Consider the following 40,404-nt stretch of genomic DNA (forward strand, 5'->3'; position numbering starts at 1 on the left):
CAGCAGGCGATGAGCAACGCCTACACCTCGCCGATCCCGGTCAAGAAGACCCACCTCGGCAACGCCCTGGCCTCCGAGTGGACGAAGATCAAGTCGGTCCGCTCGACGATGTGGACGCTCGGCGTCTTCCTCCTCCTGGTCATCGGCATCGGCCTGCTCGTCGCCGCGCAGACGGAGGACCTGGACTACGCGGACGTGCCGTTCACGATCCCGGCGTTCTTCGGTCTCGTCCTCGGCCAGATCTGCCTGATCACGCTCGGCGTCCTGGTGACGTCGTCCGAGTACGGCACGGGCATGATCCGTACGACGTTCACGGCGTCCCCGCAGCGCTACCGCGTCCTCGCCGCGAAGATCCTGGTCTTCTTCGTGATGGCCTTCGTCGTCTCGGCGGCCTCCATCTTCCTGGTGGGCGCGATGACGTCGGGCATGCACAGCGGCTCCGAGGCGGGCGACGTGGCGTGGGGCGGCACGGTCCTCAAGGGCGGCCTGTACGTCTCGCTCCTGGGCGTCCTGGCCCTCGCGGTCGGCTCGATGCTGCGCCACTCGGCGGGCGCGATCACCGCGATGCTGGGCCTGGTCCTGGTGCCCGCGATCCTGCCCGCGTTCCTGCTGATCTCCGAGAGCACCCGCAGCGTGGGCGAGAAGATGATGGACTACAACGCGCCCAACTCGCTCGCCAAGATCTTCCAGATCGACACCGGCGCGGGCAACGGCACCTCACAGCTCGTGCTGCTGATCGTCGTGACGCTGGCCGCGATCGTCGGCGCCTTCGCGCTCCTGGAGAAGCGCGACGTGTAGCCGTCAGTACCGAGGCGCGTTACGGGACCGCTGCACCCGCGAGGTGCGGCGGTCCTTCGCGTTCCAGCAGGCCTTGTGCCAGTGCCGGCGCTCGTCCACGCCCGAGTGCTCGGGCCAGGCCACCACATGCGCCATGCCGGACGGGATCTCCTGGTCGCAGCCGGGGCAGCGGTAGGTCTTGCCCGCCGCGCCGGCGCCCGCGACATGGCGCACGCTCCACTGCTCGTCCTGCCAGCTCTCGGCGCGCTGGAAGCCGCCGTAGCGGCCCGACGGCTCCGCGTCCGCACGCGGACTGTCTTCTCCGGCTCCGGCGCCCTTGGGGCGGTTGCGACGCGGGGACACAGGACACCTCACTGGATGTACGGGGGTCAGGGGTGTGTCCAGCCTACGCGCCGCCCTCAGGGGTAGGCGTCCTGCACCAACCCCCACAGATCCCCCCTGCATTGCGCAGAAAATCCGTCAATCTTCATGCCAGGCCGTGCCTTTGGCACGTGTCACGCGTTGTTGCCCGTAGGGGGAGTGCCTGCGTCGGCGCCAAGGAGGCAGGAGTGCGATGCGTGTAGGTAGTTTTGTTCTGGCCGCCCAGTTCCCCGGACAGGGGCAGGGGGAGGCGCTGCACCGTGCGGTGCGGTCCGCCGAGGTGGCCGAGGAGGCGGGTCTGGACGCGGTCTGGCTCGCCGAGCACCACTTCGTGCCGTACGGCACGTGTCCGTCCGCCGTGACCCTCGCCGCGCTCCTTCTCGGGCGTACGCGACGCATCCGCGTCGGCACCGCCGTGAGCGTGCTGCCGACCGCGCATCCCGTCACCCTCGGCGAGCAGGCGGCGCTGCTGCACCTGACGTCCGGCGGGCGCTTCTCGCTGGGCGTGGGGCGCGGCGGGCCGTGGGTGGACCTGGAGGTCTTCGGTTCGGGCCTGGACGCGTACGAGAAGGGGTTCCCGGAATCCCTCGATCTGCTGCTGCGGTGGCTGACCGAGCCCCGGGTCGCGAGCGGGACCGGCCGCTTCGCCTTCCGCGAGGTCGCCGTGGTGCCGCGCCCGCAGGAGGCCCTGCCCGGCGCGGACGCCGACGCCCCGGACGCGTCCTGCGGCCCCGAGGTGATCGTCGCCTGCACCTCGCCGTCGAGCGTGCGGCTCGCGGCGGAGCGCGGTCTGCCGATGCTGCTCGGCATGCATGTCGGCGACGAGGAGAAGGCCGAAATGGTGGCGTTGTGGCGCAGGCACGCGCGCGCCTCGGGGCGTACGCCGGAGGAGATCCACCGCGCCGCGCACGTCTCGGCCGGGGTCGCGCAGATCGCCGACCGGCGCCTGGAAGCGGCGGAGACCCTGCAGAAGGCGATGCCGGGCTGGCTGAAGCAAGGGCTGGACGCCCATGTCACGGTCGACGGCCGGGCGCGGGCTATGCGGGATCCGCTTGCGTACACCGAACTGCTCTGCGGGATCCACCCGGTGGGCACCCCCCAGGTGTGCGTCGACCGGATCGCGGCGACGTCGGAGCGGACGGGCATCACGCGCTTCGCGCTGCTCGTCGAGGGCTCGGGAGATCTGTCCACGACGGAGGAGAACGTCCGCAGGCTGGGGGCCGAAGTGCTGCCCCAGCTGGGCTGAACCGCTGGGGCGGGGAGCTGCCGCTCCGGTACTAGAACACCTCCCGCGTACAGAGCGGCAGCAACAGGCGTCAGCAGTCCCGCAGTCCGGGAGACTGATTGAGCAACTGGCCTCGGATCGAGGTGAATCGGGCCAACCGGTCGTCCACGGAAGCATCCAGGGGGAACACCGCCACACGGTGGCAGTTCTGGAATGCCAGGCGCACGCCGAAGTGCCGTTGCAACGCACCGCGGATCGCGTCACTCGCGAGCGCGCGCAGCAGCTGGCCACGCGCCTGCTCGTCGGGCGGCGGCGTCTGGTTGTCGGCGAACTCTCCGCCGTCGACCTTCAGCTGGGCCACCAGGGAGCTGATCATCTCCCATGCGTAAGGCAGGGAGGTCCGGACGCAGTCGACGAATTCCGCTTCATCGACCTCGCCTCGCTCGGCCTGTTCCAACAGTGCCGGTGAGACGTCGAGCGACATGGGTTCTCCTCTCGCACCCCCGGGGAGCGGGGGCTTACGGACAGGGAAGAAGTCCGCATACGCTGAGTGCACGCATGACGACCTCCTGCTTATACGGTAAGCATCGGATGGGTCCCGCACCAGGAGATTGGGCACATAACCGGCCAGGATCGAACAGCCCCATCGACGGAGAAATCGCGCGCACCACCTGGTGTCGAGTAGCGTTGCGCCCCATGCGTCTCGTCATTGCCCGATGCTCCGTGGATTACGCGGGCAGGCTCACCGCCCATCTCCCGTCGGCCCCCCGCCTGATCCTTGTGAAGGCGGACGGCAGTGTCTCGATCCACGCGGACGACCGGGCCTACAAACCCCTCAACTGGATGTCCCCGCCCTGCACGTTGAAGGAGGGTTCGGGGGACGATGCAGGCGTCTGGACCGTCGTGAACAAGGCGGGCGAGAAGCTCATCATCACGATGGAGGAGATCCTGCACGACTCCTCGCACGAACTGGGCGTCGACCCCGGCCTCATCAAGGACGGCGTGGAAGCACACCTTCAGGAACTGCTCGCCGACCGGATCGAGACCCTCGGCGAGGGCTACTCCCTGATCCGCCGCGAGTACATGACGGCGATCGGCCCGGTGGACATCCTCTGCCGCGACGCCGACGGACAGACCGTCGCCGTCGAGATCAAGCGGCGCGGTGAGATCGACGGCGTCGAGCAGCTCACCCGCTACCTGGAGCTCCTGAACCGCGACCCGCACCTCGCGCCGGTCAAGGGCGTCTTCGCCGCCCAGGAGATCAAGCCCCAGGCGCGCGTGCTCGCCACGGACCGGGGCATCGGCTGCGCGGTCCTCGACTATGACGCGATGCGCGGCATCGAGGACGACAAGCTGCGGCTCTTCTAGTTCTCCGTACGTACGTAGTTCTCTGTACGTACGTAGTTTCTCCGCACGTACGAAAAAAAGGGGGGGGCCGGGTCCTGGTGGACCCGGCCCCCCCCTTTACGTCAGATCACCGACTCACTGCTCGTCGCCGGGCTGCTCGCGGGGCCGCTCGCCGAGTCCGAGGTGTCCGGGGGCGACGGCGGATCCGGGGTCGGGTCCGTGGTCGGCGGAGGCGTCGACGTCGGCGGCTTCGTCGTGGGCGGCTTGGTCGTCGGGGGCTTCGTCGTGGGCGGCTTCGTGGTCGGCGGCTTCGTCGTGGTGGGCGGCTTGGTCGTCGGCGGCTTCGTCGTCGTCGGGTCCTCGGACGGGTCGTCCGACGGCTTGTCGCTGCCGCTCGGGTCGTCCGACGGTTCGCCGCTGTCGCTCGGCTGTCCGTCGTCCTCCGTGCTGGGCACGCCCTGGTCCGTGTCACCGGGGCGGCTCGTCGAGTCCTTGGCCGGCTTGTCGGCCGTCAGCCCGTCGTCGTCGCGGTCCTCGCTCGCGGACTGCTCCGTCTTGACCTTGTCCGGCGGCGGATCGTCGTTCCCGGAGGTCGCGCCAAGCGTCACCACCGTGCCGAGCACCGCGGCCAGGAGGGCTCCCGCGCCCGCCGCCACCAGGTTGCGCCGGGTGCCGCTCACGATGGAGCGGCGGGTCGGCGCGGCACCGGCGCCCGGGGCGGGCGTGGCCCTGCGGGTCACCAACGTCTCGGGCTCCGGAGGCGGCTGCGGCAGCGAGAACGCCGCGGGGACGCCGCCGGGGGGCGATGCCGACTCCTCGTAGCGCGCGTCGGGCACTTCCTCGCCCGCGGCCGTGCGTCCGCCGGGCAGCGCGCCGCCCGAGCGGTCGGCGACCAGTGCGAGGGCCCTGCGGCCCGCGATCATGCCGCGCTTGTCGGCGAGGGCACCCCGCAGGCCGATGGACGCCTCGAGTTCGGCGCGGGCCCGGTCGAGGTGTCCGCCGCAGAGCGCGAGGATGCCGAGCTCGTGGTGGAAGTACGCCTCCTCGGCGACCTCGCCCGCGGTGCGCGCCGCCTCCTGGCCGGACCGCAGGGCACGCTCCCACGCGCCCCAGCCGAGCCCGCCTGCGAAGGCGGGCGCGACGGTCCGGGCGAGCAGCACGGCGGCGCTCTGCTCGCCGCCGACGGATGCTGCCGCCTGGCCCGAAGGACCGGTGGCTCCGGTGACCAGGACGCCCAGCGCGGCGAGCACGGCGTCCGCCTCGGCCGCGACCCGCTCCGGGCTGACCGAGGGGTGCCCGGCCCACCAGGCGTAGTGCTGGGCGGCGCTCTGCGCACGCTCGGCCATGTCGTCGGCGTACCCGGAGGTCTCCAGCTGGGTGCGCACGCCCGCGGCGAGGCGGTAGTGCGCGCCGACCGGCGTGACGAGCGCGGTGGAGACCAGCTCGGCGAGGGCCGCGTCCGCGTGGGTGTCCCCCACCAGGGCCGGCAGGTGCGCCTGGTGCGGCAGCTCGCCGCCGAGCGCGACGGCGAACCGCAGGGTGGTGCGGGCGGACGGGCTCAGCCGGGAGGCGAGCAGGGCCGCGGGCGCCGCACCGTCGGCGAGCGAGGGCAGCGGGACGTCGTGGCCCTCGGCATCGAAGGGCGCGTCGACCGGGGCCGCACCCGGCCCTTCGTAATAGCCGTACTCATCGAAGGCGTTGGGGTCGGCGCGCAGCTGGTCGCGCTGGCGCAGCAGGGCGCCCGCCTGCACGAAGCGCAGCGGCAGCCCCTCGGACTCGAACCAGAGGTCGCCCGCCCAGCCCGCCTCGTCGTCGGTGAGGACGCGGCCGACGGCGCGCTCGAGGAGCTCGAGGCCGCCGGCGCGGCCGAGGCCGCCGAGGAAGACCTCTTCGAGGTGCGAGTCGGCGGTCGGCGCCGTGACGTCGGGCGTCGCGGATATCAGGAAGGCGCACTCGGGCGTCGCGTCGAGCAGCTCCTGAAGGCCCGAGCCGCCGAACTCCAGGTCGTCCAGGACGACGACCGCCCCGATCTCATGGACGAGCTCGAGCAGCAGCGTGCGGTCGGGGCGGTGCAGCGGTGCGTTGTAGACCGCGCCGAAGAGGTCCTGGAGCAGGTCGCCGGGGCCCTTGTGGTAGCCGGAGAGCCGGACGACGCCGTCCGGCGCGAGGTCGGCGCAGTCTTCTGCGACGGCGTTCAGGAGCGCCGTGCGCCCCGAGCCCGCGGGACCGGTGAGCCGCACCGAGCGCCCGCGCGCGAGCAGGCGTACGAGCCGCTCGCGGTCCTCCTGGCGCTCGAGGAGCGGCATCCGGGGCAGCGCAGGACCCGGCGGCACGGGCGGCACAGCGGCGCGGCGCAGCTCGGCGCGCTCGGCGGCGGAGCGCTTGACGGGTCGTGCGGGCCGCTCGCCCGGCGGGCAGGGCTCGATCTCGCTGCCGTCGACCGGGTTCACGGTGAGCAGGAAATCGCCCGAGATGAGCTGGACGGTGCGGGCGAGCGCGGGTGCGGGCTGCCCGAAGTCGGGCGTCAGAGGATCGCGCGGCGGGCGCGATCGGCGCCCGGAATCGTCGTCGTTGATGCCGTCATGGCCGTACTCTTCCGGTCCCCGGTTCATCGGGTCCATGGTCAAAGCCCCCCAGATGCGTGGTGTACACAGCCCCCTCCGGCCTTGTGCACACTGCGCTGTCGCTTCTGGTCCGGTGCCCCCGCTCGGGTTCTCACATCGGTGGCGACCGAACCCTAGACCTTCGCTCAGTATCTACGAACGGGCGGGGTACCGCCCCGTCCGAGACGTCACAGTCTCGTGAGGATTGTGCGCGAGATGCGTTTCGTGCACGGATCGCCGGGATCACCGCGTATCACACACGAGGAAGCGATTCCACCCCGATGCCGCCCTCGATGGCGAGGATCCGGTGCAGCCGGGTGGCCACGAGCAGGCGCTGCATCTGGGGCGGTACATCGCGCAGCACGAGGCGGCGTCCGCACCGTCCCGCGCGCCGGTGCGCGCCCATGATCACACCGAGTCCCGTGGCGTCCCACGAGTCGAGTTCGGACAGGTCGAGCACCAGGTCGCCGGCTCCGTCGTCGACGGCCGAGTGCAGGACCGTACGGGCGTCCGCCGCGCTGCGTACGTCGAGGCGTCCCCCGACGACCAGCTGAGCCTGGTCGCCCCTGATGTGCATATGCGCTCCCCGAGAGTGCTGAGTTTCCTGTGACGTCTGTTCCGTAAGGCGTCTGCGTATGTCACTGCAACTGACTGCCGCGTGGGCAAGGAAGTTGCCGTCTGTAAGCGAACCGATACCGAATTCACTCCGAGGGGTGACCCGCAAGGAGAGGAGGGCGTCAGTGCTTGTAGAACCCCTGCCCGCTCTTGCGGCCGATGTCACCGGCGTCAACCATCCGGCGCATCAGCTCGGGCGGTGCGAACTTCTCGTCCTGGGACTCCGTGTAGATGTTGCTGGTGGCGTGCAGCAGGATGTCGACGCCCGTCAGGTCGGCGGTCGCGAGCGGTCCCATGGCGTGCCCGAAGCCGAGCTTGCAGGCGATGTCGATGTCCTCGGCGGTGGCGACACCCGACTCGTACAGCTTGGCGGCCTCGACGACGAGCGCGGAGATCAGACGGGTCGTCACAAAGCCGGCCACGTCGCGGTTCACGACGATGCAGGTCTTGCCGACGGACTCGGCGAACTCCCTTGCCCGGGCGAGCGTCTCGTCGCTGGTCTTGTAGCCGCGGACGAGCTCGCAGAGCTGCATCATCGGCACCGGCGAGAAGAAGTGCGCGCCGACGACCCGCTCGGGACGCTCCGTCACGGCCGCGATCTTCGTGATCGGGATGGCGGAGGTGTTGGAGGCGAGCACCGCGTCATCGCGCACGAGCTTGTCGAGCGTACGGAAGATCTCGTGCTTGACCTCGAGCTTCTCGAAGACGGCCTCGACGACGATGTCGGCGTCCGCGACCGCGTCCATGTCGGTGCTCGTCGTGATCCGCCCGAGCGCCGCCTCGGCGTCCTCGGCGGCCAGCTTGCCCTTGCTCACGAACTTGTCGTACGACGCCTTGATCCCGTCGGTGCCACGGGTCAGGGCCTCTTCGGTGACGTCGCGCAGGACGACGTCCCAGCCCGCCTGTGCGGAGACCTGAGCGATACCGGACCCCATGAGTCCGGCTCCGATGACGGCGAGCTTCCCTGCCACTGTTCCGACTCCCCTACCGCTTATCACGCCTGGCTTACACGCTGTTTACGCTTACCTGTTCGCCGGACATTAGCGGTCGTGAGCGCCCAGGTGGCGGCGAAGAGATGCGCGTCACGTCTCAGATGACGGACATCACACTGGTACGGCTCATTCGGCGCTCCGCACCGCGTAGTTGAGGACCTTTTCGCTCAGTAGGTCCTCCATCTCGTCGAGGAGTTCGAGGGCCTCGCGGGAGACTTCCGCGGGCTTGCGGCACTTGATCATCTCGTCGCCGATCCAGGCCATGAGGGTGCTGTGGACCCACGAGAGCTGACCCGCGATCAGTCCGGGCATGGGGTCGCCGTCGGCGGCCTTCGCCTCATCGGCGAGGGTGTTCGTGAGGTGCGCGAGCGCCTGCTGCTGGATCTCCCAGAGCCGGGAGCGCAGCGGGTGGGCGTCGTGGATGACCTTCATGAAATCGGCCCATCCCGCGAAGAGGCCGATGCTGGGCGAGACGCTCTCCACGTCCGAGCGCAGCGCACGCAGGACGGCATGGGCCGCGGACTCCCCCGCGCGACGGCCGCGTACGTACCCGGAGAGCCGGTCGACGACGGCCTCGCCGCGGTCGAGGAACAGATCCTCCTTGGCGGGGAAGTAGTTGTAGACGGTGTTCACGGAGACGTCCGCGGCCTCCGCGACCTCCGCGACCGTCACCGTGACGAAGCCGTGCTCCAGGAACAGCCCCGTCGCGATGTCCGAGATCCGCTGCCTGGTCTGCCGCTTCTTGCGTTCCCTGAGCCCTTCAGTCATGAGCCCACCCTACGACCCCCTGCTTGGGCAACTGAAAAATTGGAGCCATTGCAAAATTTAAGAGACTCTGTTTTTGTGGTTGCCATGGCAATCATCAGCACGGCTGGGCTCGCCCAGACCTTCCGCACCAAGCGCGGCCCCGTGGAGGCGGTGCGCGGCATCGACCTGACCGTCGCGCCCGGCGAGATCGTCGGCCTCCTCGGGCCGAACGGCGCGGGCAAGACGACGACGCTGCGCATGCTCACCACGCTCCTTCGCCCCACCGGCGGCGCCGCCACCGTCGCGGGCCACGACCTGTCCGGCGATCCGGCGGGCGTCCGGCGCAGGATCGGTTACGTCGCGCAGTCCGGCGGCGTCGACCTCAACATCTCCGTACGCGAGGAACTGATCACCCAGGGGCGCCTCTACCGCCTGACGAAGCCTCAGGCCATCGCCCGCGCCGAGGAGTTGGCGCACGACCTGGGCCTCACCGAGCTGCTCGACCGCAAGTGCTCCGCCCTCTCCGGCGGCCAGCGGCGGCGGCTCGACATCGCCATGGGGCTGATGCACCGCCCCGAGGTGCTCTTCCTCGACGAGCCGACCACGGGGCTCGACCCGGGCAGCAGGGCCGACCTGTGGGCGCTGGTGCGACGCCTTCGCGACGAGCACGGCACCACCGTGGTGCTCACCACGCACTACCTCGACGAGGCGGACGCGCTCTCCGACCGCCTCATCGTCATCGACAAGGGCCTCGTGGTCGCCGAGGGCACACCGAGCGCGCTCAAGCTCGAGTACGGCGGCTCGATCGACGCCTCGCTCCAGGACACCTTCCTCGCCATCACGGGGCGCGACATCGCCCCCAAGGACACGGCGCCGGTCGCCGTCTGAACCCCAGGACTCCTCATGTCTGCGTTTCTCTCCGACACCGCCCTGATCTTCGGGCGGTACGCGCGCCAGACCCTGCGCTCCAAGTTCCAGATCCTCTTCGGCGTCCTGATGCCGCTGCTCTACCTGCTCTTCTTCGGCCCTCTCCTGACCGATCTGCCGCTCGGCTCGCGCGGCGACTCCTGGCAGGTGCTCGTGCCGGGGCTGCTGCTCCAACTCGGCCTGTTCGGCGCCTCGTACAGCGGATTCGCGATCATCATCGAGAAGCAGTTCGGGGTGGTGGAGCGGATGCGGGTGACGCCGGTCAGCCGGCTCGCGCTGCTTCTCGGGCGGGTCCTTCGCGATGCCGCGCTCTTCGTCTTCCAGGCGGTGCTGCTCGTCGTCGCGGCCGTGGCGATGGGGCTGCGGGCGCCGCTCGGCGGCATCCTCATCGGCTTCGCGTTCGTGGCGGCGCTCACCGTCGTCCTCGCGTCCCTCTCGTACGCGCTGGCGCTGCTCGTCTCCAAGCCGCACGAGTTCGGTCCCGTCATCAACGCGGTGAGCATGCCGTCGATGCTGCTCTCCGGCCTGATGCTGCCGATGGCGCTCGCCCCGGGCTGGCTGGACGTGCTCTCGCACTTCATGCCGTTCCGCTATCTCGTGGACGCGGTGCGGGCCGCCTATGTGGGCGACTACGCGAGTACGGCGATGCTGTACGGCGTCCTGACGGCTGCCGCGCTCACCCTGGTGTCCGTGACGGTCGGCACACGTGTCTTCCGGACGGCGGGTGCGTAACTAGGCTGGCCCCATGGTCAATCTCACGCGCATCTACACCAGGACCGGCGACCAGGGCACGACGGCCCTCGGCGACATGAGCCGCACCGCCAAGACCGATCTGCGGATCTCGGCGTACGCCGACGCCAACGAGGCCAACGCCGCGATCGGCACCGCGATCGCGCTCGGCGGGCTCGACGAAGAGGTCGTGAAGGTCCTGGTCCGGGTCCAGAACGACCTCTTCGACGTGGGCGCGGACCTGTCCACGCCGGTCGTGGAGGACCCCGAGTACCCGCCGCTGCGCGTCGAGCAGTTCTACATCGACAAGCTGGAGGCGGACTGCGACCGCTTCAACGAGCAGCTGGAGAAGCTGCGCAGCTTCATCCTGCCGGGCGGCACGCCGGGCGCGACGCTGTTGCACCAGGCGTGCACTGTCGCGCGGCGGGCGGAGCGGTCCACTTGGGCTGCTTTCGAAGTCCACGGAGAGGTCATGAACCCGCTGACCGCCACTTACCTGAACCGGCTGTCCGACCTCCTGTTCATCCTGGCCCGTACGGCCAATAAGGAGGTCGGAGACGTGTTGTGGGTACCCGGCGGCGAGCGCTAGGCACTCCGTCGGGAAGCGGGTACCTCGTCTGCGGGTACTTCGTGGCTGGTCGCGCAGTTCCCCGCGCCCCTGCGGGGCCCGGCCACCGGTGCTTTCTTCGGGAACACCGTGTACGTCGCCGCGATGACGATGTTGATGCCGATCAGCCACAGCATCTTCTGCTGCCACATCCGCAGTGAGTCGATGTCGCCGTCGTCGCCGACGTACCAGACCGCCCCCTGGAGCAGGGCCATGGCGATCAGTCCCGCCAGGATCCAGCGGGCGGCGATCTTCCACTCGTCGATCGCGCGGGCCATGCCATAGAGCTTGACGGGCGGCGGGCCGCCCGCGAAGCGGTGGGCGACGCGGACGTCGACCCACTTGACCGTGTAGTGGCCCAGCGCGATCGAGTAGCCGATGTAGACGGCGGCGAGGCCGTGCTTCCAGTCCGGCTCCGCGCCGTTCTTCAGGTCGATCGCGGTGACGACGAAGAGGACGACCTCCAAGAGTGGCTCACACAGCAGTACGGCGATGCTCGCGCGCGGCATCTTCGCCCAGTACCGCAGGGCCAGGCCGCCGGCCAGCAGCAGCCAGAAGCCGACCTCGCAGATGATGATCAGCGTGACGATCACGGTTCGCTCCTCTCGGTCACCTTTCCAGGCTCCCGTCGCGGCGGCCGCGGATCATCGTCGGCAGTGACGAAGTGGGACTGCATCCTTCGATGTACCGGGCGGTTCCTCCCTCCGGATCAGGCACCGCCCACGCCCGCCGTGTTGGATGGAGGGCATGGCCCTGTCCCTGCCCCGCCCGCAACGTTTCGACGTACTGATCGCCGCCGTCAGCGTGCTCAGCGGGCTCGCTCTGTACGCGCTCGGACTCGGCACGCAGGGCGACCGGCCGCTGGACAGCCCCTGGATGCTGCTGCCGCTCGGCGTGCTCGGGTGCATGGAGCTGCTGCGCAGGACGGCGCCGCGGGTGGCCCTGCCGGTCGCCACGGTCGCACTGGTCTTCGATCAGTGCACGCCGGGCAATCTGGCGTCGGTCATGATGTTCACGGACATCATGTACGCGGCCGTCGTGTACGGCACTCCGGCCGCCGCCCGGCGCATCCCCGTCACCACCGGGGCCATCACGGTGGCGATGACGATCGGCTGCCTCGCCTGGTGGCAGGAGCCCGAGGCCGTCCTCATCGGTGTCGCGACCGGCATCGTGGCCTTCGGTCCCGCCGCCACCGGAGCCCTGGTGCGCAACCACCGCGAGGCCGCCGCCGCGGCCAAGCTGCGGGCCGAGCAGACCGCGCTGCTCGCCGAGATGGACCGCGTCCAGGCGATCACCGCCGAGCGCGCCCGGATGGCCCGTGAGCTGCACGACATGGTCGCCAACCATCTGTCGGCCATCGCCATCCACTCCACGGCCGCGCTCTCCCTCGACGACCCGTCGACCACCCGCGGCGCCCTCTCCGTCATCCGGGAGAACAGCGTCGAGGGCCTGGCCGAGATGCGCCGCCTGATCGGCATCCTGCGGGACTCCAGCGACGACCGGGAGCCCGCGGCCGCGCCCACCCTGGACGGCCTCGGCTCCCTGCTCGCCCACGCCCGCGTCAACGGCCTCGACGTCATCCTGGACGACGAGCGCGCCCCCGACGGGCCCAAGCTCCCCGCGCCGGTCGAGCTCGCGGCGTACCGCATCGTCCAGGAATCCCTGACCAACGCCCTCAAGCACGCGTCCCCCGGCCGGGTCACCGTGGCCCTCGCCGAAGAACCCCGCGCGCTCACGGTCCGCGTCACCAGCCCCTGCGGAGATCCCTCGGGTCCCCGCGCCCCCGGCTCCGGAGCAGGCCTCGTCGGCATGCGCGAGCGCACCGAACTCCTCGGCGGCGCCTTCGAGTCGGGCCCCGAGAGCGGCCCCGACGGCGCCCCCGACGGCAAGGTGTGGATCGTGTACGCGACGCTGCCCGTCGACCCCGCAGACAAGGAAGTGACCGAATGATCCGCGTGCTCGTCGCCGAGGACCAGTCCGCCGTACGCGCTGGACTCGTCCTGATCCTGCGCAGCGCGCCCGACATAGACGTGATCGGCGAGGCGTCGGACGGTGAGGAGGCGGTGGCGCTCGCCCGTGAACTACGGCCCGATCTGGTCCTCATGGACATCCAGATGCCGCGCCTCGACGGCGTCTCCGCGACCCGCCAGGTCGTCGCCGAAGGCCTCGCGGACGTGCTCGTCCTGACCACCTTCGACCTCGACGAGTACGTCTTCGGGGCGCTGCGCGCGGGCGCCTGCGGGTTCCTCCTGAAGAACACCGAGGCCAAGGACCTCCTGGAGGCGGTCCGTACGGTGGGTCGCGGCGAGGGACTGATCGCGCCGGCCGTCACACGGCGGCTGATCGCCGAGTTCGCGGCGCCGAAGACCATGACGTCCGTACGCCGTGAGAACGGGCCCGATCCCGCCGTTCTCGACACCCTCACGCGCCGCGAGCGCGAGGTGCTCGCCTGCCTCGGCGAAGGGCTCTCGAACGCGGAGATCGCGGGCCGTCTGGACATGGCGGAGGCGACGGTGAAGACGCATGTCAGCCGGTTGCTCGGCAAGCTGGAGCTGCGCAGCCGGGTCCAAGCGGCCGTCCTAGCACAGGAGTTGGGCGTATAAGCCGCGAGATCGCGGACCGGACCGACGCAATTCGGCCAATGGTTCAGACCTCTTGACCGCTGGTCCAGACCTTTCTATTCTCACCGCACTGCGGTGAGCACTCCCCCACGTGTTCCACGTGCTCACGGGCGGCGCAGGGTCCCATCCCTAACCCCCGTAACTCACCCGAGGAGCACACCGTGCGCTTCAGACACAGAGCCGTGGCAGGCCTCACCACCCTGCTGCTCCCGCTCGCCACCCTGGTCGCCCTCACGGGCCCCGCCGAGGCAGCACCCGAAGCCGCCCCGGCGGCCACCGCCACGTACGCCAAGACCCAGGACTGGGGCAGCGGCTTCGAGGGCAAGTGGACCGTCAAGAACACCGGCACCACCTCGATCAGCTCCTGGACCGTCGCGTGGGACTTCCCCTCCGGCACCAAGGTGACGTCCGCCTGGGACGCCGCCGTCACCAACTCCGGCAACCGCTGGACCGCCAAGAACCTCGGCTGGAACGGGACGCTCGCCCCCGGCGCCTCGGTCTCCTTCGGGTTCAACGGCTCGGGCCCCGGCTCACCCGCCAACTGCACGCTGAACGGCGGCAGTTGTGACGGCGGCAGCGTCCCCGGCGACAACCCGCCGAGCGCCCCCGGCACGCCCACGGCCTCCGGCATCACCAACACCTCGGTGAGGCTCGCCTGGAGCGCGGCCACCGACGACAAGGGCGTCAAGAACTACGACGTCCTGCGCGACGGCGCCAAGGTGGCGACGGTGACCGGCACTTCGTACGCCGACAGCGGCCTGACCGCGGGCACCGACTACTCGTACACGGTCCAGGCCCGCGACACCGCGGACCAGACCGGACCGGCATCCGGCGCCGTCAAGGTGCACACCACGGGCGGCACCGACCCGGGCCCCGGCGGCAAGGTCAAGCTCGGCTACTTCGCGCAGTGGGGCGTCTACGGCCGCAACTACCACGTGAAGAACATCGACACCTCGGCATCCGCCGCCAAGATCACGCACATCAACTACGCCTTCGGCAACGTCAGCGGCGGCAAGTGCGCCATCGGCGACGCCTACGCCGACTACGACAAGGCGTACACCGCCGACCAGTCCGTCGACGGCGTCGCCGACACCTGGGACCAGCCGCTGCGCGGCAACTTCAACCAGCTGCGCAAGCTCAAGGCCAAGCACCCGAACCTCAAGGTCCTGTGGTCCTTCGGCGGCTGGACCTGGTCCGGCGGCTTCACCGAGGCGATGAAGAACCCGGCCGCCTTCGCCAAGTCCTGCCACGACCTGGTGGAGGACCCGCGCTGGGCCGACGTCTTCGACGGCATCGACCTGGACTGGGAGTACCCCAACGCCTGCGGCCTGAGCTGCGACACCAGCGGTGCCGCCGCCATGAAGAACATGATGCAGGCGTTCCGCACCGAGTTCGGCAAGGACGCCCTGGTCACCGCCGCGATCACCGCCGACGCCTCGAGCGGCGGCAAGATCGACGCGGCCGACTACGGCGGCGCCGCGCAGTACGCCGACTGGTACAACGTGATGACGTACGACTTCTTCGGCGCCTGGGCCGCGAAGGGCCCGACGGCCCCGCACTCCCCCCTCACCTCCTACGCCGGCATCCCGCAGGACGGCTTCAACTCCGCCGACGCGATAGCCAAGTTGAAGGCGAAGGGCGTCCCCGCCGCCAAGCTGCTGCTGGGCATCGGCTTCTACGGGCGCGGCTGGACGGGCGTCACACAGAAGGAACCGGGTGGCACGGCCACGGGCGCCGCGCAGGGCACGTACGAAGCAGGCATCGAGGACTACAAGGTGCTGAAGAACTCCTGCCCCTCCAACGGCACCGTCGCGGGGACCGCCTACGCGCACTGCGGCAGCAACTGGTGGTCGTACGACACTCCGGCGACCGTCAAGAGCAAGATGGCCTGGGCGAAGGGGCAGGGGCTTGGTGGCGCGTTCTTCTGGGAGTTCAGTGGGGACACCGCAAATGGTGAGCTGGTGAGTGCCATCAACGACGGGCTCAAGTAGCTCCCCCGAGAACGAAGCCGGGGAGACAGGAACGCCCCCTGTCTCCCCGGCTTCTTCATGCGTACGAGGTCCTGCTACGCCACATTCACTCGCTGGCCCGGAGGCGCCGCCTCCAGCCAAGCCAGGAAACCCGTCAGCGCGTCCTCGCCCATCGCGAGTTCGAGGCGTACGCCTCGGTGCAGACAGCCCAGCACGATCGCGTCGGAGAGCAGCGCCAGCTCCTCCTCGCCGTCCGGCGCGCGCCGGTCGACGACCTCGATGGCCGAGCGCTCGAGGACCCGGCGCGGCCGGGGAGCGTACGAGAAGACGCGGTACCACTCGATCCGGTCGCCGTTGTAGCGGGCCACCCCGTAGCCCCAGCCCTTGCCGGAGGTGTCGCCCTTCTCCGGGGCGTTCCAGCGCAGGCTGCAGTCGAAGGTGCCGCCGGACCGCTGGATCAGCCGGCGGCGCAGTCCGAAGACGAAGAGCCCCACCAATACCAGCGCGACCAATACCAGTCCGCACACGAGCAGAGTGAGGATCATCGGCACCGACCTCCTCGCCTCTTCGAAACGGACCAACAGAATTGCACCCGCATTGCCTCAGCCGCGACCCGCTCCGGATTGCTCCGGATCAGGCCGCGGCTGAGTCACGTCAACGCCGACACGCTGGTTTCAGCGCGACGACACCGCCCGCAGTCGGACGTCCGCGCGACGCTCGGCGGAGGCGTCGGCCTCCGACTTCGCGCGCTCGAGCGCCCGCTCCGCACGCTGGACATCGATCTCGTCCGACAGCTCGACGATCTCAGCAAGCAGTGACAGCTTGTTGTCCGCGAAGGAGATGAATCCTCCGTGGACGGCGGCGACGACAGTGCTGCCGTCACTCGTACGAATGGTCACCGGGCCCGACTCCAGCACACCGAGCAGCGGCTGGTGACCGGGCATGACGCCGATGTCGCCGGACGTGGTGCGCGCGACGACCAGGGTGGCCTCGCCGGACCAGACACCGCGGTCCGCGGCGACCAGCTCGACATGCAGCTCAGCAGCCAAGAGAGGCTCCTCGGGTCACCACCCGGCGGCTTCGCCGGGTGTTGGGTCAAATTCTAGTAGGCGTACCGGGAGGGGCGGGACGCGCCCACCCCTCCCATGAGTCGCTGACTCAGGAGACGCCGAGCTCCTTGGCCTTCGCCTTCAGGTCGTCGATGCCACCGCACATGAAGAACGCCTGCTCCGGGAAGTGGTCGTACTCACCGTCGATGATCGCGTTGAACGCGGCGATCGACTCCTCCAGCGGAACGTCCGAACCGTCCAGGCCGGTGAACTGCTTGGCGGCGTGGGTGTTCTGCGACAGGAAGCGCTCCACGCGACGGGCGCGGGAGACGACCAGCTTGTCCTCTTCGCTCAGCTCGTCGATACCGAGAATCGCGATGATGTCCTGGAGGTCCTTGTACTTCTGCAGGATTCCCTTGACGCGCATGGCGGCGTCGTAGTGGTCCTGCGCGATGTAGCGCGGGTCCAGGATGCGGGACGTGGAGTCCAGCGGGTCCACGGCCGGGTAGATGCCCTTCTCGGAGATCGGACGGGAGAGAACCGTCGTCGCGTCGAGGTGGGCGAACGTGGTGGCCGGGGCCGGGTCGGTCAGGTCGTCCGCGGGGACGTAGATCGCCTGCATCGAGGTGATCGAGTGACCACGCGTCGAGGTGATGCGCTCCTGGAGGAGGCCCATCTCGTCGGCCAGGTTCGGCTGGTAACCCACCGCGGAGGGCATACGGCCGAGCAGGGTCGAGACCTCGGAACCGGCCTGCGTGAAGCGGAAGATGTTGTCGATGAAGAACAGCACGTCCTGCTTCTGCACATCGCGGAAGTACTCCGCCATGGTCAGACCGGCGAGGGCGACACGCAGACGCGTGCCCGGCGGCTCGTCCATCTGGCCGAAGACCAGGGCGGTCTTGTCCAGAACGCCCGACTCTTCCATCTCGTCGATGAGGTCGTTGCCCTCACGGGTGCGCTCGCCGACACCGGCGAACACGGAAACGCCCTCGTGCAGCTTGGCCACACGCATGATCATTTCCTGGATGAGGACGGTCTTGCCGACGCCCGCACCACCGAACAGACCGATCTTTCCACCCTTGACGTACGGGGTGAGAAGGTCGACGACCTTCAGGCCGGTCTCGAACATCTCGGTCTTGGACTCGAGCTGGTCGAAGGCCGGGGCCTTGCGGTGGATCGGCCAGCGCTCGGTGACCTCGGCCTCGGCCTCGGGGTGGTTCAGGATCGCACCGAGGGTGTTGAACACCTTGCCCTTGGTGATGTCACCGACGGGGACAGTGATGCCCTCGCCCGTGTTGGTCACCGCGGCCTGGCGGACCAGACCGTCGGTGGGCTGCATGGAGATCGCGCGGACCACGCCGTCACCCAGGTGCTGGGCGACCTCGAGGGTCAGCGTCTTCAAGGCGCCGTCCAGAGCCGGGTCGGCGACCTCGACGTGAAGGGCGTTGTAGATGTCCGGCATCGCGTCGACGGGGAACTCCACGTCGACGACCGGGCCGATCACCCGGGCGACGCGGCCCGTGGCAACGGCCGTATCAACAGTGGTCGTCATTACTTGTCACTCCCCGCGGTCGCGTCGGCCAGGGCACTGGAGCCACCGACGATCTCGCTGATTTCCTGGGTGATTTCGGCCTGGCGGGCCGCGTTGGCAGAGCGGGTGAGCGCAGTGATCAGATCACCCGCGTTGTCGGTCGCCGACTTCATCGCGCGGCGCGTGGCGGCGTGCTTGGAAGCAGCCGACTGGAGCAGCGCGTTGTAGATACGGCTCTCGACGTAGCGCGGCAGCAGGGCGTCGAGGACGTCCTCCGCCGACGGCTCGAAGTCGTACAGGGGACGGGCCTCGTCCGTCGTGCCCCCCGCTGCGGCAGCAGCTGATGTCTCAGCCTTCGCCACCTCGTCGAGGCTCAGCGGGAGCAGCCGGGAACCGACCGCGTCCTGCGTCATCATCGAGATGAACTCGGTGTAGACGATGTGGAGTTCATCCACGCCGCCCTCGGCCGATTCCTTCTCGATGGCCTCGATCAGGGGTCCGGCGATCGCCTTGGCGTCCGCGTAGGAAGGGGCATCGGTGAAGCCCGTCCACTGCCCGGCGATCTTGCGCTCACGGAAGTTGTAGTGCGCGATGCCACGGCGGCCGACGATGTACGTGTCGACCTCCTTGCCCTCGCCCTGCAACTTCTTGGTGAGCTGCTCCGCACCCTTGATGGCGTTGGAGTTGAAGGCGCCGGCCAGACCGCGGTCGCTCGAGAGGAGCAGGACAGCGGCCCGGGTCGGAGCCTCGGCCTCGGTGGTCAGCGGGTGCTTGTCGCTCGCACCCGTGGCCACCGCGGTGACCGCGCGCGTGAGCTCGGTCGCGTACGGAGTGGAGGCCGCCACCTTGCGCTGTGCCTTGACGACACGCGAGGCGGCGATCATCTCCATCGCCTTGGTGATCTTCTTGGTCGCGGTGACGGATTTGATGCGACGCTTGTAGACCCGGAGCTGGGCTCCCATGAGTCAGGTCCCTTCCGTCGTCACTTGGACGCGTCGACGGCGGCCGGAGCGTCCTCGCCGAGCAGCTTGCCGTCCGACGTCTCGAACTGCTTCTTGAACTCCGCGACGGCGTCGGCGATGGCCGTGATCGTGTCGTCGGACATCTTGCCGCCCTCCTTGATGGAGGTCATGAGGCCCTGCTCCTTGCGGTGCAGGTGCTCGAGCAGCTCGCTCTCGAAGCGGCGGATGTCGACGACCGGGACCTCGTCCATGCGGCCCGTGGTGCCGGCCCAGATGGAGATGACCTGGTCCTCGGTGGCCATCGGCTGGTACTGCGGCTGCTTGAGCAGCTCGACCATCCGCTGACCGCGCTCGAGGGAGGCCTTCGACGCGGCGTCCAGGTCGGAACCGAAGGCGGCGAACGCCTCGAGCTCACGGAACTGGGCGAGGTCCACGCGGAGGCGGCCCGACACCTGTCGGATCGCCTTGTGCTGCGCGGAACCACCGACTCGGGAGACGGAGATACCGACGTTCAGCGCGGGGCGCTGACCGGCGTTGAACAGGTCCGACTCCAGGAAGCACTGGCCGTCGGTGATGGAGATGACGTTGGTCGGAATGAACGCCGACACGTCGTTCGCCTTGGTCTCGACGATCGGGAGACCCGTCATCGAGCCCTTGCCCATCTCGTCCGACAGCTTCGCGCAGCGCTCGAGCAGACGCGAGTGCAGGTAGAAGACGTCACCCGGGTAGGCCTCGCGCCCCGGCGGGCGACGGAGCAGCAGGGACACGGCGCGGTAGGCGTCGGCCTGCTTCGAAAGGTCGTCGAAGATGATGAGGACGTGCTTGCCCTCGTACATCCACTGCTGGCCGATGGCCGAACCGGTGTAGGGCGCCAGGTACTTGAAGCCCGCCGGGTCGGACGCCGGGGCGGCGACGATGGTCGTGTACTCGAGCGCGCCGGCCTCTTCGAGGGCACCGCGCACCGAGGCGATGGTGGAGCCCTTCTGACCGACGGCGACGTAGATGCAGCGCACCTGCTTGTTCACGTCGCCCGAGCGCCAGTTGTCGCGCTGGTTGATGATCGTGTCGACGGCCAGGGCGGTCTTGCCCGTCTGGCGGTCGCCGATGATCAGCTGACGCTGGCCACGGCCGATCGGGGTCATCGCGTCGACGGCCTTGTAGCCGGTCTCCATCGGCTCGTGCACCGACTTGCGGTCCATGACCGTGGGGGCCTGCAGCTCGAGGGCGCGGCGGCCGGACGTCTCGATCTCGCCGAGGCCGTCGATCGGGTTGCCGAGCGGGTCGACGACGCGGCCGAGGTAGCCCTCGCCCACCGCGACGGACAGGACCTCGCCGGTACGGGTGACCGGCTGGCCCTCTTCGATGCCGCTGAACTCGCCGAGGACGACGGCGCCGATCTCGCGCTCCTCAAGGTTGAGGGCGAGACCGAGGGTGCCGTCCTCGAACTTCAGCAGCTCGTTTGCCATGGCCGAGGGGAGGCCCTCGACCTTCGCGATGCCGTCACCGGCAGCGGTGACCGAACCGACCTCCTCGCGCGAGGCCGCGTCCGGCTTGTACGCCTGGACAAAGTTCTCCAGTGCGTCCCGGATCTCCTCCGGCCGGATCGTGAGCTCCGCCATCTGGGTTCCCTGCTCTCCTTGTTGGGCCCGAAGTTTCACTTTGGGGGTCTGGGGACTCCCCCCAAGTAAGAGGTGAATCCTCTGCACGGCCCAACTAGGGCCGTAATTACTACGTGTTGCGTTACTGCTAGCTCGCCATGCGGCGGTGCGCGTCCTCGATGCGGTCCGCGATGCTGCCGTTGATGATCTCGTCGCCGACCTGCACCGTGATCCCGCCGAGGACCTCGGGGTCCACGTCGAGGTTCAGGTGCATCTGCCGGCCGTAGACCTTCGCCAGGACGGCACCGAGGCGCTGCTTCTGCTGGTCCGAGAGGAGCACAGCGGAAGTGACGACGGCGACCATCCGGTTCCGGCGGTCCGCGGCCAGCTTGGAGAGGGAGTCGAGTCCGTCTTCCAGGCTACGTCCACGGGGCGCGGTCACAAGGCGCTCGACCAGCCGCTCGGTCACCGCGTTGGCCCGGCCGCCGAGCAGGCTGCGCAGCAGCTCGCTCTTGGCCGCGCCGGTGGCGCCGCGGTCGGTCAGCGCGGACCGGAGGGCGGGGCTCGAGGAGACGATCCGGCCGAACCGGAACAGCTCGTCCTCGACGTCGTCCAGCGCGCCGGACTTCTGCGCACCGGTCAGGTCGGCGAGGCTGGCGAGCTCCTCGAGGGAGTCCACCAGGTCACGCGACTGCGACCAGCGCGAGCGGACCATGCCGGCCACCAGGTCGGCGGTCTCGCCGCCCACCTGCCCGCCGAGCAGGCGCCCGGCGAGCTCGGCCTTGGACTCGCCGCTCTGCGACGGGTCGGTCAGGACCCGACGCAGCGAGACCTCACGGCCCAGGAGCGCGGTGACAGCGGCCAGCTCGTCCGCGAGCTTCTTCGCGTCGACCGACGTGTTGTCGGTCAGCGCGTCGAGACGCTCGCGCGCGGCGGCCAAGGCCTCGCGGCTAGCTCCGTGCGCTGTCATCGAGTGGCCTCGGCCTTCTCCTCGAGCTCGTCGAGGAAGCGGTCGATCGTGCGGCTCTGCCGGGCGTGGTCCTCGAGGGACTCACCGACGAGCTTGCCGGCCAGGTCGGTGGCCAGCTGGCCCACGTCCTGACGCAGCGTCTGCGCGGCGGCCTTGCGGTCTGCGGCGAGCTGCGCGTGGCCTGCGGCGACAATCTCCTCGCGCTGACGCTGGCCCTCGGCCCGCATCTCGGCGATGAGCTGGGCGCCCTGCTCCTGCGCCTCCTGGCGCAGACGCGCGGCCTCGTGCCGGGCCTCGGCGAGCTGAGCCTTGTACTGCTCAAGAACGCTCTGGGCCTCGGTCTGAGCGGCCTCGGCCTTTTCGATACCGCCTTCGATCGCCTCACGGCGCTCGTCCAGAACCTTGTTGATGTTCGGGAGGAGCTTCTTCCAGAAGAAGAAGAAGACGACAGCGAAGGCCAGTGCGCCGACGAGCAGCTCGGGGCCGGGCGGGATCAGCGGGTTCTGCTTCTCCTCGGCCGCCAGCTGCACCAGGTTGGCGATCACATCAGTGCCTTTCGTCGAAGTGTCAGTAAGAGTGATTACTGACCGAACACGAACGGCATGACGATGCCGATGAGGGCGAGCGCCTCACAGAAGGCGAAGCCGAGGATCTGGTTCGAACGGATCAGCGCGGCAGCTTCGGGCTGACGGGCCAGGGCCTCGGTGCCCTTACCGAAAACGATGCCGACGCCGATGCCGGGGCCGATCGCGGCGAGGCCGTAGCCGATGGAGCCGAGGGAGCCGGTGACGCCAGCGGCGAGTTCGAGGGTCGCGGACATGCCGTTACTTCCTTCTCTTTCATGGACCGGTGGGGGTTGGCCACCGGGCGATCTGGGGGGCTGGAAAGCCGGGAGGCACTCAGTGGTGCTCGGCGAGAGCGCCCTGAATGTAGGTGGCGGAGAGGAGTACGAAGACGTACGCCTGGACCGCCTGCACGAAGAGCTCGAAGAGGATCATGGCGATGGTCATCACGAAGGACACACCAGCGGCCGGGATCATGAAGCTGTTCAGCAGGTACCAGGAGGCGACGGTGAACATCACCAGCATCAGGTGACCGGCGAACATGTTGGCGAACAGTCGCACCGAGTGCGTGAACGGCCGGACCAGCAGGTTCGAGAAGAACTCGATGAACGACACGAGCCACTTGATCGGGCCCAGCGAATTGTCGTAGCCGGTGATGTTCTTCCAGCCGCCGACGAATCCGTGCCGCTTGAAGGTCAGGGGCACCCAGATGAAGTAGACGATCGCGGCGAGCACGACCGGGTACGCGAAGATCGACGAGACCGGGAACTGGGTCAGCGGGATCACGGACCAGATGTTCATGATCCAGATGAAGAAGAACATCGAGACCATCAGGGGGACGTACTTCTCGCCCTCCTTCTTGCCCATCGTCTCGTAGACGATGCCGCGGCGTACGAAGTCGTAGCCGGCCTCACCGATCATCTGCAGCTTGCCCGGGACGACCTTGGCCTTGCCGAACGCCGAGTAGAAGAAGGTGACGACGACGAGCGTGGTCAGCAGGGCGAGCAGCATGACCTTGTTGAACTCGAACCCGCCGACCTCGAAGATCGGCTTGAAGAGGAACGAGTGCAGGCCCGGAGCCGGGAAGCCACAGCCGTTGTCGGACATGATCCGACAGCTCCAGTCAAAGGCGAGCTCAGTTTGGTCAGCACTCACCGCGGGCTCCTTCGGCGTGACGCATAGGTACGGCAACCTCGTTGTCGTGTCGGCGCGGCGCGCGGCCGCGGTTCGGCACCAGACTGGTGTTTCGGATGTGGGCGCGGCGTTCAGGCATCGAGCCTCGCGATCGTGCAGGCGTCAGCTCAGATGCCCGCGCCGGCAGTGCCGCAGTTGGCACCGGACGATAGCAGTATCTCGAACGGGCATTTATCCCGGCCCTACCCTTCACGTCGAGGACCCCGACTTCTCCGGCTTGTCCTTCTGCTCGGAGTCGGGATCGACGTAAAGAATCTTGGCCTTCATGTGCGCGCGAGCCTGCGACGCCATCCATACGACGGTCGCCACGACAAGACCCACGGCGAATGCCTTGGGGTTGAACAGCGTGGTGTCCTTGAAAAGGGCCACGAAGACGAGAAGCAGCAGGAGTTGAAGGACGTAGAGCAGCAGACCCATCATCTGGAAGAGATGCGGGAGCGCCTTCGCCGTTCGCTGCAGTGCGAACATCCCGAGCCCCATGAAAGCGATGACCACCAGAGTGCCGACGACCGCGCCGAGCGCTCCCTCGCCGCCCGCGACCGCAGCGCTGACGGCGGCGACGATCGCGCCGGCGGCAGCAGTGGGTACGGCGGTCTGAAGGAGTGTTCGGGTGTCTTGAGACGGCATGGCGGCGCTCCGCTAACTGATGGGGGCAGGGTGTCGTCATGGACGAGCGTAGTCCGGGGCCGAGGGTGTCCCTCGGGGCCAATGGACCGTCGCACTACGGTCCTTCGGCTCTATCCCCTGGTTTCGTGAACGGTATCACAAACTATTTGATGAGGTCTTTACCTGTCAGGTGTGCTCGCTGTCACACATGAGAGTGAACCTGCGCGTCTGTGCATTCAGCGGGGCAACTTGTCTGGTATTGGGCGAGTTTGGAAGCGGTCGTCAGCTCGACGAGCCGGCCTTCCGCCGATCGTCGAAGCGCGAGCGGGTGCCGACGGCGGTCGCTCCGTTGACGCCCGCACCGGCCGGAGGACGGGAATCCGCTTCCGCTTCGGTCTCCCCCTGCTCACCCGTCCCGGCTGTCGCGTTCGTCTCATCGCTCGCGTCGGCGGCGGCCTCGGCCGCGGCGGCCCGACGACGGCGCCGGTAGCGCGGCGGCACGAACGACTCGGCCCAGCGCGGGATATGTGGCGTGAAGCGCGGCAGCAGGAGCAGCACAAGGCCCACCGCGCTGAGCGCGACGATGCCGAGCAGGATCCACATGCTCGTGGAGTGGACCGAGTACGCCACCGTCCCGAAGGCGATCAGCGCCGACCAGAAGTACATGATCAGCACCGAGCGGCTGTGCGAGTGGCCGATCTCCAGGAGCCGGTGGTGCAGGTGCCCCCGGTCGGCGGCGAACGGCGACTTGCCGTTCCACGTACGACGGACGATCGCGAGGACCAGGTCAGCGAACGGGATCGCGATGATCGTCAGCGGCATCAGCAGCGGGATGAAGACCGGGAGCATCGCGTGGGTGGCGTCGCGGGTGCCGCCGAAGTTCAGCTTCAGGGCGTCACCGTCGATCTGCCCCGTGGCGGAGATCGCCCCCGCCGCCAGGATCAGACCGATCAGCATCGAGCCCGAGTCCCCCATGAAGATCCTGGCGGGATGGATGTTGTGCGGCAGGAAGCCCACACACATGCCGATCAGGATCGCGGCGAAGAGCGTCGCGGGGGCCGCGGCCTCGATGCCGTAGCCGTACCAGAGGCGGTAGGCGTACAGGAAGAACGCCGAGGCGGCGATGCACACCATGCCCGCGGCCAGGCCGTCGAGGCCGTCCACGAAGTTCACGGCGTTGATGGTGATCACGACGAGCGCGACCGTCAGGAGCGTGCCCTGGCCCTGGTCCAGGAGGACCATGCCGTAGCCCGGGACCGGGATCCACAGGATCGTCAGACCCTGGATGACCATGACGCCCGCGGCGATCATCTGGGCGCCCAGCTTGATCAGCGCGTCGATCTCGAACTTGTCGTCGAGCACACCGATCAGCCAGATCAGCGCGGCACCGGAGAGCAGCGCGCGCGGCTCGTTGGACCGCTCGAAGACGTCGTTCAGATTCGGCAGGTGGTCGGCGACGAGCAGCCCCGCGCACAGACCGAAGAACATCGCGATCCCGCCGAGCCGGGGCGTCGGCTCCCGGTGCACGTCGCGGGCGCGGATCTCCGGCATGGCGCCGGCCACGATCGCGAACTTCCGCACCGGGCCGGTCAGCAGGTAAGTCACCGCGGCCGTGATGCAGAGCGTAAGGAGGTATTCACGCACGGGCTTCCCCACAGGTATCGCTGGCCATCTCAGCCCCACACCCTAGCTCTGCGTGCATATGGTTGGGGACTTCCGGGTAGCGACGATGGTTGCACGAGTCCGCGACTCTTCCGGACGCGTCTACCCCGACCTAGCCCGGATACGGCGGAAATCTGCCCGCCAATTCGCGCACTTCCTCTCGTACTCCCGGGTCCTCGCGCACCGCTTCGGCGAAGAGCCCGGCGATACGCACCATCTCCGCGTCGCCCATCCCCTGCGTGGTGACGGCGGCCGTACCGAGCCGCAGTCCGCGGCTGTCGCCGTGGGGCAGGGCGCAGGTGTCGAGGACAAGGCCCGCCGCGGCGAGGCGGCCGCGTGCGGTGCTCGCGTCGACGCCCAGCGGGGCCGGGTCGGCCAGGATCAGATGGGTGTCGGTGCCGCCGGTGCTGATCACGCAGCCCGCGGCGGCCAGCGCCTCGGCGAGGATCCGCGCATTGGCGACCACGTCGTGGGCGTACACCGTGAAGGCCGGGGTGGCCGCCTCGCCGAAGGCCACGGCCTTGGCGGCGATCGTGTGCATCTGGGCGCCGCCCTGGGTGAAGGGGAAGACCGCCCGGTCGATACGTTGCGCGAGCTCGGCCCCGCACAGGATCAGGCCGCCGCGCGGGCCGCGCAGCACCTTGTGAGTGGTGGCACAGACGACGTCCGCGTACGGCACGGGGCTGGGCGCCGCTCCCCCGGCGACCAGGCCGATGGGGTGCGCGGCGTCCGCGATGAGATAGGCGCCCACGTCGTCGGCGATGTCGCGGAAGGCCGCGTAGTCGATGTGCCGGGGGTAGGCGATGGAGCCGCAGACGATCGCCTTCGGCTGGTGCGAACGGGCGAGGGTGTGCACCTGTTCGTAGTCGATGAGGCCGCTCTCGGGGTCGATGCCGTAGCCGACGAAGTCGAACCAGCGGCCCGAGAAGTTCGCGGGCGAGCCGTGCGTGAGATGTCCGCCGAACGGGAGACCCATGGCGAGGACGGTGTCGCCGGGGCGCAGCAGCGCGGCGTACGCGGCGAGGACGGCGGACGACCCGGAGTGCGGCTGGACATTGGCGTGCTCGGCGCCGAAGAGGGCCTTGGCGCGGTCGATGGCGATGCGCTCGGCGACGTCCACCAGCTCGCAGCCGCCGTGGTGACGGGCGCCGGGGTAGCCCTCGGCGTACTTGTTGGCGAGGGGGGAGCCGAGGGCTTCCAGGACGGCCGGCGAGGTGAAGTTCTCGGCGGCGATGAGCTGGAGGCCGCTGGCCTGGCGTTCGGCCTCGGCGAGGAGGACCTCGGCCATCTGGGGGTCCTCGCGGCGGAGCGCGTCAGCCCCCACGGAGGGCAGTCGTTCTGTGGTGACCGGCATCGTGGGCTCCGGGCCTAGCGGGGGTTGAAGTCCCTCCAATGTAGGCCTGCCTCACGCGGCACGCGCGGTGTCCGCCCCCGGAGGGGAAAGGTTCAGGCTTTGGCCCGTACGCCGGTCAGCGCCGTCACCACGGGATCGAGCGCCTCGTTGATCTCGTCGCCCACCGAGCGGAAGAAGGGCAGCGGCGCCCCGTACGGGTCGTACACCTCGTCCGCCTCGACGCTCGGCGCGAGCAGCCAGCCGCGCAGCGCCGCCGCCGCCCGCACCAGGGCGCGCGCACGCTCCACCACGCCGTCCCCGTCGGGATCGGGCAGTGTGGCCGGGTCTATGGCCCGCACCAGGCGGGTGAACTCCTTGAGCGTGAAGGTGCGCAGTCCGGCCGAGTGGCCCATCGAGATGACCTGCGCGCGGTGGTCCCGCGTCGCCGTCAGGACGAGGTCGGCCCGGATGACGTGGTCGTCGAGCAGCTCACGGCCCATGAAGCCGGACGCGTCCGCCCCGAAGTCCGCGAGGACGGTCTCGGCGTTGGTCTCCATGGGGGCGCCCTCGTGCCCCCACGTACCCGCGCTCTCCACGATCAGGCCCCCCGTGAACGGGTCGCCCAGGCGGTCGGCCAGGGCATGCCTCGTCAGCCGCTCGGTGATCGGCGAGCGGCACACATTGCCGGTGCTGACGTGGAGGATGCGGAACGGGTCCCGAACAGCCGCTATGCCACGCCCCGTCTCAGGGGCTGTCAATTCGCCACCTCGAGGTCGGGTACCACCTTGCGGAGCTCCTCCGCGGTCAGCGCACCCGCGCGCAGCAGTACCGGCACCTTCCCGGTGACGTCCACGATCGACGAGGGGACGATGCCCGGCGTCGGGCCGCCGTCCAGGTACACGGAGACGGAGTCCCCGAGCATCTCCTGCGCGGCGTCACAGTCCTCGGGGGCCGGGTGGCCCGTGAGGTTGGCGGACGAGACGGCCATCGGGCCGACCTCGGTGAGCAGCTCGATCGCGACGGGGTGCAGCGGCATACGGATGGCGACCGTGCCGCGGGTGTCCCCGAGGTCCCACTGGAGCGACGGCTGCTGCTTGGCGACCAGCGTCAGCGCGCCCGGCCAGAAGGCGTCGACGAGCTCCCAGGCGGACTCGGAGAAGTCCGTGACCAGGCCGTGCAAGGTGTTCGGGGAGCCGATGAGGACAGGGGTGGGCATATTGCGGCCACGGCCCTTGGCGTCGAGCAGATCGGCGCAGGCCTCCGGGGTGAAGGCGTCGGCGCCGATGCCGTAGACGGTGTCGGTGGGCAGCACGACCAGCTCGCCACGGCGGACGGCGGACGCGGCCTCGCGCAGACCGGTCGTACGGTCGGTCGCGTCGTTGGTGTCGTATCGCCGTGCCATTAGTCCGGTCTCCTCACTGAAAAACTGACACTAGCCCGGCCGTCGGCTGGGGGTTCGGGAGTCGTCCCCCGAAAGACCACAGCGCGGGCCTCCTCGTACAGGTACTGCTGGCTTGAAGTCTTGGTCCTCACGGCATCGCCCTGCGGGCGGTCGCGAAGCGCGGGCGGTTGTTGAGGTCGGGGTGGTCGGCCGCGTCGGCCCAGCCCCGCTCCTCGGTGAAGATCCACGGGACCTGGCCGCCCTGGGTGTCCGCGTGCTCGATGACGACGACACCGCCGGGGCGCAGCAGGCGGTGCGCGGTGCGCTCGATGCCGCGGATCAGGTCGAGGCCGTCCTCGCCGGAGAAGAGGGAGAGCTCGGGGTCGTGGTCGCGGGCCTCCGGTGCGACGTACTCCCACTCCGTGAGCGGGATGTACGGCGGGTTGGAGACGACGAGGTCGACCTGGCCGTCGAGCTCCGGGAACGCGTCACGCGCGTCGCCCTGGGAGAGCTTGACCCTGGACCCCTCGACGTTCTTCCGCGTCCACTTCAGCGCGTCCTCGGACAGCTCCACGGCGTGCACCCGCGAGCGCGGCACTTCCTGCGCCATGGCCAGCGCGATGGCGCCGGAGCCGGTGCACAGGTCGACGATGAGCGGCTCGACGACGTCCATCGCACGCACGGCGTCTATGGCCCAGCCGACGACCGACTCGGTCTCCGGGCGCGGCACGAAGACACCGGGGCCCACCTGCAGCTCCAGATAGCGGAAGAAGGCGCGGCCGGTGATGTGCTGGAGCGGTTCGCGGGCCTCGCGGCGCGCGATCGCCTCCCAGTAGCGTGCGTCGAAGTCCGCGTCCTTGACGGCGTGCAGCTCGCCCCGCTTCACGCCGTGCACGAAGGCGGCGAGCTCCTCGGCGTCGTTGCGCGGCGAGGGCACGCCGGCGTCGGCCAGCCGCTGGGTGGCCTGGGCCACTTCCGCGAGCAGCAGGTTCACGCTGGTCCTCCGGGGGCAGTGCGGTTGTCGGGTGCTGACGCGGTTACGCGGCCGCGAGCTTGGCGGCGGAGTCAGCGTCGACGCAGGCCTGGATGACCGCGTCGAGGTCCCCGTCGAGCACCTGGTCCAAGTTGTACGCCTTGAAGCCGACGCGGTGGTCCGAGATCCGGTTTTCCGGGAAGTTGTACGTACGGATCTTCTCGGAGCGGTCAACCGTGCGGACCTGGCTGCGACGGGCGTCCGCCGCCTCCTTCTCCGCTTCCTCCTGGGCCGCGGCAAGGAGCCTGGAGCGCAGGATACGCATCGCCTGCTCCTTGTTCTGCAGCTGGCTCTTCTCGTTCTGGCAGGAGGCGACGACTCCGGTGGGAATGTGCGTGATGCGCACCGCGGAGTCGGTGGTGTTGACCGACTGGCCGCCAGGGCCCGACGAGCGGTAGACGTCGATGCGGAGGTCGTTCGCGTGGATCTCGACGTCGATCTCCTCGGCCTCCGGCGTCACCAGGACACCGGCCGCGGAGGTGTGGATGCGGCCCTGCGACTCGGTCGAGGGCACGCGCTGCACGCGGTGCACGCCGCCCTCGTACTTCAGCCGCGCCCAGACGCCCTGGCCGGGCTCGGTCGCGCCGTTGCCGCCCTTGGTCTTCACGGCGACCTGGACGTCCTTGTAGCCGCCCAGCTCGGACTCGGTGGCGTCGATGATCTCGGTCTTCCAGCCCACGCGCTCCGCGTACCGCAGATACATGCGAAGGAGGTCGCCGGCGAACAGCGCCGACTCGTCGCCGCCCGCGCCCGCCTTGACCTCGAGGATGACGTCCTTGTCGTCGTTGGGGTCGCGGGGCACCAGGAGCAGCCGCAGCTTCTCGGTGATCTCCTCGCGCTGCTTCTCCAGGTCCTTGACCTCCGCGGCGAACTCCGGGTCCTCCGCGGCCAGTTCACGGGCCGTCGCGATGTCGTCGCCGGTCTGCTTCCAGGCGCGGTACGTCGAGACGATCGGGGTGAGCTCGGCGTAGCGCTTGTTGAGCTTGCGCGCGTTGGCCTGGTCGGCGTGGACCGAGGGGTCCGCGAGCTTCGTTTCCAGATCGGCGTGCTCGCCGATCAGTTCCTCGACCGCCTCGAACATCGGGGGCTCCTGGTTTCGTACGCGAATTTCGTTCGCTCAGTGGCGCTTGCGTCAGACGGCAAAGCGCCGGTCCCGGCCACCCCCTCCCGAGGGCGGCCGAAGACCGGCGCAGTGGCTCGCTACTTGTTGGAGCCGGCAGCCTTGCCGAAGCGGGCCTCGAAGCGGGCCACACGGCCACCGGTGTCGAGGATCTTCTGCTTGCCCGTGTAGAACGGGTGGCACTCGGAGCAGACCTCGGCACGGACGGTGCCGCTGGAGATCGTGCTACGGGTGGTGAACGACGCGCCACAGGTGCAGCTGACCTGCGTCTCGACGTACTCGGGGTGGATGTCGCGCTTCAAGGTGTCTCCTAGTTTCGGGAGGGCACCGGGTCGTACGCGCGGAATGCTCGTACGTGAACCGGGGCCGACGTACCAGTCTGCCAGGACTGGTCGCATCTGCCCAAACCGGGGTGGGTGCCGATCTATTCCCGCGGGGCCCGTGCGACCGCTCGGGTCGCCGCCAGTGGCTGCTAGTTACTGCTCACGACGTCGTCCGCTTCGCCCTTGTCGCCCGCGGACTGCTCGGTGGCGGACTTGGGGATCGCCTTGTCGGCCTTGAGCGCGGCCCAGACCTGGCGGTCGGCCTTCTCCAGGGGCAGTACGCGGTTGGGGTCGGCCGGGTCGTACTGGATGGGCAGGGTGACCATGTGCATGTCGCCCGCGCCGATGCTCTTGAGGCCGCCCGCGAAGCCCGCGAGGCTCTTGACGTCGTTCAGGTCCGAGTCGGTGGTGATGGCGCTCGTCGCGTCGTCCGCGAGGTCGAAGAGCTTCTTCGGGTTACTGAAGACGCCGACGTCGTTGACCTGGTTGATCAGGGCCTTGATGAAGGCCTGCTGGAGCTGGATGCGGCCGAGGTCGCTGCCGTCGCCGACGCCGTGCCGGGTGCGGACGAGGCCGAGGGACTGCTCGCCGGTCAGCTGGTGCTTGCCGGCTTCGAGGTCGAGGTGGCTGTCCTTGTCATGGATGGCCTCCTTGGTGGTGATCTCGACGCCGCCCAGGGTGTCGATGAGCTTCTTGAAGCCCGTGAAGTCGACTTCGAGGTAGTGGTCCATGCGGATGCCGGACATCTTCTCGACGGTCTTGACGGCGCAGGCCGGGCCGCCGACCTCGTACGCCGTGTTGAACATCTGCCGCTGACCGCCGGGATCGGTCCGGCCGTCGTCGGTCTTGCACTCGGGCCGGGTTATCAGGGTGTCGCGGGGTATCGAGACGACGCTGGCCGTCTTGTGGCCCTTGTTGACGTGCACGACCATCGCCGTGTCCGAGCGGGCTGCGCCCTCGTCCTTGCCGTACTTGGAGTTGTCGCCGGAGCGGGAGTCGGAGCCGAGGACGAGGATGTCCTGCGAGCCGTTGTCGACGTTCTCGGGGCGGTCCGTGCCGAGCGCCGCGTTGATGTCGACGCCCTTGATGTTGCCGTTGAGCTTGAAGTACACGAAGCCGAGGCCCGCACCGCCGAGGACGATCACCGATGCGGCGGTCCACGCCGTGATGACGAGGGCCTTGTGCCGCTTGGTGGTCGGCTTGCGGCGCCGACCGCCTCCGCCGCGGTTGCGTTGGGGCTTCGTATCCTCGGACGCGCTCTCGTCGGTCATGTGCTCCTCAGTCCTCGTCGGGTTCGGTTACCCCCTGCTTTCAGGGTCAGGCGTGGTTTGTCGTCACTTGTCAGACGTGGAAACCGGTTGAAGGGTTGCACAGCGCTTTGTGAGCGCCCCCGGCGCGCACCGGTGACGCATCGTGCGCTTCCACCCCGTCTTTCCAGGGTCTCACCTGCGGTTTCGCCCGCACTGGGGCTACTGCCCGTGACCGTAAGAATCTCTTATGTGTGTGGCCAAGGTCATTCAGGGCGCCCCGCACAACGCGAAGGGCCGCCCCCGTCGGATGACGGGGGCGGCCCTTGTGTCGCTCTGTGTCGCAACGACTAGTCGTTGCCGTTGCCCGGCGTCGGCGTCGTCTTCGCGATCTGCATCAGGAACTCGGCGTTCGACTTCGTCTGCTTCATCTTGTCGAGAAGCAGCTCGATGGCCTGCTGCGAGTCGAGCGCGTGCAGCACCCGGCGCAGCTTCCAGACGATCGCCAGCTCTTCGCTGTTGAGCAGGATCTCTTCCTTACGGGTGGAGGACGCGTCGACGTCCACCGCCGGGAAGATGCGCTTGTCCGAGAGCTTCCGGTCGAGCTTGAGCTCCATGTTGCCGGTGCCCTTGAACTCCTCGAAGATCACCTCGTCCATGCGCGAACCGGTGTCGACGAGCGCGGTGGCCAGGATGGTCAGCGAGCCGCCGTCCTCGATGTTGCGCGCCGCACCGAAGAAGCGCTTCGGCGGGTAGAGCGCGGTCGAGTCGACACCACCGGACAGGATGCGACCGGAGGCCGGGGCCGCCAGGTTGTACGCACGGCCCAGACGGGTGATCGAGTCGAGAAGCACGACCACGTCGTGACCCAGCTCGACGAGACGCTTGGCGCGCTCGATGGCCAGCTCGGCGACGGTGGTGTGGTCCTCGGCGGGACGGTCGAAGGTCGAGGAGATGACCTCGCCCTTCACCGACCGCTGCATGTCGGTGACCTCTTCCGGACGCTCGTCGACCAGGACGACCATCAGGTGGCACTCGGGGCTGTTGGTGGTGATCGCGTTGGCGACCGCCTGCATGATCATGGTCTTGCCGGTCTTCGGCGGGGCCACGATCAGCCCTCGCTGACCCTTACCGATCGGCGACACGAGGTCGATGATGCGGGTGGTCAGGATGCCCGGGTCGGTCTCCAGACGGAGCCGGTCCTGCGGGTAGAGGGGCGTCAGCTTGTTGAACTCCGGTCGCCCGCGCCCGGATTCGGCCGCCATGCCGTTCGCCGAGTCGAGGCGCACGAGCGCGTTGAACTTCTCGCGGCGCTCGCCGTCCTTGGGCTGACGGACCGCGCCGGTGACGTGGTCGCCCTTGCGCAGACCGTTCTTGCGGACCTGGGCGAGCGACACGTACACGTCGTTCGGTCCGGGCAGGTAGCCCGACGTACGAATGAACGCGTAGTTGTCGAGGATGTCCAGGATGCCCGCGACGGGGATCAGTACGTCGTCGTCGGCGACCTGCGGCTCGTTGGCGCCGCCGAACTCGTCGCGGCCACGGCGGCCACGGCGGTCGCGGTACCGGCCGCGACGACCGCGACGGCCGCCCGCCTCGTCGTCGAAGTCGTCCTGCGGGCCGTTGTCCCGCTGCTGACGCTCCTGACGGCCACCGCCCTGCTGACGGTCCTGACGGCCACCGCCCTGCTGGTCGTCGCCCTTGCTGCCACCACGGCGGTCACGGTCGCGGCCACGGCCCTGGCGGTCACGGCCCTGACGGTCGCGACGGCCGTCGGCACCGCCCTCACCGGAGCCGTCGCCGCGCGCCTCGGACTGCGCGTCCTGCTTCGGCTCGGCCTTCGCCTCGGCCTTCGCCTCCGCGGTGACGGTCTCGGGGCTGCCCGCGTCGGCGGTGGCGCGGCGACGCCGGCGCTCGCCCTTGTCGGCACCCGCGGGCTGGCCCGGGATGTCGATCTGCTGCTGGGCGACGGCCTCTTCGGCCTTGCCGCCCGAAGCCTGCTCCGCCTGCTCGGCCTTGTCGGCCTTCGACTTGCCGCCGCCGGCCGCCGCGTCCTCGCCCGTACGGGCCTTGGAGGTCGCGCGGCGCTTCGGCTTGGTCTCGGCCTCGGCCGAGGCGGACGGCGCGGCACTCTTAGCGGGGGCGCCCCCTCCTGCCTGCGCCTCCTTGATGACCTCGATCAGCTGGCTCTTGCGCATCCGCGCGGTGCCCTTGATACCGAGGCCGGATGCGACCTGCTGCAGTTCCGCCAGCACCATGCCCTCGAGGCCGGTGCCGCGGCGCCGCCGGGACCCGGCCGAAGCACCGGTGGCAGGCGCCGCAGAGGCGTCCGTGGCGGGCGTGTCGGCAGTCACGCCCATCAGATCGGTGGTGTCGCTCACGAAGGGTCCTTCCCTGGAGCGGACGTCGGCCTGTCTGGCTCGGCGACCGGTTGTGCTGTCCGGCGGTCCTTTGGTGTGTGGACCTGGCCGGGGCGGTGGTCCGCCAATGCGCGGCGGAAGAATTCACTGGTGATGGCGAGTCCCGGTGAGGTGCCACTGAGGTGCGGTGTCACTCGGCTCGGTCACGCCGGTTCCGGAGCGTGCTCGGCACTGCTCAATGCGGGGCACAGAGCAGGTTGGGAGGCTCCCGGAAGGATGGATGTCCCGGACGGGGACACAAAGCACCTCGCCATGGTGGGGTCGGGTGCAGACTTGAGGTTAACACTACCGGATCCAACAAACATTCCCCCTCTCCAAATCCGGTTACCCAGAGGTCACTGCGTCAAGGCGCGAGCGGCAGCACGCTCGCCCCTGTCGCGTCGAGCGCCAGACGGTTGGCCGCCCAGCCCTCTCCCGCGAGGCGTGCGACCTTGTCGGCCGTACTCCCATCGGCCAGCGCGAGGACCGTGGGTCCCGCGCCGGAGATCATCGCGGGGACGCCGTCCGCCCGCAGTCGGTCCACCAGGGCGGCGCTCTCCGGCATGGCGGGTGCGCGGTACTCCTGGTGGAGGCGGTCCTCGGTGGCGGGGAGCAGCAGCTCGGGGCGCCTGGTCAGCGCCTCGACGAGCAGTGCGGCCCGGCCCGCGTTGGCGGCCGCGTCCACATGCGGGACGGTGCGCGGAAGGAGTCCGCGGGCGGTTTCCGTGAGGACCGGCTTTCCCGGTACGAAAACCACCGGAACGATGGAATCGGCGGGGGCCATCCTGATCGCCCGCGCCGCTCCCCCGTCCATCCAGGAGAGCGTGAAGCCGCCGAGCAGACAGGCGGCGACGTTGTCGGGGTGGCCCTCGATCTCGGTGGCGAGTTCAAGCAGGGCGTTGTCGTCGAGCCTGGCGTCGCCGCCTATCGTCACGGCGCGCGCGGCGACGATTCCGGCGCAGATGGCGGCGGACGACGAGCCGAGGCCACGGCCGTGCGGAATGCGGTTGGCGCAGACGATTTCGAGCCCGCGCGGCTGTCCGCCGAGCAGGTCGAAGGCCGTACGCAGGGAACGTACAAGCAGATGCGACTCGTCGCGCGGGAGCGTCTCGCTGCCCTCACCTGCGATGTCGATGTTCAGTCCGGAGTCGGCCACCCGGACGACGACGTCGTCGTACAGCCCCAGCGACAGGCCCAGGGCATCGAAGCCCGGCCCGAGGTTGGCGCTGGTGGCGGGGACGCGCACCCGGACGGCGGCGGCGCGGAACGCGGGACCGGCCATCGCTCGATGACTCTCCTTGAGCTGCGATCTTTTTGGAGGACTTGCCACGTGTGAGGCAGTACCCGAAGGCCGCTACACGGCGGCACCGCGGCATATGCGGCGGGGCGGGTCAGGTACAGCCTATCGAAGGAAGGTTCTGTGGCGACATAGGGCGCACAGGAGGCGCACGATGCGTGTCGTAAGCCCCCTGTGCACCCCCTGTGGGGAGTTGCGGGTTTTCCCCGTCGTTACAGCGGTTACGCCAGGCCGAGGCGCTCGGCGGCGGTGGCCGCGTCGACCGGCACCGTGACCGGCTGCGGGGCGCCGGCGACGGCCCAGTCGGGGTCCTTGAGGCCGTTCCCGGTGACGGTGCAGACGATCTTCTGCCCCTTGTCGACCTTGCCCTGCTCGGCGGCCTTCAGGAGACCGGCGACCGAAGCAGCCGAGGCGGGCTCGACGAAGACACCCTCCTGGGACGCCAACAGCTTGTAGGCGCGCAGGATCTCACGGTCCGTCACCTCGTCGATGAAGCCACCCGACTCGTCGCGCGCGGCGAGGGCGTAGTCCCAGGACGCGGGGTTGCCGATGCGAATGGCTGTGGCGATCGTCGAGGGGTCCTTGACCACTTCACCCCGCACGATGGGCGCCGAACCCGAGGCCTGGAAGCCCCACATCCGGGGAGTGTGCGTCGAGATCGAGTCGGCGGCGTACTCCTTGTAACCCTTCCAGTACGCCGTGATGTTGCCGGCGTTGCCGACGGGAAGGACATGGATGTCGGGGGCGTCACCGAGCGCGTCGACAATCTCGAAGGAAGCCGTCTTCTGGCCCTCGATGCGGAACGGGTTGACCGAATTGACCAGCGCCACCGGGTAGTTCTCGGAGAGGGCGCGGGCGAGGTTCAGACAGTCGTCGAAGTTCCCGTCGACCTGAAGGATCTTCGAACCGTAGACGAGCGCCTGGCCCATCTTGCCGAGCGCGATCTTGCCCTGCGGCACGAGGACCGCGCAGACCATTCCGGCGCGTACGGCATAGGCGGCCGCGGAGGCAGACGTGTTGCCGGTGGAGGCGCAGATGACGGCCTTCGCGCCCTCCTCCTTGGCCTTCGTGATCGCCATCGTCATGCCGCGGTCCTTGAAGGACCCGGTCGGGTTGGCGCCCTCGACCTTGAGATGGACCTCGCAGCCCGTGCGCTCGGAGAGCACCTGCGCGGGCACGAGCGGCGTGCCGCCCTCGCGGAGCGTCACGACCGGCGTCGTGTCGGAGACGGGGAGACGGTCCCGGTACTCCTCGATGATTCCGCGCCACTGGTGGGTCATTGCTGGTTACTCTCCTTCAACCCGCATGATGCTCGCGACACCACGCACGGTGTCGAGATTCCGCAGCGCCTCGACGGTGCCGCTGAGGGCGGCGTCGGGTGCCCGGTGGGTGACGACGACGAGCGATGCCTCGCCGTCCTTGCCCGTCTGACGGACCGTATCGATCGATACGCCGTGCTCGGCGAAGACCGTCGCGACCTGGGCGAGGACACCCGGCTTGTCGGCCACGTCGAGGCTGATGTGGTACCGCGTGACGACCTCGCCCATGGCGCTCACGGGCAGCTGGGTGTACGCGGATTCGCCGGGCCCGGTGGCTTCGCCGAGCTTGTTCCGGCAGACGGCGACGAGGTCGCCGAGGACGGCCGACGCGGTGGGCGCGCCGCCCGCGCCGGGCCCGTAGAACATGAGCTGCCCGGCGGCCTCGGCCTCGACGAAGACGGCGTTGTACGCCTCGCGCACGGAGGCCAGCGGATGGCTGAGCGGAATCATCGCGGGGTGAACGCGAGCGGTGACGGATTCCCCGTCAGCGGCCCGCTCACAGATGGCCAGCAGCTTGATGGTGCAGCCCATGCGCTTCGCGGAGGCGAAGTCGGCGGCGGTCACCTCGGTCATGCCCTCGCGGTACACGTCGTCGAGCCGCACGCGCGTGTGGAAGGCGATTCCGGCGAGGATCGCGGCCTTGGCGGCGGCGTCGAAGCCCTCGACGTCGGCGGTCGGATCGGCCTCGGCGTACCCGAGAGCGGTGGCCTCGTCGAGGGCTTCCTGGTAGCCCGCCCCCGTCGTGTCCATGGCATCGAGGATGAAGTTGGTGGTCCCATTGACGATCCCGAGCACCCGGTTGACCTTGTCGCCGGCGAGGGACTCGCGCAGCGGCCGGATCAGCGGAATCGCGCCGGCGACGGCGGCCTCGTAATAAAGGTCCCGCCCGTGCTCCTCGGCGGCGGCGTGCAGCGCGGCGCCGTCCTGCGCGATGAGCGCCTTGTTGGCGGAGACGACGGAGGCGCCGTGCTCGAAGGCCGTGGTGATGAGGGTCTTGGCGGGCTCGATGCCGCCGATCACCTCGACGATGACGTCGATGTCGCCGCGTTTGACGAGCGCGGTCGCGTCCGTGGTGACCAGCGAGGGATCGATTCCCTCGCGCACCTTCGAGGGGCGACGGACGGCGACCCCGGCGAGCTCCACCGGGGCGCCGATCCTGGCTGTGAGGTCGTCGGCGTGCGTCGTCATGATGCGCGCCACCTCTGAGCCGACAACCCCACAGCCCAGCAGCGCCACCTTCAGCGGACGCGTACGCATCATCCGACCTCACTTCTCATACATCTAAACGATGGGACCAGTCTCACCCACCGGACCGGAGTTTCTATCCTCTGTCCGAATCATGAGACATCTATTTCACTACCCGACATCGAGACGCAGGAGATCTTCCTCCGTCTCACGCCGGACGATCACACGCGCCGCACCATTCTTGACCGCGACGACCGGCGGACGGAGGGCGTGGTTGTAGTTGCTCGCCATGGAGCGGCAGTACGCACCGGTCGCGGGCACGGCGATCAGATCGCCGGGAGCGAGGTCGGCGGGCAGGAACGCGTCCTTCACGACAATGTCCCCGCTCTCGCAGTGCTTGCCGACGACGCGTACGAGCATGGGCTCGGCGTCGGACTCGCGCGACACCAGGGCGACGCTGTACTCGGCGTCGTAGAGCGCGGTGCGGATGTTGTCGGACATGCCGCCGTCGACGGAGACGTACGTACGCAGCCCGTCGAGCGGCTTGACGGTGCCGACCTCGTACAGAGTGAAGGCGGTGGGCCCGACGATGGCGCGCCCCGGCTCGACGGAGATACGAGGAGTGCGGAGCCCGGCGGCCTCGCACTCCCGCGTCACGATCTCGCCCAGCGCCTTGGCGATCTCGTGCGGCTCACGGGGGTCGTCGTCGGAGGTGTACGCGATACCGAGCCCGCCACCGAGGTCGATCTCGGGAAGCTCGACACCGTGCTCGTCACGGATCTCGGCGAGCAGCTGCACGACGCGCCGCGCGGAGACCTCGAAGCCGGCCATGTCGAAGATCTGCGACCCGATGTGACTGTGAACCCCGATGAGCTCGAGCCCATCGAGCTGGAGGGCCCGCCGCACGGCCTCGGCGGCCTGCCCCCCGGCGAGGGCGATGCCGAACTTCTGGTCCTCGTGGGCGGTGGCGATGAACTCGTGCGTGTGCGCTTCCACCCCGACGGTGACGCGAATCTGCACGGGCTGCCGCTTGCCGAGCCGCTCGGCGATGTGGGCGACGCGCACGATCTCCTGGAAGGAGTCGAGAACGATGCGTCCCACGCCGGCCTCGATGGCCCGCTCGATTTCGCCCTCGCTCTTGTTGTTGCCGTGGAAGGCGATGCGATCGGCGGGCATCCCGGCGTCGAGGGCGGTGGCGAGCTCGCCGCCGGAGCAGACGTCGAGGTTCAGCCCTTCCTCGTGCAGCCAGCGCACGACGGCGCGCGAGAGGAAGGCCTTGCCCGCGTAGAAGACATCGGCGTCGGTGCCGAAGGCGCCGCGCCAGGCGTGGCAGCGGGCGCGGAAGTCGGCCTCGTCGAGGAAGTAGGCGGGGGTGCCGAACTCCTCGGCGAGCCGGGTCACTTCGATGCCGCCGACGGTGACGACACCGTCCGCGCCGCGGGTGACGGTCTGCGACCAGACCTTCGGGTCGAGGGAGTTCAGGTCGGCGGGCGGCGCGGTGTAGTGCCCTTCGGGCAGTACGTCGGCGTGGCGGGGCCCGGCGGGGTGTGCGGAACGGCTCATGTCGCGGTCGTCTCTCTCACGGTGTCACTGGTGACGGTGTCACAGATGTTCGGGTGCGCTGATGCCGAGCAGGGACAGGCCACCGGCGAGCACCGTCCCGGCGGCTTCGGCGAGCGCGAGCCGGGCGCGGTGGGCGGCCAGGGGTTTCTCGTCACCGCGCGGCAGGACGGACGGCTGAAAGGCGAGGAAGGCGTCGGCGGTGTCGACGAGGTGCCGGGCGAGGCGATCGGGCGCGTGCTGCCGGGCGGCGGAGGCGAGGACGCGGGGGTAGTCACCGATGGCGTCGACCAGGGCCCGCCCTTCTTCTACGTCTTCTACGTCACCGGGGGCGGCGTCGAAGCCGAGGGCGGCGGCGTTGCGTGTGAGGGCGCGGGTGCGGGAGTGGGCGTACCGCACGCGGAAGAGGGGGTTGCTCTCGCGCTGGGCGAGGTGCTGCTCGGCCGGCTCGATCCGAGGGCGGTCGTGCGCGGCCGGGTACAGCAGGGCCCAGCGGGCGGCGTCGCGGCCGAGGGGGGTGGGGTCCCCCGG

The 40,404-nt window shown here is 69.3% G+C and carries 40 protein-coding genes; 9 read left to right on the top strand and 31 right to left on the bottom strand.

The annotated features are described in order from the left end of the window. Positions 1–9 precede the first annotated feature (9 nt). A complete protein-coding gene (locus tag E2651_RS12485; RefSeq protein ID WP_135331186.1) occupies positions 10–798 on the top strand; it encodes an ABC transporter permease in 789 nt (262 codons plus the stop codon). 3 nt (positions 799–801) lie between these two features. Here E2651_RS12485 and E2651_RS12490 read toward each other — a convergent pair whose 3' ends face one another. After that, entirely contained in the window at positions 802–1,140 is a 339-nt protein-coding gene (locus tag E2651_RS12490; protein ID WP_135331152.1) for an ATP/GTP-binding protein, read from the bottom strand. 211 nt (positions 1,141–1,351) lie between these two features. On the opposite strand from E2651_RS12490, the gene E2651_RS12495 reads away from it, so the two are divergent. Continuing rightward, positions 1,352–2,404, top strand: coding sequence for an LLM class flavin-dependent oxidoreductase (locus tag E2651_RS12495; RefSeq protein WP_135331153.1), 1,053 nt, complete (start codon positions 1,352–1,354; stop codon positions 2,402–2,404). Positions 2,405–2,474: 70 nt separating this feature from the next. Here E2651_RS12495 and E2651_RS12500 read toward each other — a convergent pair whose 3' ends face one another. Then, positions 2,475–2,867, bottom strand: coding sequence for an SCO5389 family protein (locus E2651_RS12500; RefSeq protein WP_135331154.1), 393 nt, complete (start codon positions 2,865–2,867; stop codon positions 2,475–2,477). 212 nt (positions 2,868–3,079) lie between these two features. On the opposite strand from E2651_RS12500, the gene nucS reads away from it, so the two are divergent. Then, positions 3,080–3,751 carry an endonuclease NucS gene (gene nucS / locus E2651_RS12505; RefSeq protein WP_135331155.1) on the top strand — a complete coding sequence of 224 codons (672 nt, stop codon included), beginning with the start codon at positions 3,080–3,082 and terminating at the stop codon, positions 3,749–3,751. 101 nt (positions 3,752–3,852) lie between these two features. On the opposite strand, the gene E2651_RS12510 is transcribed toward nucS, so the two are convergent. The 4 genes from E2651_RS12510 to E2651_RS12525 form a co-directional block, all read right to left on the bottom strand. After that, on the bottom strand, positions 3,853–6,351 hold the full coding sequence (locus E2651_RS12510; protein ID WP_135331156.1) for an ATP-binding protein: 2,499 nt from the start codon (positions 6,349–6,351) through the stop codon (positions 3,853–3,855). Between the two features lie 235 nt (positions 6,352–6,586). After that, the gene (locus tag E2651_RS12515; protein ID WP_016643271.1) at positions 6,587–6,910 is read right to left on the bottom strand and encodes an STAS domain-containing protein; all 324 of its coding nucleotides are present in this window, start codon (positions 6,908–6,910) and stop codon (positions 6,587–6,589) included. A 160-nt stretch (positions 6,911–7,070) separates the two neighbouring features. Beyond that, positions 7,071–7,919: a 3-hydroxyacyl-CoA dehydrogenase family protein gene (locus E2651_RS12520; RefSeq protein WP_135331157.1), complete on the bottom strand. Its 849-nt coding sequence runs from the start codon at positions 7,917–7,919 to the stop codon at positions 7,071–7,073. A 147-nt stretch (positions 7,920–8,066) separates the two neighbouring features. Beyond that, positions 8,067–8,708: a TetR/AcrR family transcriptional regulator gene (locus tag E2651_RS12525; protein ID WP_135331158.1), complete on the bottom strand. Its 642-nt coding sequence runs from the start codon at positions 8,706–8,708 to the stop codon at positions 8,067–8,069. 84 nt (positions 8,709–8,792) lie between these two features. Between E2651_RS12525 and E2651_RS12530 the strand changes: the two genes are divergently transcribed. From E2651_RS12530 to E2651_RS12540, 3 genes are read left to right on the top strand one after another with little or no spacing between them, the layout of a single operon-like run. Next, the gene (locus E2651_RS12530) at positions 8,793–9,575 is read left to right on the top strand and encodes an ATP-binding cassette domain-containing protein (protein WP_135331159.1); all 783 of its coding nucleotides are present in this window, start codon (positions 8,793–8,795) and stop codon (positions 9,573–9,575) included. Positions 9,576–9,590: 15 nt separating this feature from the next. Next, complete coding sequence (locus E2651_RS12535; RefSeq protein ID WP_135331160.1) at positions 9,591–10,346, top strand: ABC transporter permease; 756 nt, start codon at positions 9,591–9,593, stop codon at positions 10,344–10,346. Positions 10,347–10,359: 13 nt separating this feature from the next. Further along, positions 10,360–10,932 carry a cob(I)yrinic acid a,c-diamide adenosyltransferase gene (locus tag E2651_RS12540; RefSeq protein WP_135331161.1) on the top strand — a complete coding sequence of 191 codons (573 nt, stop codon included), beginning with the start codon at positions 10,360–10,362 and terminating at the stop codon, positions 10,930–10,932. Here E2651_RS12540 and E2651_RS12545 read toward each other — a convergent pair. After that, entirely contained in the window at positions 10,929–11,543 is a 615-nt protein-coding gene (locus E2651_RS12545; protein WP_245238778.1) for a hypothetical protein, read from the bottom strand. The two genes, E2651_RS12540 and E2651_RS12545, sit on opposite strands and share 4 nt — an antisense overlap. Before the next feature lie 154 nt (positions 11,544–11,697). Between E2651_RS12545 and E2651_RS12550 the strand changes: the two genes are divergently transcribed. The 3 genes from E2651_RS12550 to E2651_RS12560 all read left to right on the top strand — a co-directional run bounded on the left by E2651_RS12550 (position 11,698) and on the right by E2651_RS12560 (position 15,562). Beyond that, positions 11,698–12,900, top strand: coding sequence for a histidine kinase (locus tag E2651_RS12550; RefSeq protein WP_135331162.1), 1,203 nt, complete (start codon positions 11,698–11,700; stop codon positions 12,898–12,900). Continuing rightward, positions 12,897–13,553: a response regulator transcription factor gene (locus tag E2651_RS12555; RefSeq protein WP_135331163.1), complete on the top strand. Its 657-nt coding sequence runs from the start codon at positions 12,897–12,899 to the stop codon at positions 13,551–13,553. Before E2651_RS12550 ends, E2651_RS12555 begins: the two co-directional genes overlap by 4 nt. A gap of 179 nt (positions 13,554–13,732) precedes the next feature. Further along, entirely contained in the window at positions 13,733–15,562 is a 1,830-nt protein-coding gene (locus E2651_RS12560) for a glycoside hydrolase family 18 chitinase (protein ID WP_135331164.1), read from the top strand. A 74-nt stretch (positions 15,563–15,636) separates the two neighbouring features. Here E2651_RS12560 and E2651_RS12565 read toward each other — a convergent pair whose 3' ends face one another. The 24 genes from E2651_RS12565 to E2651_RS12680 all read right to left on the bottom strand — a co-directional run. Next, complete coding sequence (locus tag E2651_RS12565; protein ID WP_135331165.1) at positions 15,637–16,086, bottom strand: DUF2550 domain-containing protein; 450 nt, start codon at positions 16,084–16,086, stop codon at positions 15,637–15,639. Between the two features lie 129 nt (positions 16,087–16,215). Then, positions 16,216–16,590, bottom strand: coding sequence for a F0F1 ATP synthase subunit epsilon (locus tag E2651_RS12570; RefSeq protein WP_135331166.1), 375 nt, complete (start codon positions 16,588–16,590; stop codon positions 16,216–16,218). Positions 16,591–16,699: 109 nt separating this feature from the next. Further along, positions 16,700–18,142: a F0F1 ATP synthase subunit beta gene (gene atpD / locus E2651_RS12575; protein WP_135331167.1), complete on the bottom strand. Its 1,443-nt coding sequence runs from the start codon at positions 18,140–18,142 to the stop codon at positions 16,700–16,702. Beyond that, on the bottom strand, positions 18,142–19,083 hold the full coding sequence (locus tag E2651_RS12580; protein ID WP_135331168.1) for a F0F1 ATP synthase subunit gamma: 942 nt from the start codon (positions 19,081–19,083) through the stop codon (positions 18,142–18,144). The genes atpD and E2651_RS12580 overlap by 1 nt, the downstream gene beginning before the upstream one ends. Positions 19,084–19,103: 20 nt before the next feature. Next, entirely contained in the window at positions 19,104–20,702 is a 1,599-nt protein-coding gene (gene atpA / locus E2651_RS12585; protein ID WP_135331169.1) for a F0F1 ATP synthase subunit alpha, read from the bottom strand. Between the two features lie 127 nt (positions 20,703–20,829). Next, complete coding sequence (locus E2651_RS12590; protein ID WP_135331170.1) at positions 20,830–21,651, bottom strand: F0F1 ATP synthase subunit delta; 822 nt, start codon at positions 21,649–21,651, stop codon at positions 20,830–20,832. Then, complete coding sequence (locus tag E2651_RS12595; protein ID WP_135331171.1) at positions 21,648–22,196, bottom strand: F0F1 ATP synthase subunit B; 549 nt, start codon at positions 22,194–22,196, stop codon at positions 21,648–21,650. The genes E2651_RS12590 and E2651_RS12595 overlap by 4 nt, the downstream gene beginning before the upstream one ends. Positions 22,197–22,231: 35 nt before the next feature. Next, positions 22,232–22,471, bottom strand: coding sequence for an ATP synthase F0 subunit C (gene atpE, locus E2651_RS12600; RefSeq protein ID WP_135331172.1), 240 nt, complete (start codon positions 22,469–22,471; stop codon positions 22,232–22,234). A 79-nt stretch (positions 22,472–22,550) separates the two neighbouring features. After that, positions 22,551–23,321: a F0F1 ATP synthase subunit A gene (gene atpB, locus E2651_RS12605; protein WP_135331187.1), complete on the bottom strand. Its 771-nt coding sequence runs from the start codon at positions 23,319–23,321 to the stop codon at positions 22,551–22,553. 276 nt (positions 23,322–23,597) lie between these two features. Next, entirely contained in the window at positions 23,598–24,035 is a 438-nt protein-coding gene (locus E2651_RS12610) for a hypothetical protein (RefSeq protein ID WP_135331173.1), read from the bottom strand. A gap of 261 nt (positions 24,036–24,296) precedes the next feature. Then, positions 24,297–25,658: an MraY family glycosyltransferase gene (locus tag E2651_RS12615; protein WP_135331174.1), complete on the bottom strand. Its 1,362-nt coding sequence runs from the start codon at positions 25,656–25,658 to the stop codon at positions 24,297–24,299. A 130-nt stretch (positions 25,659–25,788) separates the two neighbouring features. After that, positions 25,789–27,030, bottom strand: a complete 1,242-nt coding sequence (gene glyA / locus E2651_RS12620; RefSeq protein WP_135331175.1) for a serine hydroxymethyltransferase — start codon at positions 27,028–27,030, stop codon at positions 25,789–25,791. A 92-nt stretch (positions 27,031–27,122) separates the two neighbouring features. Then, a complete protein-coding gene (locus E2651_RS12625; RefSeq protein ID WP_135331176.1) occupies positions 27,123–27,767 on the bottom strand; it encodes a protein-tyrosine-phosphatase in 645 nt (214 codons plus the stop codon). Then, positions 27,764–28,411 (bottom strand): L-threonylcarbamoyladenylate synthase, encoded by a 648-nt coding sequence (locus E2651_RS12630; RefSeq protein ID WP_135331177.1) that lies wholly within the window; start codon positions 28,409–28,411, stop codon positions 27,764–27,766. Before E2651_RS12630 ends, E2651_RS12625 begins: the two co-directional genes overlap by 4 nt. A 127-nt stretch (positions 28,412–28,538) precedes the next feature. Then, complete coding sequence (gene prmC / locus E2651_RS12635; protein WP_135331178.1) at positions 28,539–29,384, bottom strand: peptide chain release factor N(5)-glutamine methyltransferase; 846 nt, start codon at positions 29,382–29,384, stop codon at positions 28,539–28,541. Between the two features lie 43 nt (positions 29,385–29,427). Next, entirely contained in the window at positions 29,428–30,504 is a 1,077-nt protein-coding gene (gene prfA, locus E2651_RS12640; protein ID WP_135331179.1) for a peptide chain release factor 1, read from the bottom strand. Between the two features lie 119 nt (positions 30,505–30,623). After that, positions 30,624–30,845 carry a 50S ribosomal protein L31 gene (gene rpmE / locus E2651_RS12645; RefSeq protein WP_135331180.1) on the bottom strand — a complete coding sequence of 74 codons (222 nt, stop codon included), beginning with the start codon at positions 30,843–30,845 and terminating at the stop codon, positions 30,624–30,626. Between the two features lie 170 nt (positions 30,846–31,015). Continuing rightward, the gene (locus E2651_RS12650) at positions 31,016–32,137 is read right to left on the bottom strand and encodes an LCP family protein (RefSeq protein ID WP_135331181.1); all 1,122 of its coding nucleotides are present in this window, start codon (positions 32,135–32,137) and stop codon (positions 31,016–31,018) included. A gap of 326 nt (positions 32,138–32,463) precedes the next feature. Beyond that, positions 32,464–34,494 (bottom strand): transcription termination factor Rho, encoded by a 2,031-nt coding sequence (gene rho, locus E2651_RS12655; protein WP_135331182.1) that lies wholly within the window; start codon positions 34,492–34,494, stop codon positions 32,464–32,466. Positions 34,495–34,876: 382 nt separating this feature from the next. Continuing rightward, the gene (thrB, locus tag E2651_RS12660) at positions 34,877–35,794 is read right to left on the bottom strand and encodes a homoserine kinase (RefSeq protein WP_135331183.1); all 918 of its coding nucleotides are present in this window, start codon (positions 35,792–35,794) and stop codon (positions 34,877–34,879) included. Positions 35,795–36,030: 236 nt separating this feature from the next. Then, positions 36,031–37,089, bottom strand: coding sequence for a threonine synthase (thrC, locus tag E2651_RS12665; RefSeq protein ID WP_135331184.1), 1,059 nt, complete (start codon positions 37,087–37,089; stop codon positions 36,031–36,033). 6 nt (positions 37,090–37,095) lie between these two features. Further along, complete coding sequence (locus tag E2651_RS12670) at positions 37,096–38,388, bottom strand: homoserine dehydrogenase (protein ID WP_167828777.1); 1,293 nt, start codon at positions 38,386–38,388, stop codon at positions 37,096–37,098. 96 nt (positions 38,389–38,484) lie between these two features. After that, the gene (gene lysA, locus E2651_RS12675) at positions 38,485–39,876 is read right to left on the bottom strand and encodes a diaminopimelate decarboxylase (RefSeq protein ID WP_135331185.1); all 1,392 of its coding nucleotides are present in this window, start codon (positions 39,874–39,876) and stop codon (positions 38,485–38,487) included. Positions 39,877–39,915: 39 nt separating this feature from the next. After that, a partial coding sequence (locus E2651_RS12680; protein ID WP_245238780.1) for a DALR anticodon-binding domain-containing protein occupies positions 39,916–40,404 on the bottom strand: 489 nt, incomplete at its 5' end.

Source organism: Streptomyces sp. MZ04 (assembly GCF_004684775.1).
Lineage (GTDB): Bacteria > Actinomycetota > Actinomycetes > Streptomycetales > Streptomycetaceae > Streptomyces.

Bases quoted from the DNA above. Each gene is read 5' to 3' on its own strand.
- E2651_RS12485 (WP_135331186.1), top strand. From the start codon at position 10: ATGAGCAACGCCTACACCTCGCCGATCCCGGTCAAGAAGACCCACCTC.
- E2651_RS12555 (WP_135331163.1), top strand. From the start codon at position 12,897: ATGATCCGCGTGCTCGTCGCCGAGGACCAGTCCGCCGTACGCGCTGGA.
- E2651_RS12630 (WP_135331177.1), bottom strand. From the start codon at position 28,411: ATGGCACGGCGATACGACACCAACGACGCGACCGACCGTACGACCGGT.
- E2651_RS12525 (WP_135331158.1), bottom strand. From the start codon at position 8,708: ATGACTGAAGGGCTCAGGGAACGCAAGAAGCGGCAGACCAGGCAGCGG.
- lysA (WP_135331185.1), bottom strand. From the start codon at position 39,876: ATGAGCCGTTCCGCACACCCCGCCGGGCCCCGCCACGCCGACGTACTG.
- E2651_RS12540 (WP_135331161.1), top strand. From the start codon at position 10,360: ATGGTCAATCTCACGCGCATCTACACCAGGACCGGCGACCAGGGCACG.
- prfA (WP_135331179.1), bottom strand. From the start codon at position 30,504: ATGTTCGAGGCGGTCGAGGAACTGATCGGCGAGCACGCCGATCTGGAA.
- E2651_RS12650 (WP_135331181.1), bottom strand. From the start codon at position 32,137: ATGACCGACGAGAGCGCGTCCGAGGATACGAAGCCCCAACGCAACCGC.
- atpB (WP_135331187.1), bottom strand. From the start codon at position 23,321: ATGTCCGACAACGGCTGTGGCTTCCCGGCTCCGGGCCTGCACTCGTTC.
- nucS (WP_135331155.1), top strand. From the start codon at position 3,080: ATGCGTCTCGTCATTGCCCGATGCTCCGTGGATTACGCGGGCAGGCTC.
- E2651_RS12590 (WP_135331170.1), bottom strand. From the start codon at position 21,651: ATGACAGCGCACGGAGCTAGCCGCGAGGCCTTGGCCGCCGCGCGCGAG.
- atpA (WP_135331169.1), bottom strand. From the start codon at position 20,702: ATGGCGGAGCTCACGATCCGGCCGGAGGAGATCCGGGACGCACTGGAG.
- E2651_RS12510 (WP_135331156.1), bottom strand. From the start codon at position 6,351: ATGGACCCGATGAACCGGGGACCGGAAGAGTACGGCCATGACGGCATC.
- E2651_RS12565 (WP_135331165.1), bottom strand. From the start codon at position 16,086: ATGATCCTCACTCTGCTCGTGTGCGGACTGGTATTGGTCGCGCTGGTA.
- E2651_RS12550 (WP_135331162.1), top strand. From the start codon at position 11,698: ATGGCCCTGTCCCTGCCCCGCCCGCAACGTTTCGACGTACTGATCGCC.
- atpE (WP_135331172.1), bottom strand. From the start codon at position 22,471: ATGTCCGCGACCCTCGAACTCGCCGCTGGCGTCACCGGCTCCCTCGGC.
- thrB (WP_135331183.1), bottom strand. From the start codon at position 35,794: ATGGCCGGTCCCGCGTTCCGCGCCGCCGCCGTCCGGGTGCGCGTCCCC.
- E2651_RS12610 (WP_135331173.1), bottom strand. From the start codon at position 24,035: ATGCCGTCTCAAGACACCCGAACACTCCTTCAGACCGCCGTACCCACT.
- E2651_RS12500 (WP_135331154.1), bottom strand. From the start codon at position 2,867: ATGTCGCTCGACGTCTCACCGGCACTGTTGGAACAGGCCGAGCGAGGC.
- E2651_RS12535 (WP_135331160.1), top strand. From the start codon at position 9,591: ATGTCTGCGTTTCTCTCCGACACCGCCCTGATCTTCGGGCGGTACGCG.
- glyA (WP_135331175.1), bottom strand. From the start codon at position 27,030: ATGCCGGTCACCACAGAACGACTGCCCTCCGTGGGGGCTGACGCGCTC.
- E2651_RS12670 (WP_167828777.1), bottom strand. From the start codon at position 38,388: ATGATGCGTACGCGTCCGCTGAAGGTGGCGCTGCTGGGCTGTGGGGTT.
- E2651_RS12530 (WP_135331159.1), top strand. From the start codon at position 8,793: ATGGCAATCATCAGCACGGCTGGGCTCGCCCAGACCTTCCGCACCAAG.
- E2651_RS12495 (WP_135331153.1), top strand. From the start codon at position 1,352: ATGCGTGTAGGTAGTTTTGTTCTGGCCGCCCAGTTCCCCGGACAGGGG.
- E2651_RS12580 (WP_135331168.1), bottom strand. From the start codon at position 19,083: ATGGGAGCCCAGCTCCGGGTCTACAAGCGTCGCATCAAATCCGTCACC.
- thrC (WP_135331184.1), bottom strand. From the start codon at position 37,089: ATGACCCACCAGTGGCGCGGAATCATCGAGGAGTACCGGGACCGTCTC.
- atpD (WP_135331167.1), bottom strand. From the start codon at position 18,142: ATGACGACCACTGTTGATACGGCCGTTGCCACGGGCCGCGTCGCCCGG.
- E2651_RS12515 (WP_016643271.1), bottom strand. From the start codon at position 6,910: ATGCACATCAGGGGCGACCAGGCTCAGCTGGTCGTCGGGGGACGCCTC.